This is a genomic window from Polynucleobacter meluiroseus, from assembly GCF_900205755.1.
Taxonomy (GTDB): Bacteria; Pseudomonadota; Gammaproteobacteria; order Burkholderiales; family Burkholderiaceae; genus Polynucleobacter; species Polynucleobacter meluiroseus.
This window is the reverse complement of record NZ_OANS01000002.1, coordinates 343950-401620: the sequence shown is the minus strand read 5'-3', so window position 1 is coordinate 401620 and position 57671 is coordinate 343950. Positions and strand designations below refer to the sequence as shown.

General features: G+C 47.5%; 58 protein-coding genes and 2 tRNA genes. 43 read left to right on the top strand and 17 right to left on the bottom strand.

All coding sequences use genetic code 11. The features are described from left to right. Window positions 1-807, top strand: a complete 807-nt coding sequence (locus tag CP950_RS05220; RefSeq protein ID WP_096673022.1) for a hypothetical protein — start codon at window positions 1-3, stop codon at window positions 805-807. A gap of 43 nt (window positions 808-850) precedes the next feature. Here CP950_RS05220 and arsH read toward each other — a convergent pair whose 3' ends face one another. Continuing rightward, window positions 851-1561 (bottom strand): arsenical resistance protein ArsH, encoded by a 711-nt coding sequence (arsH, locus tag CP950_RS05215; protein ID WP_096673021.1) that lies wholly within the window; start codon window positions 1559-1561, stop codon window positions 851-853. Between the two features lie 96 nt (window positions 1562-1657). On the opposite strand from arsH, the gene CP950_RS05210 reads away from it, so the two are divergent. The 6 genes from CP950_RS05210 to CP950_RS05185 all read left to right on the top strand — a co-directional run bounded on the left by CP950_RS05210 (window position 1658) and on the right by CP950_RS05185 (window position 6332). After that, window positions 1658-1987: an ArsR/SmtB family transcription factor gene (locus CP950_RS05210; RefSeq protein ID WP_096673019.1), complete on the top strand. Its 330-nt coding sequence runs from the start codon at window positions 1658-1660 to the stop codon at window positions 1985-1987. Then, complete coding sequence (locus CP950_RS05205) at window positions 1984-2469, top strand: arsenate reductase ArsC (RefSeq protein ID WP_096673017.1); 486 nt, start codon at window positions 1984-1986, stop codon at window positions 2467-2469. Before CP950_RS05210 ends, CP950_RS05205 begins: the two co-directional genes overlap by 4 nt. Before the next feature lie 3 nt (window positions 2470-2472). Then, the gene (gene arsB, locus CP950_RS05200; RefSeq protein WP_096673015.1) at window positions 2473-3507 is read left to right on the top strand and encodes an ACR3 family arsenite efflux transporter; all 1035 of its coding nucleotides are present in this window, start codon (window positions 2473-2475) and stop codon (window positions 3505-3507) included. Between the two features lie 26 nt (window positions 3508-3533). Next, window positions 3534-4142, top strand: coding sequence for a glutathione S-transferase N-terminal domain-containing protein (locus tag CP950_RS05195; RefSeq protein ID WP_096673013.1), 609 nt, complete (start codon window positions 3534-3536; stop codon window positions 4140-4142). A gap of 71 nt (window positions 4143-4213) precedes the next feature. After that, window positions 4214-4948 carry an acid phosphatase gene (locus CP950_RS05190; protein WP_096673011.1) on the top strand — a complete coding sequence of 245 codons (735 nt, stop codon included), beginning with the start codon at window positions 4214-4216 and terminating at the stop codon, window positions 4946-4948. Window positions 4949-5018: 70 nt separating this feature from the next. Then, window positions 5019-6332, top strand: coding sequence for a lipase family protein (locus CP950_RS05185; protein WP_096673105.1), 1314 nt, complete (start codon window positions 5019-5021; stop codon window positions 6330-6332). 37 nt (window positions 6333-6369) lie between these two features. Here the strand turns inward: CP950_RS05185 and CP950_RS05180 are convergent, their stop codons facing one another. After that, the gene (locus CP950_RS05180; RefSeq protein WP_096673009.1) at window positions 6370-7773 is read right to left on the bottom strand and encodes a DUF2252 domain-containing protein; all 1404 of its coding nucleotides are present in this window, start codon (window positions 7771-7773) and stop codon (window positions 6370-6372) included. Window positions 7774-7983: 210 nt separating this feature from the next. Between CP950_RS05180 and CP950_RS05175 the strand changes: the two genes are divergently transcribed. From CP950_RS05175 to CP950_RS05155, 5 genes are all read left to right on the top strand, one after another. Next, complete coding sequence (locus tag CP950_RS05175; RefSeq protein ID WP_207760213.1) at window positions 7984-8682, top strand: MarC family protein; 699 nt, start codon at window positions 7984-7986, stop codon at window positions 8680-8682. A 56-nt stretch (window positions 8683-8738) separates the two neighbouring features. Beyond that, the gene (locus CP950_RS05170; RefSeq protein ID WP_096673005.1) at window positions 8739-9116 is read left to right on the top strand and encodes a hypothetical protein; all 378 of its coding nucleotides are present in this window, start codon (window positions 8739-8741) and stop codon (window positions 9114-9116) included. Window positions 9117-9249: 133 nt separating this feature from the next. Then, a complete protein-coding gene (locus tag CP950_RS05165; protein WP_096673003.1) occupies window positions 9250-12438 on the top strand; it encodes an efflux RND transporter permease subunit in 3189 nt (1062 codons plus the stop codon). Next, the gene (locus CP950_RS05160) at window positions 12435-13640 is read left to right on the top strand and encodes an efflux RND transporter periplasmic adaptor subunit (RefSeq protein WP_096673001.1); all 1206 of its coding nucleotides are present in this window, start codon (window positions 12435-12437) and stop codon (window positions 13638-13640) included. Before CP950_RS05165 ends, CP950_RS05160 begins: the two co-directional genes overlap by 4 nt. Then, a complete protein-coding gene (locus CP950_RS05155) occupies window positions 13637-15112 on the top strand; it encodes an efflux transporter outer membrane subunit (RefSeq protein ID WP_096672999.1) in 1476 nt (491 codons plus the stop codon). The genes CP950_RS05160 and CP950_RS05155 overlap by 4 nt, the downstream gene beginning before the upstream one ends. 35 nt (window positions 15113-15147) lie before the next feature. Here the strand turns inward: CP950_RS05155 and CP950_RS09940 are convergent, their stop codons facing one another. The 6 genes from CP950_RS09940 to wrbA form a co-directional block, all read right to left on the bottom strand. Further along, entirely contained in the window at window positions 15148-15315 is a 168-nt protein-coding gene (locus CP950_RS09940; RefSeq protein ID WP_165766411.1) for a hypothetical protein, read from the bottom strand. A gap of 233 nt (window positions 15316-15548) precedes the next feature. Next, window positions 15549-16304, bottom strand: a complete 756-nt coding sequence (ppk2, locus tag CP950_RS05150; RefSeq protein WP_096672997.1) for a polyphosphate kinase 2 — start codon at window positions 16302-16304, stop codon at window positions 15549-15551. 31 nt (window positions 16305-16335) lie between these two features. Beyond that, on the bottom strand, window positions 16336-16641 hold the full coding sequence (locus CP950_RS05145) for a serine/threonine protein kinase (protein ID WP_096672995.1): 306 nt from the start codon (window positions 16639-16641) through the stop codon (window positions 16336-16338). A 359-nt stretch (window positions 16642-17000) separates the two neighbouring features. After that, window positions 17001-17189: a hypothetical protein gene (locus CP950_RS05140; RefSeq protein ID WP_133092084.1), complete on the bottom strand. Its 189-nt coding sequence runs from the start codon at window positions 17187-17189 to the stop codon at window positions 17001-17003. 116 nt (window positions 17190-17305) lie between these two features. After that, entirely contained in the window at window positions 17306-17689 is a 384-nt protein-coding gene (locus CP950_RS05135; protein WP_096672991.1) for a DUF2069 domain-containing protein, read from the bottom strand. A 30-nt stretch (window positions 17690-17719) separates the two neighbouring features. Then, the gene (gene wrbA, locus CP950_RS05130) at window positions 17720-18322 is read right to left on the bottom strand and encodes an NAD(P)H:quinone oxidoreductase (protein WP_096672988.1); all 603 of its coding nucleotides are present in this window, start codon (window positions 18320-18322) and stop codon (window positions 17720-17722) included. On the opposite strand from wrbA, the gene CP950_RS05125 reads away from it, so the two are divergent. The 4 genes from CP950_RS05125 (at window position 18321) to CP950_RS05110 (ending at window position 22114) form a co-directional block, all read left to right on the top strand. After that, complete coding sequence (locus CP950_RS05125; RefSeq protein WP_243391921.1) at window positions 18321-19193, top strand: YihY family inner membrane protein; 873 nt, start codon at window positions 18321-18323, stop codon at window positions 19191-19193. The two genes, wrbA and CP950_RS05125, sit on opposite strands and share 2 nt — an antisense overlap. Before the next feature lie 79 nt (window positions 19194-19272). Then, the gene (locus tag CP950_RS05120) at window positions 19273-19722 is read left to right on the top strand and encodes a CBS domain-containing protein (RefSeq protein ID WP_096672986.1); all 450 of its coding nucleotides are present in this window, start codon (window positions 19273-19275) and stop codon (window positions 19720-19722) included. 69 nt (window positions 19723-19791) lie between these two features. Then, window positions 19792-20907: a chorismate synthase gene (aroC, locus tag CP950_RS05115; protein WP_096672984.1), complete on the top strand. Its 1116-nt coding sequence runs from the start codon at window positions 19792-19794 to the stop codon at window positions 20905-20907. Between the two features lie 43 nt (window positions 20908-20950). Further along, window positions 20951-22114 (top strand): MFS transporter, encoded by a 1164-nt coding sequence (locus CP950_RS05110; protein ID WP_096672982.1) that lies wholly within the window; start codon window positions 20951-20953, stop codon window positions 22112-22114. Here the strand turns inward: CP950_RS05110 and CP950_RS05105 are convergent. Beyond that, on the bottom strand, window positions 22095-23765 hold the full coding sequence (locus CP950_RS05105; protein ID WP_096672980.1) for an electron transfer flavoprotein-ubiquinone oxidoreductase: 1671 nt from the start codon (window positions 23763-23765) through the stop codon (window positions 22095-22097). The two genes, CP950_RS05110 and CP950_RS05105, sit on opposite strands and share 20 nt — an antisense overlap. A 189-nt stretch (window positions 23766-23954) precedes the next feature. On the opposite strand from CP950_RS05105, the gene CP950_RS05100 reads away from it, so the two are divergent. The 16 genes from CP950_RS05100 to CP950_RS05025 all read left to right on the top strand — a co-directional run bounded on the left by CP950_RS05100 (window position 23955) and on the right by CP950_RS05025 (window position 38110). Further along, a complete protein-coding gene (locus tag CP950_RS05100) occupies window positions 23955-24653 on the top strand; it encodes a CoA transferase subunit A (RefSeq protein ID WP_096672978.1) in 699 nt (232 codons plus the stop codon). 48 nt (window positions 24654-24701) lie between these two features. Continuing rightward, window positions 24702-25352 (top strand): CoA transferase subunit B, encoded by a 651-nt coding sequence (locus CP950_RS05095; RefSeq protein ID WP_096672976.1) that lies wholly within the window; start codon window positions 24702-24704, stop codon window positions 25350-25352. A 35-nt stretch (window positions 25353-25387) separates the two neighbouring features. Then, complete coding sequence (locus tag CP950_RS10130) at window positions 25388-27253, top strand: alpha/beta fold hydrolase (RefSeq protein ID WP_096672974.1); 1866 nt, start codon at window positions 25388-25390, stop codon at window positions 27251-27253. Between the two features lie 35 nt (window positions 27254-27288). Next, entirely contained in the window at window positions 27289-29319 is a 2031-nt protein-coding gene (locus tag CP950_RS05085) for a RelA/SpoT family protein (RefSeq protein ID WP_096672972.1), read from the top strand. 18 nt (window positions 29320-29337) lie between these two features. Further along, window positions 29338-29414 (top strand) — tRNA-Val (locus tag CP950_RS05080). 156 nt (window positions 29415-29570) lie between these two features. After that, window positions 29571-31493 (top strand): threonine--tRNA ligase, encoded by a 1923-nt coding sequence (thrS, locus tag CP950_RS05075; protein ID WP_096672970.1) that lies wholly within the window; start codon window positions 29571-29573, stop codon window positions 31491-31493. Between the two features lie 27 nt (window positions 31494-31520). Next, window positions 31521-32060 (top strand): translation initiation factor IF-3, encoded by a 540-nt coding sequence (gene infC, locus CP950_RS05070; protein WP_096672968.1) that lies wholly within the window; start codon window positions 31521-31523, stop codon window positions 32058-32060. Window positions 32061-32198: 138 nt separating this feature from the next. Then, window positions 32199-32396 carry a 50S ribosomal protein L35 gene (gene rpmI, locus CP950_RS05065; RefSeq protein WP_046330084.1) on the top strand — a complete coding sequence of 66 codons (198 nt, stop codon included), beginning with the start codon at window positions 32199-32201 and terminating at the stop codon, window positions 32394-32396. Window positions 32397-32421: 25 nt separating this feature from the next. Beyond that, complete coding sequence (rplT, locus tag CP950_RS05060; protein WP_096672966.1) at window positions 32422-32787, top strand: 50S ribosomal protein L20; 366 nt, start codon at window positions 32422-32424, stop codon at window positions 32785-32787. Between the two features lie 27 nt (window positions 32788-32814). After that, window positions 32815-33861: a phenylalanine--tRNA ligase subunit alpha gene (pheS, locus tag CP950_RS05055; protein WP_096672964.1), complete on the top strand. Its 1047-nt coding sequence runs from the start codon at window positions 32815-32817 to the stop codon at window positions 33859-33861. Between the two features lie 28 nt (window positions 33862-33889). Next, a complete protein-coding gene (pheT, locus tag CP950_RS05050; protein WP_096672962.1) occupies window positions 33890-36349 on the top strand; it encodes a phenylalanine--tRNA ligase subunit beta in 2460 nt (819 codons plus the stop codon). A gap of 64 nt (window positions 36350-36413) precedes the next feature. Then, window positions 36414-36737, top strand: a complete 324-nt coding sequence (locus CP950_RS05045) for an integration host factor subunit alpha (RefSeq protein ID WP_096672960.1) — start codon at window positions 36414-36416, stop codon at window positions 36735-36737. After that, window positions 36715-37065 carry a MerR family transcriptional regulator gene (locus CP950_RS05040; protein WP_096672958.1) on the top strand — a complete coding sequence of 117 codons (351 nt, stop codon included), beginning with the start codon at window positions 36715-36717 and terminating at the stop codon, window positions 37063-37065. Before CP950_RS05045 ends, CP950_RS05040 begins: the two co-directional genes overlap by 23 nt. A gap of 25 nt (window positions 37066-37090) precedes the next feature. Continuing rightward, a tRNA-Pro gene (locus tag CP950_RS05035) sits at window positions 37091-37167 on the top strand. Between the two features lie 110 nt (window positions 37168-37277). Then, a complete protein-coding gene (locus CP950_RS05030; RefSeq protein WP_243391920.1) occupies window positions 37278-37619 on the top strand; it encodes a PaaI family thioesterase in 342 nt (113 codons plus the stop codon). Window positions 37620-37825: 206 nt separating this feature from the next. Then, window positions 37826-38110: an H-NS histone family protein gene (locus CP950_RS05025; RefSeq protein WP_207760212.1), complete on the top strand. Its 285-nt coding sequence runs from the start codon at window positions 37826-37828 to the stop codon at window positions 38108-38110. Window positions 38111-38203: 93 nt separating this feature from the next. Here CP950_RS05025 and CP950_RS05020 read toward each other — a convergent pair whose 3' ends face one another. Then, on the bottom strand, window positions 38204-38908 hold the full coding sequence (locus tag CP950_RS05020) for a helix-turn-helix domain-containing protein (RefSeq protein ID WP_096672952.1): 705 nt from the start codon (window positions 38906-38908) through the stop codon (window positions 38204-38206). Window positions 38909-39207: 299 nt separating this feature from the next. Between CP950_RS05020 and CP950_RS05015 the strand changes: the two genes are divergently transcribed. The 9 genes from CP950_RS05015 (at window position 39208) to bamC (ending at window position 50654) form a co-directional block, all read left to right on the top strand. Further along, window positions 39208-42063 (top strand): 2-oxoglutarate dehydrogenase E1 component, encoded by a 2856-nt coding sequence (locus CP950_RS05015; protein ID WP_096672950.1) that lies wholly within the window; start codon window positions 39208-39210, stop codon window positions 42061-42063. 43 nt (window positions 42064-42106) lie between these two features. Further along, window positions 42107-43318, top strand: a complete 1212-nt coding sequence (gene odhB / locus CP950_RS05010; RefSeq protein WP_096672948.1) for a 2-oxoglutarate dehydrogenase complex dihydrolipoyllysine-residue succinyltransferase — start codon at window positions 42107-42109, stop codon at window positions 43316-43318. A gap of 9 nt (window positions 43319-43327) precedes the next feature. Beyond that, window positions 43328-44764, top strand: coding sequence for a dihydrolipoyl dehydrogenase (gene lpdA, locus CP950_RS05005; protein WP_096672946.1), 1437 nt, complete (start codon window positions 43328-43330; stop codon window positions 44762-44764). Further along, on the top strand, window positions 44765-45868 hold the full coding sequence (gene zapE / locus CP950_RS05000; RefSeq protein ID WP_096672944.1) for a cell division protein ZapE: 1104 nt from the start codon (window positions 44765-44767) through the stop codon (window positions 45866-45868). A 9-nt stretch (window positions 45869-45877) separates the two neighbouring features. Then, window positions 45878-46726: a 3',5'-nucleoside bisphosphate phosphatase gene (locus CP950_RS04995; protein WP_096672942.1), complete on the top strand. Its 849-nt coding sequence runs from the start codon at window positions 45878-45880 to the stop codon at window positions 46724-46726. Window positions 46727-46771: 45 nt separating this feature from the next. Then, the gene (locus tag CP950_RS04990; protein ID WP_096672940.1) at window positions 46772-47974 is read left to right on the top strand and encodes a tryptophan--tRNA ligase; all 1203 of its coding nucleotides are present in this window, start codon (window positions 46772-46774) and stop codon (window positions 47972-47974) included. After that, window positions 47946-48521 (top strand): class I SAM-dependent methyltransferase, encoded by a 576-nt coding sequence (locus tag CP950_RS04985; protein WP_336437096.1) that lies wholly within the window; start codon window positions 47946-47948, stop codon window positions 48519-48521. The genes CP950_RS04990 and CP950_RS04985 overlap by 29 nt, the downstream gene beginning before the upstream one ends. A gap of 115 nt (window positions 48522-48636) precedes the next feature. Next, on the top strand, window positions 48637-49509 hold the full coding sequence (gene dapA, locus CP950_RS04980; RefSeq protein ID WP_096672938.1) for a 4-hydroxy-tetrahydrodipicolinate synthase: 873 nt from the start codon (window positions 48637-48639) through the stop codon (window positions 49507-49509). A 5-nt stretch (window positions 49510-49514) separates the two neighbouring features. After that, on the top strand, window positions 49515-50654 hold the full coding sequence (bamC, locus tag CP950_RS04975; RefSeq protein ID WP_243391919.1) for an outer membrane protein assembly factor BamC: 1140 nt from the start codon (window positions 49515-49517) through the stop codon (window positions 50652-50654). A 62-nt stretch (window positions 50655-50716) separates the two neighbouring features. Here the strand turns inward: bamC and CP950_RS04970 are convergent, their stop codons facing one another. Continuing rightward, window positions 50717-50899 (bottom strand): hypothetical protein, encoded by a 183-nt coding sequence (locus tag CP950_RS04970; RefSeq protein WP_096672936.1) that lies wholly within the window; start codon window positions 50897-50899, stop codon window positions 50717-50719. A gap of 108 nt (window positions 50900-51007) precedes the next feature. After that, complete coding sequence (locus tag CP950_RS04965) at window positions 51008-52243, bottom strand: cupin domain-containing protein (protein WP_096672934.1); 1236 nt, start codon at window positions 52241-52243, stop codon at window positions 51008-51010. Window positions 52244-52325: 82 nt separating this feature from the next. Here CP950_RS04965 and CP950_RS04960 point away from each other — a divergent pair, with 82 nt between their 5' ends. Beyond that, window positions 52326-52940, top strand: coding sequence for an FKBP-type peptidyl-prolyl cis-trans isomerase (locus CP950_RS04960; RefSeq protein WP_243391927.1), 615 nt, complete (start codon window positions 52326-52328; stop codon window positions 52938-52940). Between the two features lie 52 nt (window positions 52941-52992). Here CP950_RS04960 and cysE read toward each other — a convergent pair whose 3' ends face one another. Together cysE and CP950_RS04950 are read right to left on the bottom strand one after the other, a co-directional pair. Beyond that, window positions 52993-53760, bottom strand: coding sequence for a serine O-acetyltransferase (gene cysE / locus CP950_RS04955; RefSeq protein ID WP_096672930.1), 768 nt, complete (start codon window positions 53758-53760; stop codon window positions 52993-52995). A gap of 23 nt (window positions 53761-53783) precedes the next feature. Continuing rightward, window positions 53784-54539: an RNA methyltransferase gene (locus CP950_RS04950; protein ID WP_096672928.1), complete on the bottom strand. Its 756-nt coding sequence runs from the start codon at window positions 54537-54539 to the stop codon at window positions 53784-53786. A gap of 143 nt (window positions 54540-54682) precedes the next feature. Between CP950_RS04950 and CP950_RS04945 the strand changes: the two genes are divergently transcribed. Next, a complete protein-coding gene (locus tag CP950_RS04945; RefSeq protein ID WP_096673097.1) occupies window positions 54683-55471 on the top strand; it encodes an inositol monophosphatase family protein in 789 nt (262 codons plus the stop codon). Here the strand turns inward: CP950_RS04945 and CP950_RS04940 are convergent. Genes CP950_RS04940 through CP950_RS04930 form a run of 3 tightly spaced genes read right to left on the bottom strand, consistent with a single transcriptional unit; the run spans window position 55468 to window position 57615 of the window. Then, window positions 55468-56256: a UDP-2,3-diacylglucosamine diphosphatase gene (locus CP950_RS04940; RefSeq protein ID WP_096672926.1), complete on the bottom strand. Its 789-nt coding sequence runs from the start codon at window positions 56254-56256 to the stop codon at window positions 55468-55470. The genes CP950_RS04945 and CP950_RS04940 overlap by 4 nt on opposite strands. Beyond that, on the bottom strand, window positions 56253-56756 hold the full coding sequence (locus CP950_RS04935) for a peptidylprolyl isomerase (protein ID WP_096672924.1): 504 nt from the start codon (window positions 56754-56756) through the stop codon (window positions 56253-56255). Before CP950_RS04935 ends, CP950_RS04940 begins: the two co-directional genes overlap by 4 nt. After that, complete coding sequence (locus tag CP950_RS04930) at window positions 56728-57615, bottom strand: tetratricopeptide repeat protein (protein ID WP_243391918.1); 888 nt, start codon at window positions 57613-57615, stop codon at window positions 56728-56730. Before CP950_RS04930 ends, CP950_RS04935 begins: the two co-directional genes overlap by 29 nt. Window positions 57616-57671 lie beyond the last annotated feature (56 nt).

Genomic DNA, 57671 nt, shown 5'->3' with positions numbered 1-57671 from the left:
ATGAAATTCTTTGCCCATACCTTAGCCCTTGTCCTTTTTGCCTGCGGCGTTCAAGCCCAAACGGTAAACCCGATGCCAACGGTCGATGACAATTGGCGCTTTTCTGGGACTATTTCTGGATGGGCGCCCGCTTCTTGGTTAACGACTAGCGTGGGTAAATACGCCGTCTCCTCTGACGCCTCAATTAATCAAAATATGAGTAGTACCAACTCCGCAGCCATGTTCACCTTAGAGGCTCATAAGGGCAACTGGGGCGTAATGGGCGATTTAGTCTATTGGCAACTGGCCGGTAGCGGGGGTGCTACCTATTACTCACCTGCGCCTGGCAACAGCAGCTTATATGGCGGTTATAACGGTCAACTGACGCAAACCATGCTTACCTTGGCAGGAACCTATACGGCACTAAGCACCCCCACTATTTACTTGGATGGATTACTCGGAGCAAGATACATCTCCAGCACCACCACCGTAACTTCTAACTTTATCTTAGATAGCTTTGGAAACAAAACCCCTTCAGTTACTAAAAACGCGTCCCATTCTAATCAAACGACTGATCCCGTGATTGGCTTGAAAGGGCGCGCCAGAATCATGGATAGCTCTTGGTTTGTTCCTTTCTACTTTGATGCGGGTAAGGGGCCGGGCTCCAATAATGGAACTTGGCAGTCCTCAGTTGGCATCGGTGATGCCTTTAGTTGGGGGGATATTAGTTTGACCTACCGTGCTATGGGCTTTCACTTAAAATCAAATAGCGCCAATACCAATTACACCAATGCTGGCCCTCAATTGTCAGCCACAATCAATTTCTGATGCCTAGGGGTTAAGGTCGAGCATTGCTTAAAGTGGTTTGGTCTTAACTTGCTGCTTGATTCACTCTTTTGGATAATTCTTCTGCGCTTTCTTTCCTTTCGCTGTAGCGATTGGTCAGATAGCCAGATATTGGCCGTGTTAGTAAAGTGAATTTGACCAATTCCTCCATCACATCTACCACCCGATCATAATTCGCCGAAGGTTTCATGCGGTTATTGTCATCAAACTCCAAAAATGCTTTTGGTACAGAGGATTGATTTGGAATCGTGATCATTCTCATCCATCTACCCAAAATACGCATTTGGTTGAGCGCATTAAATGATTGTGAACCACCGCAAACCTGCATTAAGGCTAACGTTTTGCCTTGACTAGGTCTGACTGCCCCAATGCTTAAAGGTATCCAATCAATTTGGGTTTTCAATAGACCACTCATCGCACCATGTCGCTCGGGACTACTCCAAACCATTCCTTCCGACCACGCTACGAGCGCTCTTAGTTCTGCAACTTTCGGATGGGTATCGGGAACCTCATCGACTTGGGGCAATCCTGATGGGTTAAAAAACTTTGTTTCACATCCCATGGCTTTGAGTACTCTTTCAGCTTCTTCAGCTAAAAGACGGCTAAATGATCTTTCCCTTAAGGAACCGTATAAAAGCAAGATTCTGGGTGCGTGGTGATATGCGCTTCCAGCTTCTAGCTGCTTGAGGTCGGGCTGGTGAAAGAGTTCAGCAACAATATTGTGAAGGTCGGTCATGAATAAGTATGAAATAGAAATGAATGAAGTGGCTTAGATCATCCATTAGAAACTAAAGTTCATCAAAATGTAATATATTTCCATATAATTGGAAATATGAATAACGCACACGCTATTTCAGCTTTCCTTGCATTGGGACAAGAAACCCGACTCAATGTATTTCGCCTCATTGTGCAACGTGGTGAGGAGGGCTTAACTCCCAGCCAGATTATTGAAAAATTAGGCATCCCAAATGCCACCTTAAGTTTTCACTTAAAGGATTTGCTTAATGCCGATCTTTTATTGGTGGAACGCCAAAGCCGCAACCTTCTTTATCGACCTAATGCCGCTCAAGTTCAAAAGTTGAGTGAGTTTTTATTGGACAACTGCTGTGGAGGTAAACCCTGTATTCCCTCGCAAACTCTTAAGAAAGCCAAAACTAAATGAAGCCATACAACATTCTTTTTCTGTGCACCCATAACTCTGCGCGCTCTATTCTTGGTGAGGCGTTGGCGTCGACGCATCCTAGCGGTTTATTTATTGGTTACTCGGCTGGTTCAAGCCCAGGCACATCAGTCAATCCTATCGCCGCAGAATTAACTCAGCAAATGGGCTACGACCAAAGCAAGTTGAGAAGCAAGAGTTGGGATGAGTTTGGCTTACCCGATGCCCCTAAGATGGATTTCATTGTGACCGTATGTGATCAAGCTGCTGGCGAGCAATGCCCATTTTGGCCTGGAAACCCTGCCACTGCGCATTGGGGCTTTCCCGATCCATCGCAAGCCGAGGGCACAGAAGAGCATAAGAAAAAAGTATTTTTAGAAATTATGCTGGGACTTAAAAAGCGCATCGATATGCTTGCTCAGATGCCATTGGACAAATTAGACTCTATGAGCCTCAAAGAAATTCACGCTAAGGCGAATGCCTAATCAATGAATCTATTTGAACGCTACCTCTCAGTTTGGGTTTTCCTTTGCATCATTATTGGTATCAGCTTAGGCCAGCTATTCCCCGCTGCTTTTTATTGGATTGGCTCTCTTGAAATAGCCCATGTCAACTTACCAGTGGGTATATTAATTTGGGTCATGATCATCCCCATGCTAGTGAAGGTTGACTTTGGTGCTTTGAGTGATGTCAAGCAACATGTGAAGGGCATTGGTGTTACTTTATTTGTGAACTGGTTTGTCAAGCCGTTCTCAATGGCCTTATTGGGTTGGATCTTTATTCGCCATCTCTTTGCCCCTTATCTGCCAGCCGATCAAATCGATAGTTATATCGCAGGCTTGATTCTATTGGCGGCCGCACCTTGCACCGCCATGGTATTCGTGTGGAGCAGATTAACTCACGGCGACCCACTGTTTACGTTGTCTCAAGTAGCGCTGAATGACACTATTATGATTTTTGCGTTCGCCCCGATGGTGGCGTTTCTACTGGGCATTAGCGCCATTACCGTGCCCTGGGATACTTTGGTCACCTCGGTTGTTCTATACATCTTGATTCCAGTTGTACTCGCGCAACTATGGAGGAGGGCATTGTTAGCTAGGGGGCAGAATGTATTTGATGCAATGATGGGCAAAGTTGGTCACTATTCCATCATTGCCTTGTTGGCCACATTGGTTTTGCTATTTGCGTTTCAAGGTGAGGCGATTATTAAACAGCCTTTAATTATTGCCTTATTGGCGGTTCCTATTCTCATACAGGTATTCTTTAATTCTGCCTTAGCGTATTTGCTCAATCGTGCCATTGGTGAAAAGCACAACATTGCTTGCCCATCGGCTTTGATTGGCGCCTCCAACTTTTTTGAGTTGGCTGTTGCTGCAGCCATCAGCTTATTTGGATTTCAGTCGGGCGCTGCCTTGGCCACAGTTGTGGGCGTACTTATTGAGGTTCCTGTGATGCTGTTAGTAGTGAAAATTGTGAATCAGTCTAAGGGCTGGTACCAAGAGGGATTAAAAGAGAATAGCTAACCCTTAACTAAAATTAGATTGTCCTTTTGAAGCCTATTTTGTATTCCTTTCGGAGATGCCCCTATGCAATGCGGGCTAGGTTGGCCTTGGCTTATGCTGGTATTGAAGTGGAGCATCGAGAAATTGTCTTAAGAAATAAACCGCAATCCCTCCTACTCGCATCGCCCAAAGGCACTGTGCCCGTACTCAGTATGGCAGGACTAGTCTTAGAGCAAAGCAAGGACATTATGTTTTGGGCCTTGGAAAAATCAGACCCAGAGGGTTGGATGGAAGTGGATCAAGCCCGTGCCCAAAGTTGGCTTGAGAGAAATGACGGACCCTTTAAAGCCCTCTTAGACCAATACAAATACCCGGGCCGTAATCCTGAACTGGATCAAGACGAGGTGCTTCACGCTGCAATCGAGTTGATGCTCAAGCCTATAGACGATGCCTTGCAGCATTCCCGGTATTTGCTGGGCAACAACATATCCTGGATTGATGCGGCTGTATTTCCATTCATTCGGCAGTTTTCGATGGTCAACCTGGATCGATTTAAGATGCTTCCTTTTGCGCACCTTCAGCAATGGTTGAGAGAATGGATCGATACAGATCTATTTGCGGTCGTCATGAAAAAATACCCAGCCTGGATTGATTAAGTAAATTTCCGGGGGTCCGGATTCATAAATATGTCATTCGGGCTCATTAGGCTTATAAAAAAATACCTTGCATGGATAATCGCATGAAACCCTTAAGTCAACTATTGTTTGTTAGTCTTTTCTTGACCCTTACTTCGGCTTATGCCTTTGATACTGATACCCCTACAACTAAATCTCTTTTAATTGACTCTGTTCATTTAATTCCGCCGCAAATTCTGCCGCCTGCACCAGGCAGTGATAGTGCCAAAGGAAAAGTGGAGCTCTTACATATCAAGACCTTAGTTGGACGTGCAAGCACCAATGAGCGTGAACTGGCAACCAAAGACGCCTCAACAAAAAATGTCTCATTCTTTGCGGATGTGATTCCAGGATTTGAGATTGAGAAGTTACCTAAAACTAAGGCGCTCTTTGATCAAGTACGATTCACTGAGGATTTCGAGGCTAAGTTGTTTAAAGACTATTTCATGCGCAAACGCCCCTTTGAACTGGACCCATCGATCCTGCCATGTGAACCGCCTAGGAAGGGGGATGAATACAAAAGTTACCCCAGTGGACACGCAACGATGGGGTATTCAATGGGCATCATCTTGGCCCATTTAATCCCAGAAAAGTCGGCAGTGATTATGGATAGAGCCACTCTGTATGCGGAAAACCGCCTGATCTGTGGTGTTCATCACCTTTCTGACATCAATGCGGGTCAGGTGCTTGGCTCAATTGTGGCAACATTGTTGTTGCAAAACGCAGATTTCCAAAAGATGCTCCAAGCCTCCAAGCAGGAATTAAGCGGTGCAGGGCTTACGCAGTAATTGCTTGCTGTTTAGAATAGTCAGGCATGTGCCTATCTATTTTTACTAAACCTTAATGTTTTATTCCATTATGAAAAATTCCTTCGCCCATCTATTGTTCGGGCTAACGCTTGGCTTGGCCACCTCAGTAGTCTATGCTGATCCTCCGGTTGCCGCCTTTTATGAGTCTGTTGGCAAAATGACGCCGAGCGGCAAATTAGGGCAAGTTCTTAAACAAGAAAAAATCACGACTTCTGTCAAAGGTGCGCAAGCTTGGAGAATCGCCTACATCTCTTCAGATATGGCTGAACGTAAAACACTCTCTACAGCACTTGTAGTTGCCCCTCTTGGAACCAAGCCCGCTGCGGGCAGACCTATTCTGGTTTGGGCTCACGGGACTACTGGTACGGCGCAGAACTGCGGTCCTTCACAAATTCTAAATCCCGTAGTGCCGCTCAATGAATACTTCTTGCTTGGCGGAAATTCTTGGACAGATTATGGTTTACCCAGTGTTGAAGAATTTATCAATGAAGGCTATGTTCTGATTGCTACCGATTACCAAGGTTTGGGTGGTGGTGGCGTGCATCAATACGGAGTGGCTGGAACGCAATCCAAGGACCTGATTAATGCGGTGCGAGCGGCTAGCTCTTTAAAAGATACTGGTGCCGGTAAGAAGGCGATTGCTTATGGATGGTCACAAGGCGGTGGCGCCGTTTTGGCAGCTGCAAGCCAGCCTGATTACCTTGCGCAAAAAGGAACTGCTGCCGATGGTATTGAGTTCGCTGGTTTTATCGCTTTGGCACCCTATGATGAAGGCATCTTGTTACCACGGGGTGAAATGGATCAAGTGAGGTCTCAAAAGGTGATGGCTGGTATGACGCAATCCTTTACGTCCGACATCTTGGGCTTTGCCCATTTTTCTATGGCTTTATACGGAACTCAAGCGGCATTCCCCCAATTACGCCTCTCTGATTTATTTTCAGATGAAGGGGCAAAGGCTGTAAAAGAAATCTATACGAATAAATGCGTCCACGCCGCTGCAGATACCCTTGTCTTTAATTACGGCAAAGAGTTCACCAAGTTATTAAAGGCGCAACCGGACAATACCTTGCCATGGATACAGGCCATCATCAAAGGCTCGATACCGCCCGTGAAGCCAGTTGCTCCAGTGGTGATTTACTGGGGCACGAAAGACACTACAGAGCCACCTATTCAGGGCAAGCTCTACCAAGAGCAAATGTGTCAATTGGGAGGTAATGTTGATCGCCAGCAACTCCCCGGTGAGCAAACGCACTTTACGACGCCAGGTAGCGCCGCCCCTTTTTATCAAGCTTGGATCAAAGATCGCTTGGCTGGAAAACCCGCTAGCAATAATTGTGAGCAGGCAGCACAACTACCGAGCTAAGCAAGAGGGGGCTTTAATCCCCCCTCAATGATTTGAATTAAAAATCCCGCGTAGCGCAACTAACCTTGCCAGATTTAATGGCAAGTAGAAAAGTTTCGTAATCGGATGCATTCTGCTGAGCATAGGCTATGGAGAATTGAACCATTGCATCGTCAAGCGCTTCACTTTGGCCGCAGTATCCTGCGAGCACGGCGGGATCGCCGGAGCGCGCATGGGCATTTGCTAAGGCCCAGCCAAAGAGCTTGGCAAAATCAGGAAATTCATGAACATCAATCCCGCCCTCGCCAATAGAGATGCCGCCTTTCATATCCCGTAACTGTCTTATATAGAGATCATTCTCCAAGGTGCTACCAAATCCTAAGAAAGGATCAGGAGCCCCCTGAATTAAATGTTGACCGGTCACCACCCGTTCTCCGTGTGTAGCAAATGGCGTGTGCGGAAAATAGGGCGCCAATACGGATGCTTGCGCTTCTTTCACTTGCAAGAATAGCGGGTCTGAAGCGTCCAACCCTTCAAAATAGATTACCCAGCACGAGGTCCCTACGCTTCCAACTCCAACTACCTTGCGTACCCAATCAATGATTTTGTAACGCATGAGTAAGTTTCTGCGATCCACTAGAAGCGACTGGGTGTAGGTATTGAGGGCTGCATCGAGCAGTGCAGTAATCTTTCGCCCGTGAATAGAAATCTCTATATGCTCAACCAAAGGAGGGTGATCAATTAAGCGCTGGCCTTCTGGCGTGCTTTTAGTTAACTTGCCGATCACCCCAGTATTGGTATTTTTCTTTGCTTTCAAAAGAATCTTTGCCAGTGTTTTTTGACTAAAGACATTGGCATTGATGGCATGTTTTAGCAGATGCTTTTCATCAATGTAGGTGCGCATCAATTCGATATATGGCGTATGTGCATATTCAAGCAAATATTGCCGATAGGTTTTAACTATCGCACGAACAATAGATTCTCCATAAGCTTGATCTTGCCCTAGGCCGTGGGCAGCGATCATGGCGCTCGCAGTAAGCCTCTTCAAATCCCAATCAAAATGACCCGGCAGGGTTTCATCAAAATCATTGATCCCAAAAACCAATCGATGCTCAGTAGTTGAAAAAAAACCAAAATTACTGACATGCATATCACCACCTAATTGGACGCTGATAGGGGGGCTGGGTAAGGTGGATAAATCGTAAGCAAAAATGGCAGCGCCGCCGCGAAAGAAGGCGAAGGGGTTGGCAGCCATACGCGCATGGCGAATAGGGACATATTCTGGGATTCGCGTCTTGGCTTGATCAAGTAGAAGATCGATTGGTGTCTGACGCTTTTTAACGACCGTCATTTCCGCAAGAGAGGAGCGGTTAACCTGTTTGCGTATGGCTTTACCTTGGTCGAAGCGATCTTGGATGCTGGGATTTTTACTAAGGAATGAGTTGTAGAGATCACTTGACATGTATTTATGATGCCATAAAGGCCTTTAGCAAGCCTTGAATCAGGGTGCACTTTTTATCAATCAAATAACAGGCTAATGAGCGTGCATCGAATGCGTAATCAATCGAACCTATGAAACCTATGGGGGTGTAATATATTTAAATAATACGTATTAAGTTTGCTATAGTCAGTAATTGATCTCTAAGCTCACCTCAAAAATAAACTGTTAATTTTGCATTTCTTTAACGAATCCCTCACTACTTTTGTCATCGTCTTTGCCACGCTATTTCCTGTAGTCAATCCCCCAGGAATTGCGCCAATTTTTCTGAATCTAACGGAAGCTTGTTCTCCAGCCATCAGGAATGCCTTAGCTAGAAAAGCCAGTATCAATAGTTTTTTAATGCTATTTGGGGCAATGGTGATCGGTCCGCGCGTACTCATCTTTTTTGGAATATCCGTACCCGTATTAAAAATAGCAGGGGGCTTGGTTGTGGCTGCCATGGGATGGAAGTTACTTAATCAAAAAAGTAATTCAGTTGAAGATTACGGGGGAATTACCAGAATGACCGATGAAACATCGGCAGGGAGCAGTTTTTACCCTCTAACACTTCCACTCACGGTCGGACCAGGTGCCATTGCAACCATGATTGCTTTGGTAGCGGGCATGAATTTCACTACGGATACTGTCACCGAAACTCAGGTAGCTACCGTCGTTGGCGCTCTAATGGGAATTTTCGCCATTAGCCTCTCTGTTTTCATCGCATTTCGGGGTGCGCCGAATGCGCGGCGCATATTGGGTGTGAATGGCACCAATGTCATGATGCGCCTGTTCGCATTCATTCTTTTTACGATTGGCGTTCAAATCGTAGCCGATGGCATTTACGGACTTATTGCCTACGTGTATCAGACCCTACCCGCAGTTAAGCTCTAAAGGGAATTTCACGCTGACTCGTTTTTGGCTGCAATTCTTAAACTAGAATAGCCTTTATGAAAATATGTCCACTTTTGCCACTTTTGTTTTCTCTGTTGGTTTTATTAGGGGGCTGCACTAATGAGAAATTATTAGCCCGACTTGAGGCGGACCCTCAATGTAGCCCGATCGTCAACGCCAAAACAGGCGCCTTAATGCCTTGCTCCGTGACTAGCAAAGAGATCTACCGTGCGGCCGGGTTAATGCCGGCTGCAATAGTGGCGCCGCTTACCAGTCAAAAAGACGGGCCGTCTCAAAACGTGATTAGTAGCAACAGCGCATCTCAGGCAAATGGGAGTTCTGCGCCAATTTCAACAGTCAATACAGCGCCTGTGGAGTGCAAGCCCCAGATGCATCAAAAAACAGGGGTTTTGATGCCCTGTCCCGCTCCGTAAGAAAATCTAAAATAGTGGTCTAATTCGCAAAGTCTAAGCATTTTTGGCAGATTTTGAGTGTTTAACGAAATAATTAGATGCAAAAGTGTAGATACGAAATATGACGCAGATACATCAGGGAATCGTGCTTTAAATGTGGATTGTTCGCCTAGCGCTGTCACGCCCTTACACCTTCATTGTGATGGCCATCGTGATTTTATTTGCGACCCCTTTAGCGATTCTGCGCACCCCTGTTGACGTATTGCCGGATATCAATATTCCGGTTATTAGTGTTATCTGGAACTACAACGGCTTATCAGCACAAGAGATTAGTACGCGGATCACACAGATTGATGAGCGGGTTCTCACAACTACCGTCAATGATATTGAGCATATTGAATCCCAGACTCTAGCTGGAATTGCTATTGTCAAAATTTACTTTCAGCCGAACGTCAATATTGAGCTGGCCATTTCTCAGGTGGTGTCGGTTTCGCAATTCTTATTAAAGAGTTTGCCTCCTGGAGCATTGCCTCCATTAGTCCTCAAATATACGGCCTCTAGCGTGCCCGTGATTCAGATTGGGCTATCAAGCAAGACTTTGTCCGATCAAGAATTATTTGATGCCGCGGTGAATATCATGCGGCCTCCCTTGGTGACGATTCCAGGGGTTGCGATTCCTTTCCCTTACGGCGGAAAGATTCGTGTGGTATCGGTTGATCTGGACCCAAACGCTTTATTAGCCAAGGGATTGTCTTCTTCTGACGTCATTAATGCGGTGAATACTCAAAATCTCATCTTGCCTTCTGGTACGGCAAAAATAGGGGATATTGAATACACTGTAGCGCTCAATGGCTCACCGAACTCGATTGAGGGTTTAAACGCCATTCCAGTAAAGACTAGCAATGGCGCAACAACCTTTTTAAGAGACGTCGCCCATGTGCGCGATGGTTTTAACCCGCAAACGAATATCGTGCATCAGGATGGCTTAAGTGGGGTGTTAATTTCAGTTCTCAAAAATGGAGGCGCATCTACTCTTGACGTCGTTGCTGGCATTAAGGAAAGATTCCCTGCGGTGCTCGCTTTGGCGCCAAAAGGAATTGACGCAAACTACCTATCTGATCAATCGATCTTTGTGAAAGCGGCGGTGAATGGCGTAATTCATGAGGCCTTGATCGCCGCTGTATTAACCGCGCTGATGCTCCTCTTATTCTTGGGTAACTGGCGCATCACGACCATCATCGCCGTCTCGATTCCCTTATCTATTTTTTGCTCAATTTTGGCCTTGCACGCGATTGGCGAAACAATCAACATCATGACACTCGGTGGATTGGCCTTGGCAGTCGGCATTTTGGTGGATGACGCCACGGTGACAATTGAAAACATTGAGCGCCATTTACATATGGGGACTGATCTTTATAACGCCATTTTGGAGGGTGCAGGTGAGATTGCTGTGCCAGCATTTGTGTCTACCTTATGTATTTGTATTGTGTTCGTACCAATGTTTTTTCTTGGTGGCGTGGCTCGGTATTTATTTGTTCCGCTGGCAGAGGCGGTGGTCTTCGCCATGCTGGCTTCATATATTCTTTCGCGAACCTTAGTGCCCACTTTGGCACTGATGATGATGGGGCATCGAGAGAAAACCAATCGAGTCAGTTTGTGGATTCATGAAGTGCACGAGCGCTTTAATGAGCGCTTTGAACAATTCAGGACGAGCTATGTTTTGCTCTTGAGTTTTTTATTGAGTCATCGCAAGCGATTTATGCAATTCTTTTTAGGATTCTGCATTTTGTCATGCGGCATCTTCTTCTTTCTTGGTCGGGATTTGTTCCCTCAAATCGATACTGGCCAAATCAAATTACATGTCCGTGCGCCGAGCGGTACTCGAATAGAAAACACGGCGCTAATAGTGGATCGGGTGGAGAAAGTGATCCGTGAAATCATTCCGAAAGATCAAATGGGTTCGATCTTAGACAATATTGGCTTGCCCTATAGCGGCATCAATTTGTCGTACAGCAATTCAGGAACCATTGGCACAATTGATGCGGATATTTTGATTAGCTTGAGCGAAGATCATCGTCCGAGCGATCAATACATTGAGGCGCTGCTACCTAGATTACGTAAAGATTTCCCTGGTGTGGAGTTTTACGTGCAACCAGCAGATGTGATTACGCAAATTCTGAATTTCGGGATTCCAGCGTCAATTGATGTGCAAATAGCAGGCAAGAGTTACGAGGCGAATAGTAAATTTGCTGGCAAATTGATTGGGCAAATTGCCAGCATTCCAGGGGCTGCAGATGTACGCATTCAGGAGCGCTTGGATAATCCCACATTAAAACTCAAGATGAATCGCACAAAGATTCAGGGTATGGGCTTAAGTCCAAGTGATGTTGCGCAAAACTTACTTATCCCGCTTTCAGGCAATTCACAAACATCCCCTTCTTTTTGGTTGAACCCAGGTAATGACATCGTCTATAACCTCAACGTTCAAGCACCTCAATATAAGATCAGTTCACTGGATGATTTATTGCAATTGCCTATCGGAGGATATAACAACAGTCCGCCGAGCATGAATGGCAGCAGCGCCAAAGCGCCCAATCAAATTCTGGGTAACGTAGCAGATCTGAGCTTGGGGACGGAATATACCGTAGTGGATCGATTCAATATCCAACCCGTAATTAATATTTACGCGAATGTCCGTGGAAAAGATTTAGGATCGGTTGCCAATGCCGTCCAAGATGTCATCGATAACGCTAAAGCGGATTTACCGCCTGGCACCAAAGTAGTTTTGCGCGGTCAAATCGAAACCATGCGTTCTTCTTATATGGGTCTAGGTTTCGGGATTTTGGCAGCGATGGTATTGGTCTATTTATTAATTGTTGTGAACTTTCAGTCTTGGCTTGACCCTTTCATTATTATTACCGCGTTACCAGCGGCCTTGGCTGGCATTGCTTGGATGCTATTGCTGACCGGCACCAATCTCAGTGTGCCTGCGCTAACCGGCGCCATGATGACGATGGGGGTGGCTACGGCGAATAGTATTTTGGTGGTTTCTTTTGCGCGCCAAAGAATGCAAGAAGGTTTGCCAGCCTTATCGGCAGCGTTAGAGGCAGGGTCGACGCGTTTACGCCCAGTGTTAATGACAGCCTTGGCAATGATTATCGGTATGATTCCCATGGCTATCGGCTTTGGAGAGGGCTCTGAGCAAAACGCACCCTTGGGTCGCGCTGTCATTGGCGGCCTATTATTAGCCACGGTTTCTACTGTGTTATTTGTACCTGTGCTTTTTGGTTCTCTGCACCGTTGGATGGCACTGCGCAAGGAAGAAAGGAATACCTCAGTATGACCGATGAACGCCACGCTAATCGCGGCTTACCTACCAAGGATCTGCATGGTCCCGAACATGATTTAGAAAGGCGTAAGCGCATCTTACGTACTGCACGCATCACCTTAATTGCGATCGGAGTCATCCTATGCCTAGGCTTACTCCGCATCTTAGTACTGTATTTACTCAACATCAGTTCCTTAGCTGATCGTGCCGAACAGAACAACGTCATGTATGTGCAAGTAGTGTCCGCATCTAGCGGTAAACCAGATGCCAATATGACTCTTCCTAGTACGGTCGAGAGTTACAACGTGACCTTGGTCTACGCGCGTACCCCAGGCTATGTAAAGGAGTGGTTTAAGGATATTGGCACACCAGTGAAACAAGGGGATGTTTTAGCAATTCTGGAAACCCCTGAGCTGAACAAACAAGTCGAGGAGGCACAAGCCACCTTTAATCTATCTAAGGTAGTTTACGAGCGCTGGAAATTGTTGCGCCAAGAAGATGCAGTTTCGCAACAAGAGCTCGATGAAAAGACCAGTGCTTATAAGCAGGCTACGGCTAATTTCCAACGTATTAAAGAGTTGTTGAAGTTTGGCAAAATCGTAGCGCCTTTTGATGGCATCGTTTCACGTCGCAATGTCAATGTGGGCGATTTGGTGAACTCAGGAAATGGCGGAAGTGCTCAAGCTTTGTTTGGGGTGTCACAACTAAAAAACTTGCATACCTATGTCTACGTACCGCAAACCCGCTCTGGGTCGGTAACGATTGGACAAGAGGTAAAGATATTTAAACCTGAGGCTCCCGACAAGATTGTCAAAGGCAAGATTGCGCACACCGCAGGGGTAATTGATGTCGGCACTCGAACTTTGCAGGTTGATATTCGGATTCCGGATGAGCAGTCCTTTTTCTTACCCGGCTCTTTCGTTGAGGTGTCTTTGCCACTCGATAATCAAGATCGTTTAGTCCTACCGACAAATACCCTAATGTTTGGCTCAGCGGGACCCCAAGTTGCGGTAGTGCAGGAGGGCAAGGCACTGCGCAAGTCTGTTTCCTTAGGAGTCAATTACGGACGTTCTATTGAAATCACTGGTGGCTTAGAAGCGGGAGAGCAAGTCATTGTGAATCCAGTAGATTCAATTGCGAATGGGCAACTAGTTTCTGTTGTCGTCCCTGCGCCTCCCGTCGAAACTGCTAAGCCCGCTACTCAGAGTCCAAAATGAAATCGCATTTGAGCCCAATTCGCTTGCCAGTGTTAGCGCTAGTTGCGCTAGGGCTGGTAGCGTGCTCGCCTGTAGGTCCCGATTACGTTAGACCATCGATTGATTTGCCTGAGACGTGGAAGTCCAACAGCGGTGCCGAGCCCATTCTTTGGAGCCAAAGCAATCCCAGAGATGTGTTGCCCAAGCAAGATTGGTGGACTATTTTTGGTGATCAAGAGCTTGATGCTTTAGAGGCAAAGTGCCTTGCTAATAACCCAAGCTTGCAAGCGGCTGTTGCCAAATTAGATCAGGCCAAGGCGCAATATGGAGTTCAATTTGCATCGTTCTTTCCTACTGTTCAGGCTGGCGCCTTGGCAAATGAACAGCGTATTTCTGCAAATCGTCCGCTGAGTCAGTACGGTAAGCCAAATTATTCGACCATTCAAAACAACTTTAGTCCCTATGTGTCCGCAAGCTATGAGTTTGACTGGATTGGTAAAATTCAGCGCAGCGTGGAAGCAGCTAGTGATACCGTGCAACAAGCCCAAGCAGCTAAAGAAAACACTCAACTGATATTAACGGGTCAGCTAGCGCAAGCGTACTTCCGTTTACGGCAGTTCGATGAAGAAATTGCTACCTTAAAAGGATCTTTGGCGGTGCAAGAAAAAGTATTAACGTTGATCACTAAGCGTCATGATCTTGGTGCGTCTAGCGAAGTCGAGTTAGTTCAACAGGCCGCTTTAACGCAATCGACCATGGCGCAAATCGAGTTGTTGCAAGCGCAACGCAATGAGTTAGAAAATTTAGTGGCAACCTTGGCTGGGATTCCCGCGGCTGGCTTTCAGTTGGCTAGTGGCAAGTTACCAGAAAATTTACCCAAGATTCCGTTAACGGTACCAAGTACTTTGCTAGAGCGGCGCCCCGATATTGCCTCTGCAGAGCGCGCGATGGCTGCTGCAAATGCCCAAATAGGGGTTGCAAAAGCGGCCTACTATCCCATGTTGACTTTGTCTCCCACTTACTTGGGCTTTCAGTCAAATAGCATTCCAAGCCTACTCACCGTGCCTTCCTTAATTTGGTCCTTTGGGGTCAATGCGGTGCAAAGTATTTTTGATGGAGGTCGCATCAGTTCGGGTGTTGACTATGCGAGTGCTGGTTATACACTGGCAGTAGCCAACTATAGGCAGACTGTCCTCTCAGGAATTCAGGATGCGCAAGATGCGCTAAGCAATGTACAACAGCTAAATTTGGCTAGAGCAAGTGAAGATAAGTCTGTCGCCAATTTAAACCGTGCTTACCAACTCTCTTTTATTCGCTACAGAGCTGGTTTAGATACAGCATTAACCTTGGCACTGATTCAACAAAATCAGTTAACGGGGATTCGGCTGCAATCCCAAATTAAGGGCAGTCAATTTACCGCCACGGTGGGACTGATTAAAGCCCTCGGGGGCTCTTGGGAAACCCCTATTACTGCGCCTGAGGCGCAAAATTAATACAAAAATTACCGTACTACCGAAGTTGGAAACAATTAATCAAAATCGCAATCTTCATCATTTACTTTGTACTCTTGGTGAATTTCTTTGCAAGCATGGTGTTGCCAAAGTAAGCGCTCTTTAAGTAAGTCGTACTTTACGGAGTCCGCATATTCATCAAAATAGGCATCGTCGTCGTCAATGTAATGTTGGATTTTCATCATCACCCCTTAGAAGCAGTTTGGTTAACAACCTATGACTGGCGGGGCGATGGGATTACAAAAAACATGTTTCGAATGACTCGCCCCACGTATCTATAAGCTGAGCGAATTGTGTCTATTTCCCTGTGACTTGTCTATCAATCACACAGATCACTTACCAAGTGATGAAAAAAAACGACACATCTATTTGTTTGAGAGGATGAAGCAGTTTTTTTGACCGGCTAGTCAAGTCAAGATTATTTTTTCGCGCTTATAGGGCAGGGAAGCACAATCTTCGAATCTACCTTGAGCAATTTTTTATTCTTGCCCGGATAGTCAACCCGCGAGAGGAGATCTCGCATCAGGTTGAGATGGGTTAATTTCTTATCATTCGCATTGATCACTGTCCAAGGGGCAGCTTTACTGCTTGTATTGGCAAGCATCAAATCACGTGCCTCGCTATATTGATGCCACTTCTTCTGCGCCTGTTGGTCGATCGGGCTAATCTTCCATTGTTTAAGCGGGTCTTTTTCCCTGTCTTTCAGCCTTTTGGCCTGCTCTTGCTTGTTAATGTCTAAGTAGTACTTAAAGATCTGAGCGCCAGACTTAACAATCAGGGATTCGAATTCGTTCACTGAACCCATAAACTGTTGGTACTGACTTTTGGTGCAAAACCCCATCACCTTCTCAACACCGGCGCGGTTGTACCAACTGCGGTTGAAGAATACCAACTCCCCCTTAGTGGGGAGTTCAGCCACATACCTCTGAAAATACCACTCGCCTTCTTCGCGTGAGGAAGGTTTATTCAAGGCGATGATGCGGGTGTCTCTTGGGCTAAGGTGTTCTGAGAGGCACTTGATCGTGCCATCCTTGCCAGCAGTGTCGCGACCTTCCAAGATGACTAGAAGGCGCAGACCCTTTTCAATAATGTGATGCTGAAGTTTTACTAACTCAATCTGTAATAGCCTTAGATCTGCCTCGTAATTACTTCCAGATTCAATCGATTTGATCACGAGGCAAAGGTTAGGCTATCAAGCTAAAAGATTAAGAGTTTGTTGAGGACACTGTTGTTTGCGCTGGAGCTGGCTTTTTTGCAGCAACCTTTTTAGCAGGGGCCTTCTTAGCAACCGCTTTCTTTGCAACTGCCTTTTTAGCTGCTACCTTTTTAGCAGGCGCTTTCTTAGCAGCAGCTTTTTTAGCAGGCACTTTCTTGGCTACGGCCTTTTTGGGAGGCGCAGTCTGCTCCATCTTGTCTAAGGTCTTAGCTAACTTGTCAATCAGCTTTTCTCTATCGGCCTCTAACTTATCGAGCTTTTTTAACATTTGTTTTACTAATTTTTTCTGGCTCATGCTGTTTTCCTTTGAAGAAGTGTCTATGAATAAGGTCTGTTTACACCACTTGTTTCTGACCACGCTTGATCCTACGATTTATTCACTTCAGTTTCAAGCTTTTATCCCACTTATTTCTTATTTTGAACTTTTTTAATAAAGTATTGGCGTGATTATGGGTTGCGCAAAATGAATTACCTTACTTCGGACAGTAATGTCTTGCATAAACTGAATTGACCTTTTGCTGTGATGCCGAGCAAATATTTAAAAGGTTGATTTTTTTTGTGTTGTTTGAATGGTAGACAAACTAGTTAGCAGGCCAAATAAAAAAGCCCCAGAAAATGACTTACCTGGGGCTATTTTTTAAAACGTAGAACAGTTTATTCTGGGTGAAAATTGTTGCTGGCCATGAAGTTGATTGTGCGCTCAAAGCCGAGAATGCGAATGTAACGCCAAGCGATATCACGGTATTTACTATCTAGATACCCAATAGCCACCTCAGGATCAGTTCCTTTACTAAGGTCGATCTCTTGAATTGCACGGGCCCAACGTTTGAGTCTTGTTGACATTTTTGCCACCTCCATGGCCTAACAACGCCTCAGAAAGACGGTGAGATGACAAGAATTCTCTAAAAATACAAAAAATTTCAGTTAAAACGCCAGAATTAGTTAAATATGGGCTTGGTTCAGCTGTTTTCTGCCTTCTTGGAGGCCTTAGCACGGGCTTTAATAGGCTTGAGATAGATCAATAAGCAGACAAATCCCACCGTGGCCAGGGCTGTTTCAAGGCAAGCTAGCCAGAAATTGGCGCCGGTTTCTAGAATTCGGACCAAGCCTTCGGTGACATACAGCAGTATCAAAAGGGAGGCCCACTGCATGGTGTAAACCCGCCCACGCCAAATACCTGGAATGGCGAACAGCAAGGGAATTCCTTTGAGGATCAGCCAAGAGCCCCCGGGGCGCAATGGTGAGATAAACCATTCCCAGCAAACGCATAAGATAAAGAGATCTATAAAGGCGGCGCAGGCTACCAGTTGGTAGGGGTTCTTTTTCAACAGCTGAGTAAACATGGTTTGGGTCACCTTTGCATTCGCTTTGGTTTAAGGTTGGATTAACTTTAGGGCAGTTTGCGCTAGGCGCTTGCCTTGAGCTTTCGCTAATCGTTGTTCCTCTGCGCTGATCGGCGCACGTCCATCGGCATGTGCTAAATGGCTTAAGCCGTAAGGGCCGCCACCGGTTTTAGTGCTCATTAAATCCGGTTCGCTATACGGCAAGCCCATAATCATCATGCCGTGATGCAAGAGCGGAATCATCATGGTAAGGAGGGTGCTTTCTTGCCCGCCATGCAAGCTACCTGTACTTGTAAAGACGCAGGCAGGTTTGCCAATCAGGGCGCCACTCAACCATTGCGCGGAACTGCCATCCCAAAAGTATTTCATGGGGGCGGCCATATTGCCAAAGCGGGTGGGGGAACCTAGTGCCAGCCCGACACATTCTTGCAGGTCTGAATATTCAACATAGGGAGGCCCATCATTCGGAATGGGCGCTTCAACCGCTTCGCATACAGTGGAGACGGCCGGTACGGTGCGCAGCCGGGCAGTCACGCCCGGAACGCTTTCAATACCTTCTGCAATGAGACGCGCTAAGTCCCTGGTTGCGCCGTAGCGGGAGTAATACAACACTAAAATTTCGGCTGGGTTCATGGTCTTCTCTTATGATACGGCGATGCGCTTCTTTCGTAACCGTCAATTATGGCTCGCTCTTGTGAAAGAGATCTGGGCACGCAATCGCGGGCAAAACTTGCAACAGGTTGCCGCTAGTTTAGCTTTTACAACGACTTTGTCATTGGTGCCGATGTTAACTGTGGCTTCAATCTTAATTGGTTATTTGCCCAGTGTCATCCGCATTAAGTACGCTGTGCAAGGCTGGTTACTAGATACCTATATGCCTGGTGGCTTAAATACTCAGGTCTTTAACTACCTTGATCAGTTTTCTGCCAAGGCACAAAGCTTAACTTTGCTGGGTATCTCGGGCTTAGTCATTACTACGCTGATGACGATGTCCGTCATTGAGAGTGCCTTTAACCAGATTTTCAGGGTCACGCAAAGGCGGCCTATTGCAAAGAAGATCGTGATTTACTCAGCGGCCACCTTACTCGGTCCGATATTGCTCGGAGTGGGCACCTATTTAAGTGGACTGCTATTAAGCGCTTCTGAGGGTTGGACTGAGTCCTTGACCTTTGGCTTTGGCGTCTTCGTCACGGTCGTGCCTATTTTGTTGACGATGGGCGTATTTACTGTGGTCTATAAAATCTTGCCTTACGCTCAGATCAGCTGGGCTAATGCGTTTAGCGGCGCCTTGCTGGCAGCATTCTCTTTTGAAATGATGAAGCTTGGCTTTGGAATTTTCTTAACGCATACCGCCTTCTATAAAACAGTCTACGGCGCTTTTGCGATTTTCCCTTTAGCCCTACTGTGGATTTATCTCACTTGGTGGATCACGCTTGCCGGCGCTTTTTTTGTCGCTAATTTGCCCAGCATTCGTGAGGGGGTTATCAGGGTTATTCGCTACTAAAACCGGCAATAGAAGCCTTGATTCTGAATCAGCATCGGGCTATATTGAACTGACAAGATCACACTTCGTTTGAGGGTATATGAAAGTTCGCGATATCTTACGCGTCAAGGGCAGCACTCTATTTACCGTAGCACCAGAAACGGCCTTGCAAACCGCAGTGCTAGTCATGAGCGAACACGACATAGGCTCTTTGGTGGTGATGGAGTACGACAAGCTAGTCGGCATGCTGACTTTTCGTGAGGTGATTGCCGCTTTAGCCCGACACCATGGCAAGTTAGATGGCTTGCAAGTGAAAGCAGTCATGAAAGCTGACCCATTGACTTGCAATATGGAAACGGAAATCGATGAAGTACGCCGCATGATGCTCGTCGAGCACGCACGTTACTTGCCAGTCGTGGACCATAAGGTGTTGATGGGAGTGATCTCCTTCTATGATGTGGCGAAATCGGTTGTTGAAGCCCAGGATTTTGAAAATACGATGTTAAAAGCCTATATTCGAGATTGGCCCGAGGGCGCAGAGCAAACCTAGAGTTGATCTCGATTTACCAAAACACACCTTCTTAACCGCGTTTGTTCTGACAAATGACATAATGTTGCTATGTCAGGAAACACTTTAGGCCTTCTTTTTACAGTTACCACTTTCGGTGAATCCCATGGTCCCGCCATTGGCGCCGTTGTCGACGGTTGCCCACCGGGGATGTTGCTCTCCGAGTTGGACTTACAGGCCGACTTAGATCGGCGCAAGCCCGGCACCTCGCGGCACGTCACTCAGCGCAAAGAAGAAGACAAGGTAGAAATCTTATCGGGCGTCTACGAAGGCAAAACCACCGGCACTCCGATTGCGCTTTTGATTCGGAATACGGATCAACGTAGTCAAGACTATGGCAATATTTTGCAAACGTTTAGGCCTGGACATGCAGACTACACCTACCACTATAAATATGGATTACGCGATCCTCGTGGTGGCGGCCGTTCCTCAGCTAGACTTACGGCGCCTGTAGTAGCAGCCGCAGCGATTGCCAAGAAATGGTTGCGTGAGGCTTATGGTACTGAGATTTATGGCTTTATGAGTCAGCTTGGTGAAATCGAAATTCCTTTTGATGATGCTGCAGTGATTGAGAATAATCCCTTCTTTGCGGCCAATACGTCTATGGTTCCGCAACTAGAAGCCTATATGGATTCTTTGCGCAAAGCAGGAGATTCTTGTGGGGCACGTATCGAAGTGCGAGCACGCAATGTACCCATTGGTTTAGGTGAACCCTTATTTGATAAATTGGATGCGGATATTGCCCATGCCATGATGGGCATCAATGCCGTCAAGGGGGTAGAGATTGGTTCTGGTTTTCAATCAATCACGCAACGCGGTAGTGAGCACGGTGATGAAATGCATCCAGACGGTTTTGCTAGCAATCATTCTGGTGGCACCTTGGGCGGTATTAGTAGCGGTCAAGACTTGCAGGTCGCCATTGCCATTAAACCAACCTCGAGTATTTTGAGCCCAAAAGAATCGATTGATTTAGAGGGCAAACCGATGACTGTCCAAACCAAAGGACGTCACGATCCTTGCGTGGGCATCAGGGCTACACCGATTGCAGAAGCGATGTTAGCCCTGGTCCTCATGGATCATGCCTTGCGCCACCGTGCACAATGCGGTGACGTTACACATGCTGTTGCTCCGATTCAGGCGGCACAGTCTGGCTCGAGCCTTGACTAAAACTCTCCTTGCAGTAAGTTTTGACAATGAGCACTAAAAACCCATGACCCCTTCAGTTCGTTGGGCGTTCGGGGCTTTCTTCTTTTTATATTTTGCTTATGTTGGCCTAGTTTCACCATACGCCAGTCTATTCTTTGTCGACCGTGGCTTTAGCGTCTTTCAAGTTGCAGTCCTCATGTCTATGCTGCAAATCACTCGCATCATTGGCCCGTTCTCTTGGGGTTGGTTAGCAGATTATCTTTCAGACCGCATGCGTATTATTCGCTTTTGCGCCTGCTTGGCTGCGGTAGTGTTCCTGTCGATCTATTTCCTACATAGTTATTTAGCATTCTTTATTTGGATGTTTGTATTGCACACGATTCTTAGTAGCTTGATGCCTTTGGGGGAGTCGGCTACTGTGCACGCTCTATTTAAAGACAACTCATTTGATAAACGTTATGGACGTCTACGCATGTGGGGCTCCATTGGCTTTATTGTGATGGTGCTGTGCGCCGGAGAATTATTTCAGCGAGCTGGCATTGAGCTTTATCCAGTGATTGGGACGGTAGTGTTGATAGCGCTAGCAATAGTGTCGTTTCAATTATATGAACCCAAAATTGAGCGGCGCAAGATGATGAAGGGAGAGTTCTTCAGCGTGCTGTTAAATCCTGACGTACGCTGGTTTTTGCTCTCTGGATTTTTTATGGTGTTTGCCCATGCAGTTCTGTATGTTTTTTACTCAATTTACTTGGCTGGCCTAGGCTACAACAAATTTCAAATCGGTTTATTTTGGGCTTTAGGAGTTTCAGCCGAAGTGATCTTCTTTTATTTTCAGAACAAGGTACTCAGTCGCTTAGATCCCGAAGTAGTCTTACAAGCTTCCTTTGGGATAGGTGTAATTCGATTTATCTTAATTGCATTATTTCCAGTTACGTGGGTTCTCATACTTGCACAAGTGATGCATGCAGGGACCTTTGCGGCCCACCATAGCGCGGCAACAAAGCTACTACAACGGTGGTTTACTGGGCCGATGCAGGCACGTGGTCAAGCCTTAATGGCGACAGTGTCTTACGGAATGGGCGGTACGCTCGGTGGACTGTGTGCGGGTTGGTTGTGGGATGCCTCGGTGCCACGCAACGTCTTTGTGATGTCTGCCTTAGCCTGCGGGTTAGCAGGCATGTGCATTCAAAAACTCAGGTCAACTGGGCTTACATCTCAGCATAGTTAGGGCCACCACCACCTTCAGGCGTGACCCACATAATATTTTGGCTGGGATCTTTAATGTCACAGGTTTTGCAATGGACACAGTTTTGCGCATTGATCTGTAAGCGGGCCTTACCATTCTCTTGCACGTATTCATAAACCCCAGCAGGGCAATATCGTTGCTCCGGCCCATCGTAAATTTTGAGATTGAAATTCACTGGTATCGCGGCATCTTTGATTACAAGATGAGATGGTTGATTTTCGGCATGATTGGCATTGGAAATAAATACCGAGGAGAGGCGGTCAAAACTTAACTTGCCGTCAGGTTTTGGGTAATCAATGGGTTGATGCTGCGCGGCCGGCTCTAAGCATTCATGATCGGCATGTTTGAGATGAAGTGTCCAAGGCATCTTACCGCCCAGTACTTTTTGCTCTAAGCCAACCATCAGCGTGCCTAGATAGAGGCCTTTGGACATCCAAGGCTTGAAGTTGCGTGCCTGATTGAGCTCGGTATATAACCAGCTTTTCTTAAAAGCCTGAGGATAAGCTGCAAGTTCATCGCCTGAGCGGTTCTCCTGCAACGCTGCAACTGCTGCTTGCGCTGCTAGCATGCCTGTTTTGATTGCTGCATGACTGCCCTTAATGCGAGAGGCATTCAGAAATCCGGCATCACAGCCGATCAAAGCACCACCAGGAAAAACCATCTTAGGTAAGCTATTTAGGCCGCCAGCTGTAAGGGATCTTGCCCCATAAGCTAAGCGCTTACCGCCCTCAAATGTTCGACGAATTTTAGGATGGAGCTTATAGCGCTGAAATTCTTCAAAAGGGGAGAGGTAGGGATTTTTATAAGAGAGCCCGACAACCAAGCCGACTGCCACTTTATTTTCACCAAGGTGATACAGAAATGAACCACCATAGGTGTCGTTCTCGAGCGGCCAGCCAGCGGTGTGCACTACTAATCCGGGTTTACTTTGCGAAGGCTTCACTTCCCACAACTCTTTAATGCCAATAGCGTAACTTTGGGGGTCGGCATCCGCATTGAGGGAGTAACGCGCGATTAATTGTTTCCCCAAGTGCCCGCGGGAACCCTCGGCAAATAGAGTGTACTTAGCGCGTAACTCCATCCCTAGTTGAAACTGATCGGTGGGCTGCCCCTCTTTATCAAGGCCCATTGAACCGGTGATGACGCCACAAACAGCGCCCGCCTCGTTGTAAAGAATTTCTGCAGCTGGAAAGCCAGGAAAGATGTCAACACCCAGATTTTCAGCTTGTTGGCCTAGCCAGCGCGTGACGTTAGCCAAGCTAACGATATAGTTACCTTCATTTTTAAAGCAGGTTGGCAGCAACCAATCAGGCACCTCTAGGGAGTTGTCTTTGGTTAAAAAGAGGAACTGATCTTGGGTGACCAGCGTATTTAGGGGCGCACCGAGCTCTTGCCAATTGGGAAGTAGTTCAGTTAAGGCCTTGGGATCCATGACTGCACCAGAAAGAATGTGCGCACCGATTTCAGAGCCTTTTTCTAGGACGCAGACTGAGATTTCCAAGCCAGCTCCAGAGGCAAGCTGCTTCGCTTTGATGGCAGCTGATAAACCAGCGGGTCCACCACCAACGATAACAAAATCGTAATCCATGGACTCTCGCGGACCATATTGGGCAACTAATTCTTGGTTGGTCATGCAAAAGTCTCCATTGATTGCTTAAAAGCGTGCTTTTTTATCTGATGTATACCCCTAGTTTAGTTCTAAGCGATAAAATTCACTTAGCTGCCAGCACGAACTCATCCTCCTCTAAGGGCTCGAGAGCTTAGGGCCAAAGCGTTATGATTACTTTTTCTTACTCTTTATAGCAATCTTAGGATAAAAGCCATGAATAAAACCTATCCAACGGCCGTGGATGCCTTGCGCGATATTTTAAAAGACGGTCAAAAACTGGCTGTAGGTGGTTTTGGGCTGTGCGGCATCCCTGAGTCATTAATCATGGCGGTAAAGGATTTGGGTGCCCAAAATTTGACAGCGGTTTCCAATAACGCGGGCGTAGACGGCTTTGGATTGGGCATTCTTCTCAATTCCCGCCAAGTCAAAAAGATGATTGCCTCCTATGTGGGTGAAAACAAAGAATTTGAGCGTCAGTATTTGGCTGGAGAGTTGGAATTAGAGTTCACTCCTCAGGGGACGCTTGCGGAAAAGCTGCGCGCTGGAGGTTGTGGCATTCCGGCGTTTTATACCAAAACGGGCTTTGGCACGCTAGTTGCCGAGGGTAAAGAGGTAAAAGAGTTTGATGGTGAGAAATACATTCTCGAGCGCTCCATTGTTTCGGACATCTCTTTGGTGAAGGCTTGGAAGGCTGATCGCTCTGGCAACTTAGTCTATCGCTTAACAGCGCGTAACTTTAATCCGGTCGTAGCGATGGCTGGCAAGATCACTGTTGCCGAGGTAGAAGAAATTGTTGAGAATGGGGAATTGGATCCTGCAGAAATTCATACGCCAGGGATCTATGTTCATCGCTTGGTACTCAATACCGCTCCAGAGAAGAGGATTGAACAACGTACCTTAGCCGCAGCTTAATTACTTTTAGACGCCCCTTAATTAGTACAGAATATTTAGGAAGATCAAATGCCTTGGAATAGAGATGAGATGGCCGCACGTGCTGCCAAGCAATTAAAAGATGGTTACTACGTTAATTTGGGAATTGGTATTCCTACATTGGTTGCGAACCATGTGCCTAAGGGCATGGAAGTATGGCTTCAGTCTGAAAATGGGCTGCTAGGAATTGGACCATTTCCAACTGAAGATCAGATTGATGCGGATTTGATTAACGCGGGCAAGCAAACAATTACGACTTTGCCTGGCTCCTCCATCTTTTCTTCCGCCGATGCCTTTGGCATGATTCGCGGCGGAAAGATCAATATTGCTTTCTTAGGCGCAATGCAAGTGAGTGAGCATGGCGACATTGCGAACTGGATGATTCCTGGCAAGATGGTCAAGGGTATGGGCGGTGCTATGGATCTAGTGGCTGGAGTCAAGCATGTGGTCGTTTTGATGGAGCATGTTGCTAAAAAGAAAGATGGCACGGAAGAGCTCAAAATTCTGCCTGAGTGCACCTTGCCATTAACCGGCGTTGGCGTCATCAGCCAGATCATTACCGACTTGTGCGTGCTTGACATCACTCCAAAGGGCCTGAAGTTGCTTGAGTTGGCGCCCGGCGTAAGTAAAGAGGAAGTTCTGGCAAAAACAGGTGCCCCTGTAGACGTGAGCGGCTTTTAACTTGAGACCCGGTTTAGTGAAATAATAGGTTCACTATGTCGGGTCATCATCATTCGCCTGCTGCAAAGCATGCTCACTCTCACGAGTCACCGTCGCACAAGCATCACCATGGCGATGCTCACCATTCCCATGCGCGGGAAATATCTAATCAAAATTTACTCCTCATAGCCTTAGTGCTCACGCTTGGCTTCTCTATTGTTGAGATTGTCGCTGCGTACTTTGCCGGATCTTTAGCTTTGATTTCAGATGCGGGCCACATGGTGACTGATTCTGCCGCACTGGGATTGGCGCTACTCGCACAAACCATTTCTGCTAGACCACCGTCTGCAAAGCATTCATTTGGTTTTGGTCGGGCAGAGGCCTTAGCGGCTTTTGTAAATGGCATAGCCATGTTGGCTTTAGTGGTGTGGATTGTTAGTGAGGCGATTTCCCGTCTTTTCACTCCCCACGAGGTAAACGGCTTTACGGTATCGATTGTCGCCGGCGTCGGCATGCTCATGAACATGACAGTTGCATGGGTCTTGTCAAAAGATAAAAGTAGCGTTAACACCCGCGCTGCTTTAGTCCATGTAATGGGCGACTTATTGGGATCAGTCGGGGCGTTGATCGCCGGTTTAATTATTCAATTTACTGGATGGATGCCAGCCGATTCCTTGCTATCCATTTTTGTCTCGATCTTAATTCTGAAATCTACTTTCTCTATCTTGCGCGAGTCGTATCACTTTTTGATGGAGGGCGTTCCGCACCATATTGACTATCTTGAGGTGGGTGGGAATTTAAAAGAGGTTGCAGGTGTATTGGGTGTGCATGATTTGCATGTATGGGAGATGACGCCAAACTTTCCTGCGCTGATTGGCCATATCGAAATTGCCACCATGCAAGAATGGCCAGAGGTCATGACGGGAATTCAAGCCATGTTGTTGGCTAAGCATGGAATTGATCACGTTACTTTGCAAGCTGAAGTGAGCGGGTCCGCTAGTCAATGCGCGAGCCAGCAGTGTGGGGTGGATTTAGAGCAGCATGCACCTGCCACTCAAGTTAGACATCAAGGCGAGCTCTTTTTCGTCAACTGCCACAGCCCCGATGGACCTCATCGGATGGCATACCGTTGTTGGGGTAATCCTGCAAACACGAAGGTCTTGTTATGCGTGCACGGTTTAACTAGGCGGGGGAGCGATTTTCAAACCCTGGCAGAAGCACTTTGTCAGGATTTTTACGTAGTCTGCCCCGATATTGTTGGGCGCGGGGATTCAGATCGATTAACAAATCCGATGCACTATGGCATCCCGCAATATGTAGCCGATATTAGTAGCCTAGTGACGCAACTTGGGGTCCGTCAAATAGACTGGTTTGGTACTTCAATGGGAGGCTTGATTGGCATGGTGTATGCGTCACTCCCACACAGCCCTATTCAAAAAATGCTGATTAATGATGTGGGCCCTCGTATTGAGGCTGACGCAATCAAGCGATTGGGGTCCTATGTGGGTCAGCCGTTTTCTTTCGCTCATCGTGCGGACGCTTTATTGCAGTTAAATATGCTGTGCGCTTCATTTGGCAAACATACCGATGATGAGTGGGAAACCTATAACGGTCCGATGCTAGTTGAAAAAGCAGGCTCATGGGGCATGCACTACGACCCCAATATTGCGATTCCTTTTGCTGCGATTGATCCCGCTTTAGCTCAGGCTGGTGAATTGGCTATGTGGGCTGCTTTTAAGCAAATACACATTCCGATGTTAATCGTCCGTGGCGGTGATTCCGACTTACTATCTGCGGCTACAGTTGCGCAAATGTGTGCAGTTAATTCACATGCTCGCAGCGTGGAAATTCCAGAGGTGGGGCATGCGCCTGCTTTTATTAAGGCGGAACAAGTTGCCATCGCAAAAGCCTTCTTTTGCTAAATTGCTTAACTCCTGTACTTCACTATTAGTTGCCGATGGCAAGCACCCCTGAAACCATAAAAATTATTGACGGCTGGTATGGCGAGCCTGCTCAAGAGCATGCTGATGGGGTATTACAAATTCTGGAAACGCTCCACCTTGACGACGCCAGCTTAATTGCAGCTAAAAATATTGCTCGTACCCATGGACGAGAAGCGCTGATTAAATTAATCGGTGAAGAGCCTGCCAAGTTGTTGATTGGTTACCGTGGGTTACGCCAAGCTCAAGCGAAGTTACTGCGCGCAGATGGGGGTCTCAACATTGCCGGTCAAGAAGAAATGCTGCGCAAAATGTTATTGGCTTTTGGCGATGATTTGCGTGTAGTGCTAATTTACTTGGCCTCCCGCTTGCAAACCTTGCGCTGGATTACTCAAGAAAAAATTGAGATGCCTAAACCCTGGGCCCAAGAGATTTTAGATATTGACGCCTCACTCGCAAACCGTTTGGGTATCTGGCAAATGAAATGGGAGATGGAGGACCTCGCTTTTCGGGTGCTTTCACCGCAGACCTATCGTGACATTGCCAAGATGTTGGATGCAAAGCGCATTGAACGCGACTCTTTTATTGAGCAGATCGTTTTGTGCCTCAAAGAAGAACTGCAAAATGCTGGAATCGTTGCCCAAGTGCAGGGCCGCCCCAAACACATTTACAGCATCTGGAAGAAAATGCAAGGCAAGTCTTTGGACTTTGCGAACTTATACGATGTGCGCGCCTTTCGGGTGCTTGTCCCCGATGTCAAATCCTGTTATGCAAGCTTAGGTTTAGTGCACAACATTTGGCAGCCAGTTCCACGGGAGTTTGACGACTATATTGCGCGGCCAAAGCCCAATGGCTATCAATCCCTTCATACCGTAGTCATGGATGCTGGAGGTACTGCTTTTGAGGTTCAGGTGCGCACACAGGAAATGCATCAACAGGCAGAATACGGACTGGCTGCTCATTGGCGTTATAAGGAGGCTGCCGCTACCGGTGGCACCGTGACACAGCGCCAAGTACGACCCAATATTCAGCACGATCAGAATGCCTCACATCAGGCGGGGACGCATAGTGCTGCTCAGGCTTATGAGAGGCAAATTGCCTGGGCACGGCAGCTGATCTCCTGGAAGGAGGATGCTTGGGAGCAACTCAAACATCATGAAATCGATGACCATATTTATGTCCTGACACCTTTAGGTAAAGTCATTTCCTTAGAGAAGGAATCGACCCCGATCGATTTTGCTTATGCAGTACATACCGATTTGGGGCACCGCTGCAGGGGCGCCAAGCTAGATGGCGCCATGGTGCCGCTAGAAACTGCGTTGAAGAATGGCCAAACCGTGGACATCATTGCTGTGAAGCAGGGCGGTCCTTCGCGTGACTGGATTAGTTCTGATCGACATTACCTGCGCTCACAAAGGGCTCGATCGCGGGTACGGGCTTGGTTTAATGCGCTGGATGACGAAGAGACTGGGCAACATGCGAAGCCAGTGGATCATAAGCTCGACCAGAAGCCAGAGGCGAAGTCAGTAGCTGCGCCTCCTGAATTAGTACTTAAGCAAAGCACGCGCAAATCCACTCAAGGGGGTGACGTCCTGGTAGTAGGGGTAGATTCCCTGCTGACCCAATTAGCCCGTTGTTGCCGCCCCGTGCCACCCGATCCAATATCTGGGTTTATTACTCAAGGACGTGGCGTATCCATTCATCGGCGTGCTTGCAAGACCTTTCGCGGACTGTTAGAGCGGGCGCCTGAGCGGGTCATTCAAACCGCTTGGAATCAAGTTGCCACACAAGAATCTTCTGGGAGTGAAGCAAAACATCTCTTTCCGGCAGATTTAGCCGTGAGTGGTGTAGACCGCCCAGAATTGATGCGGGAACTATTTGAGATTATGACTAGGCAAGGCGTTCACGTGATTGACCTGCGTAAAACAGTGAAGAAGGGGGTTGCTCAAATCCTCTTAACTCTCGAAATTAAAGACTCTGAAGCCTTAAGGCTGGTTCAAAACAGCCTAGAGGAAGTCAAAGGAGTTACCCAAGTGCGCCGCCGGTGATAAACTAGCGCACTTAATAGGCTCGTAGCTCAGCTGGTTAGAGCACCACCTTGACATGGTGGGGGTCGTTGGTTCGAGTCCAATCGAGCCTACCAACGAATAAAGACCCAAAAAGTGCGCGGTTGCCGAAATGCTGCCGCGCATTCTTTTTAATGGGAATGGGGTATCAATACTGTATTTGCTTTTGTTTTACATTTAGCGGCGTGCTTAAAGCGGCTAACTTTAAGAAACATAAATAAGATGGAGTGGTCATGCTGGTAGTAACTCTTCCTGATGGATCAAAACGCGAGTTCGCTGGCCCGGTGCGCGTGCTCGATGTGGCGCAAAGTATTGGTAGTGGTTTGGTGAAAGCGGCTCTTGGGGGTTTGGTTGACGGGCAGATGGTGGACTTAAGTCATCTGATTGAGAAAGACAGTCAAGTTGCCATCATTACCGACAAAAGCCCGGAAGCCTTAGAGATCGTACGCCACTCCACAGCCCATTTATTAGCTTACGCAGTTAAAGAATTATTTCCTGAAGCTCAAGTCACGATCGGTCCTGTGATCGAAAATGGCTTTTACTACGACTTTTCTTTCCATCGCCCATTTACGCCGGATGACTTAGTTGCCCTTGAAAAGAAAATGACTGAGTTGGCAAAAAAGGACGAACCGGTAGTGCGTTCAGTCTTGCCTCGCGATGAAGCTGTCAAGTTCTTTCAAGACCAAGGCGGGTATTACAAAGCAGAAATTATTGCGAGCATTCCTCAAGGTGAGGATGTTTCCTTGTATACGGAAGGCAAGTTCACCGACTTATGTCGCGGTCCACATGTGCCCTCCACTGGTAAGTTAAAAGTATTTAAGCTCATGAAGCTAGCTGGCGCCTATTGGCGCGGCGATAGTAAGAATGAGATGCTCCAGCGCATTTACGGTACTGCTTGGCTAAAAAAAGAAGATCAAGAAGCCCACTTGCATATGCTTGAAGAAGCGGAGAAACGAGATCATCGCCGCCTTGGTAAATTGCTGGACTTATTCCATTTTCAAGAAGAGGCACCTGGCTTGATCTTTTGGCATCCTAAAGGTTGGGCGATTTGGCAAGAAGTTGAGCAATACATGCGCCGCAGTTATCAAAATGAGGGCTACCAGGAAGTGAAGGCCCCGCAGATTTTGGATCGTGGCCTGTGGGAAAAGTCGGGCCATTGGGATAACTACAAAGAGAATATGTTTACGACTGAATCTGAGAGTCGTGCCTATGCCTTAAAGCCCATGAATTGCCCCGGACATGTACAGATTTTTAATTCTGGCTTGCACAGCTATCGTGAGCTGCCATTGCGCTACGGTGAGTTTGGTCAGTGTCATCGCAATGAGCCCTCTGGTGCCCTGCATGGTTTGATGCGAGTTCGGGGCTTTACGCAGGATGATGGTCACATCTTTTGCACGGAAGACCAGATTCAGACAGAAGTTGCGGCGTTTGATCGCGCTGTACGTGAGGTTTATCAGGATTTTGGGTTTACAGAGGTAGCGGTGAAGCTGGCATTGCGACCAGTTAAACGGGTAGGGGACGACGCTATTTGGGATAAGGCAGAGGCGGCACTCCGTGGCGCCTTAACCGCTTCAGGTCAAGAATGGGAAGAGTTGCCAGGTGAAGGCGCTTTTTATGGCCCTAAAATTGAATATCACCTGAAAGACTCTATCGGGCGGACTTGGCAATGCGGCACGATCCAAGTGGATTTCTCGATGCCAGCCCGCTTAGGCGCTGAATATGTCGCCGAAGACAACACCCGCAAGACTCCAGTGATGTTGCACCGGGCAATTGTGGGCTCTTTAGAGCGCTTTATTGGGATTTTGATCGAAAATCACGCCGGTAATATGCCAGTTTGGTTGGCGCCAACCCAGGCAGTTGTCCTCAATATCTCGGAAAATTCAGCTGCTTACGCCTTGCAAGTACAGCAAACTCTGAAAAAACAAGGGTTTAGAGTGGAAGTGGATTTGCGAAATGAGAAAATTACGTATAAAATACGCGAGCACGCATTACAGAAGCTTCCATTTTTGTTAGTTGTTGGTGACAAGGAGCTTGAAAGTAATACGGTGGCCGTTCGTGCCCGTGGCGGAATTGATCTTGGTGTAATGCCTCTTGATAGTTTCGTTGCCCGACTCCAGCAGGATATATCCCAGAAAGTCGGACCCGAGCTTAGCTAGGGGTGGAACAGCTTTTATTGTTTTTTTATAAGGAATTGCAAGATCGCTACTGATAAATCGCAGCGCATTAACCGGGAAATTACTGCTCCTGAAGTGCGTCTGATTGGAATTGATGGGGAGCCCATCGGTGTTGTTAAGTTGAGTGAAGCTCTGGCTTTAGCCGAAGAAAAAGAAACCGATTTGGTGGAAATTGCTCCGACTGCTGTACCGCCTGTTGTACGCATCATGGACTTCGGTAAGTTTAAGTATCAAGAAGCCAAACGTTTGCATGAAGCGAAGCTCAAGCAAAAAGTGATTCAGGTGAAGGAAGTGAAATTCCGCCCTGGAACAGATGACGGTGATTATGGTGTGAAGTTACGCAATCTCATTCGCTTTTTGGAAGATGGCGATAAGACAAAGATTACGCTACGGTTTCGGGGTCGTGAAATGGCCCATCAAGAAATCGGAGTCAGAATGTTGGAGCGTTTGAAGTTGGACCTGCAAGAGCATGGCCAAGTTGAACAGTTTCCGAAGATGGAGGGCCGCCAAATGGTGATGGTGTTGGCCCCCATTCGTAAGGCTAAGTAAGTAGCGATTCATTAGAATCTGCTACTTGTTTAAGTAGGGCGGAGTCGCAAGGCGCTGCATGTAATAAGTGCTTCTAGGTACAGGAAGAGTGACCGTCGGTTACCACCTATGTTGCACGCGAAGAAGGAGGGGTGCTTTATGCCCAAGATGAAGAGCAAGAGTAGCGCGAAGAAGCGCTTCACGGTTCGCGCAGGCGGAACGATTAAACGAGGTCAGGCCTTTAAACGCCACATCCTCACCAAGAAGACCACAAAGAACAAGCGTCATTTGCGTGGTACCACTGAAGTTGCGAAGGCAGATGTTAAGTCTATTCGCTCCATGCTTCCATACGCTTAACCTCAGACTAAATTAGGAGAATTCAATGCCAAGAGTCAAACGTGGGGTTACAGCAAGAGCCCGTCATAAAAAAATCACCGATGCCGCAACAGGTTATCGTGGACGTCGTAAAAACGTATTCCGTATTGCCAAGCAAGCAGTTATGCGCGCTGGTCAATATGCTTATCGTGACCGTCGTAATAAGAAACGTGTATTCCGCGCTTTGTGGATTGCGCGTATCAATGCGGCAGTGCGCGAGCATCAAATGACTTATAGCGTATTCATGAATGGTATGAAGAAAGCCTCAATCGATCTCGATCGTAAAGTACTTTCTGATATGGCCATTGCTGACAAACCGGCTTTTGCCGCTTTGGTTACTCGGATCAAATCCGTAGTAAACGCTGCAGCTTAATTCTTAGTTATTTAAAACTAAGCTGCAATGGTTTCTCTCGACCACATTGTCGAGGATGCTAAACGTGATTTCCTCGGAGCTGCCGATGCGGCAGCTCTGGAGGACGCGAAAGCCAAGTATCTCGGTAAATCAGGTGTTCTGACTGAGCGTCTCAAGGCGCTTGGAGGAATGTCGCCTGAAGAGCGCAAGAGTGCTGGCGCCCAAGTTAATCAAGTTAAAACTCAAGTTGAAGCTGCTCTGCAAGAGCGTCGCCAAGCTATGGCCGATGCCTTATTGCAACAACGTTTAGCAGCGGAATCAATCGATGTTTCATTACCAGGGCGAGGCCAGGCTGTGGGTAGCTTGCATCCTGTGATGCGCACCTGGGAGCGGGTTGAGGAAATTTTCCACTCGATCGGGTTTGCAGTGGCCGATGGCCCAGAGATCGAAACTGATTGGTTTAATTTCACTGCATTAAACAGCCCTGAAAATCATCCTGCGCGTTCAATGCAGGATACGTTTTATATCGATGGCCAAGACTCGCTTGGCAAGCCTTTGCTACTAAGAACCCACACTAGTCCGATTCAAGTACGTTACGCAAGTGAGCATGTTCAGAAATACGCGCATGCAGATGTCATGCCACCTATTAAAGTGATTGCTCCTGGACGCACTTATCGAGTGGACAGTGACGCTACGCACTCGCCCATGTTTCATCAAGTAGAGTGTCTTTGGATTGCAGAAAATGTTTCCTTTGCCGATCTCAAAGGCGTGTATACCGATTTTTTGCGCACCTTCTTTGAAACTAATGATCTGCAGGTCCGCTTCCGACCATCCTATTTCCCATTTACAGAGCCCTCAGCTGAGATTGATATGGCGTTTACCAACGGTAAATTGGCCGGTCGCTGGTTGGAAATTTCTGGTGCAGGTCAGGTTCATCCTAGCGTACTGCGCAATATGGGCATCAATCCCGAGCGTTACACCGGCTTTGCCTTTGGCTCCGGTCTCGAGCGTTTAACGATGTTGCGCTATGGCATTGATGATTTACGTCTTTTCTTTGAGAACGATCACCGTTTCTTAGCGCAATTTCCGGCTTAATTGGCCAAGCTTTTTAGGTAGATAGCGTATGCAATTTTCAGAATCTTGGCTTAGGCAGTATGTTGATCCCGCGATGGATAGTGCGGCACTGAGTCATGCAATGACCATGGCTGGTCTTGAAGTTGAGGAGCAGCATGCGGTTGCTCCTGCATTTACCAATATCGTCGTGGCGGAGATTTTGTCTGCCGAGCAGCATCCTGATGCTGATCGTTTGCGGGTTTGTAAAGTCAATGCCGGCACTGGCGCAGAGTTACAAATCGTTTGTGGCGCCCCGAATGCGCGCGTAGGCATCAAGATTCCCTGTGCTTTAGTCGGCGCACAACTACCTGCCGCTGAAGCAGGGGGAAAGCCCTTCCTCATTAAGGTTGGTAAATTGCGCGGAGTTGAGAGTCAAGGTATGTTGTGCTCTGGCCGTGAACTGGGGCTTGGCGAAGATCATGAAGGAATTCTTGAGCTACCTGCCGATGCTCCCGTTGGCAAAGATATTCGTGAGTACCTCGATTTGGATGACCAAATCTACGTAATCAAGCTCACTCCAAATAAAGCCGATTGCTTGTCATTAATGGGTATTGCGCGCGAGGTTGCAGCAATCACCAATACCCCCTTAGTAAAACCATCTTGGGTTGCGCCTAGCTTCTCTATTGCAGATACCCTCAAGGTCACTGTCGAGAATGCAGATCTTTGTGGCCGCTTTGCGGGCCGAGTGATTCGCGGTGTAAATGCCCAAGCGAAAACTCCTGAGCATATTGTGCAGAGATTGGCGCGAGCCGGACAAAGAAGTATTTCTGCATTAGTGGACTTGTCCAATTACGTAATGTTGGAAATGGGTCAACCAACCCATGTATTCGATATTGATCGATTGTCTGGTGATGTCGCGGTACGCTGGGCTAAGCCCGGAGAGACAGTTGAATTGCTCAATGGGCAGACAGTAACTCCAGTTGCTCCAGACCAGTCCGGCAGAATTCTAGAAGTAGGCGTGATTGCTGATCAGACCGGGCCCGTAGCTTTGGCCGGCATTATGGGAGGCAATCATTGTGCAGTGGGTGATGCCACACAAAATATTTATGTTGAAGCTGCATACTGGTTGCCATCAGCCATTCAAGGTCGCGCCAGACGTCTTAACTTTAGTACAGATGCGGCCCATCGCTTTGAGCGGGGGGTTGATCCACAGAATACGGTTCATTGTTTGGATTATTTGACCGCGCTGATTTTGAATGTATGCGGAGGTCAAGCTGGGCCTGTAGACGATCAAATCATTGCCTTGCCAGAGCGACAGCCTGTGCGGATGCGTTTAACTCGTGCCACCAAGGTAATTGGTATCCCGCTTAACGCTGAAACTGTCGCTGATATCTTTACGCGTCTTGGTTTTGTATTTCAGCAAGAGGAGGGTGACATTTTTATTATTACTCCTCCAAGCCATCGCTTCGATATTGAGATTGAGGAAGACTTAATTGAAGAAGTAGCGCGAATGTATGGTTTTGAAAATATTCCAGATACCCCTCCAAGCGCTATTCTGAAGATGGGTGCTCAAGCAGAAGCAAAGCGAAGTGTGCATGCTTTGCGTCACCGTTTAGCCTTACAGGGCTATCAAGAGGTCGTGAACTTTGGCTTTACGGATAGTGAAAGCGAACAAAGATTAACTGGCACTGCGCCAGAAAAGATGATCAACGTAATTAATCCTATCGCCAATCAATATGGCGTCATGCGCAGCAATCTTTGGGGTGGCTTATTAGCGAACCTGAAAACGAATCTAAACCGAGGCGCAAGTCGCTTGCGTTTATTTGAAGCGGGTAGAGTGTTCTCACGAGATGAAAGTATCCAAGAGGCAGATGGTCAGGTAGCGGGCTTTTTTCAGCCGCAACATATTGGCGGCTTGGCTTACGGTTCTTGCCTGCCTGAGCAATGGGCGAGCCCACAGCGTGCGGTTGATTTCTTTGACGTCAAGGGAGACTTAGCGCGCGCCTTAGATCCACTTCAGTTCACCACCGTGTCAGCAGTGCATGTTGCCTTACACCCTGGGCGTTCTGCTCAGGTTCACTTAATGAGCACAACAGGATTAATCAACATTGGTTGGGTTGGCGAGCTCCATCCGCGTTTACAGCAATTGTATGAACTACCTCAGGCGCCAATGTTATTTGAATTGGACTTAAAAGCGATTCAGGAATTGGGTTTGCCACATCCACAAGAGCTTAGTAAATTTCCTGCAGTGCAGCGTGACTTAGCGATCGTAGTAAAGCAAACTGTGCCAGCCCAAGATGTGTTGGATAGCCTGCTCTCTTGTAAGCAAGACTTCGTAGTTGACATCAATGTATTCGATGAATTTAAAGCGAAGTCGGGAAGTAGTAGTCTTGCTGAAGATGAAAAAAGTTTGGCGTTTAGAGTAACCCTGCTCAATCCGCAGGAAACGCTGCAAGATGCACAGATTGATCAAGTGATGGCTGCGTTGCTGGCCAGCGTAGAAAAAAAATGTGCGGCGCGTTTGCGCTAGGTTTATCATTATAAAAACTAGAATTTCAAAATATTAAAATAAAAAATTGCGAAAGAGACTTGCAATGACCCAATCAATGACTAGCGACACCGTTACCAAGAATGAGCTATCCGAAGCCTTGTTCGATCAAGTTGGCTTAAATAAGCGCGAAGCAAAAGATATGATTGATGCTCTTTTCAATCGCATTGGGAATTCTTTAGAGGCGGGGGTTGAGGTGAAGATCTCCGGGTTTGGAAATTTTCAACTGCGTAATAAGTCAGCACGTCCTGGACGCAATCCGAAGACTGGTGAAATGATTCCGATTGCAGCTCGCAGAGTAGTTACTTTTCATGCAAGCCAAAAACTCAAAGACGTAGTTGAGTCACATGCTCGAGAAAACACCATTTGATTCTGGGCTGGCTATCCCCAGTTCAGAATTACCTCCTATACCTGCAAAGCGCTATTTCACGATTGGTGAAGTAGCTGACTTGTGCGGTGTACGTTCCCATGTATTGCGCTATTGGGAACAAGAGTTTTCCCAGTTGAGCCCCCAAAAGCGTCGCGGTAACCGTCGCTATTATCAAAACCATGAAGTGGTACTCATTCGTAAAATAAGAGCCCTTTTGTACGAAGAGGGCTTTACCATCAGTGGCGCACGCAACCGCTTAGAGGAAGCACGGGGCGAGCTCCGCTTGCGTGATGAACTGCAGGCAGTCTTGCAAATCCTGTCCAAATAGTTACTGATACAATTTCGTCTTTCGTCGGGGCGTAGCGCAGCCTGGTAGCGTACATGCATGGGGTGCATGTGGTCGGAGGTTCAAATCCTCTCGCCCCGACCATTCATTTTGAGTCTGACACACCAGATCCATTCATGTTCCCTCCTCATATTTGCCCATGACAAACCCTTCAACTGTTTTTTTTTGGCCTAAATATTCCTTTTCTAGCCCATTTGGGGGTAGTTCCAGAATATGCCCGTGACGGCAAATCCCGCATCAGCTTGATGATTAAGCCCGAGTTTGAAAATAGCTTTCAGATAGCGCATGGTAGCGTGATCATGGCTTTATTGGACTTTGCCATGGGCGCTGCCGCTCGAAGCCAGCAGGATCTCACCTTGGGTGCCATTACGGTAGATATGTCCGTAAGCTTCTTGCGGCCCAGCACTGGCAATATCTGCGTGGAGGGCTGTGTGCTCCGCTCAGGTAAGCAGGTTTCCTTTTGCGAGGCGATTGTTCTCAACGAAGTAGGGGAAATCACTGCTAAAGCTAGTGGCACCTTTATGCTGCGAAGATAAACAAATACTTAACCGATTATATTATTTATAATAGTAATATTAGTTTGTACGGCAGCACGCTTAATAAGATATTAATTTAATTATTATATTTAAAGCTTTCTATATATTGCTTTTTTAAATTAATTTATTTAGAATGGCGCCAAGGGGAGTTAATGAATAGCCATTAACCCCGCAACAAAACTTATTATTCGGAGAAAATAACAGATATGTCATCTTACAAAGAACTATTAGCTCAGCGCGAGCAGTTAGATAAACAAATCAAAGAGGCGGTTCAGCGTGAAAAGGCTGATGGTATAGCCCAAGCCAAAATTATTATCGAGCAATATAACTTAAGCGCATCCGACTTATTCAGCCGTAAAGCCTCCACACGGAGCTCTACAGGCAAGGTCGCTCCAAAATACCGCAACCCTGCAAATGGTGATACTTGGACTGGGCGTGGCAAGGCTCCAAAATGGATTGAAGGTAGAGATCGCTCTAGCTTCTTGATATAAGTTCTTGATTTAATTGAATTAGATTTAAAAGATAGGCCGATTAACCTGAGTTGATCGGCCTTATTTATTAGATTACGCGCCTCTTAATACAATTCAGAGCATGCATTTTCTGCTTAATGCTTGTGTAAATATGGGCTCAAGCAGATGAAGCCTATTTTCTCCGCCTAAGTTTGAATCTGCTTCAGCATTTGTTGCGCAATAAGGGATGATTAAAGGGTTGTGCTCAATTAGGCCATTTTCTAGTTCTTCTTGCAGTTTTTCAGGATATTGAGGCCTGACACCAAGGGTATTTTCATCCACCAGACTAATTACGCCTGGGTGAAGTTTAATAAATCCCTCATCTACCAAAATGGGTATCCGCTGCGTATCCTTATTTTTGCTTAAGTAATGAATCAAATGCACTTGCTCTACCGGAGGAATCAAGGCATCTAAAAAGATGAGGTCAGGCGCAATGGAAACCGCCTTCATTAAGCCCTCCATGCTATCCACCGCTACATCCAGCTCGACCTTGATTTGCCAGTACTGAATGGCATTCATTAATTCTTGGCTATTTTCAAAGCGCCTAAAAATACCAAGGGCAATGCAGTTTTGAGTGGTTTTTTGGCGCATAGCCCGTTTGCGCCTTTGCAGTTGCTGTTCCAAAGAACTGGCCAAAATGCGGCGATGTCCCCCACGGGTCTTCCAGGCAATCAATTCGCCTAATTCAACCATCTTTTGAACGGTACCAAGCGAAACCTGCAAAACCTTGGCGCTTTGCCTAGTACTGAGGTATTCCATTTCAGGGGTAATTGCTTTCATATTTCCTTAATCTCATTTATTCATTTGAAGATTTAGAGAATAAGAATCAAATCCATTTGAATCTGTCGGGCAGGGTTTAAAGCAAGGTAGGAAATTTCTTATTCAGGGCTTTCTACTGATTCAATTGCACAAATAACTTAAAAATCATTGAAATCCCTTTTTGAGACAGTGGTCAATCGTGTTAAATTACTGAGGTAGTAGCAGTATTTGCACAGATCAGTTCGCGAAGCGGTAAAGCCGGGTAGCGAACGGTTTCAACCACAGTTTTTATTCGGGAAACCCGATGAAAGGTGAGAATCATGATGCAGGATCAAAGGGATAGCTCGTATCTCTTCGGCGGAAACGCCCCGTATGTAGAAGAACTCTACGAATCGTATTTGCACGACCCCGCTTCGGTAGCGGACCACTGGCGCGACTATTTTGATAGCGTAAAGCAGTCTCCGGCCTTGGATGGCTCTAATAGAACCGATATCGCCCATGCTCCTATTGTTGCCTCTTTTGCAGAGCGCGCTAAGCAGGGCCCGATTAGAACAATTTCAGATTCAGCAGATTCGGAAATGGGACGCAAGCGCGTCGACGCTCAACAGCTGATTGCTGCTTACCGCAACGTGGGTAACCGCTGGGCAGATTTAGACCCCTTAAAGCGTACCGAACGACCCGTGATCCCAGAATTGGAGCCTGCGTTTTATGGCTTTACTGACGGCGATATGGATATCGTCTTTAACACCAGCAACACCTTCTTTGGCAAGACAGAGATGTCTTTGCGAGATTTATTACAAGCCTTGCGCGAGACGTATTGCAATAAGCTTGGGGTTGAGTATATGTATATTGCCGACCAAAAAATCAAAAAATGGTGGCAAGAAAAACTCGAATCCATTCGCTCAGTTCCCCGTTTCACAGTAGAAGATAAGCGCCAGATCTTGGATCGCGTGACTGCTGCCGAAGGCCTCGAGCGCTACCTACAAGCAAAGTTCGTTGGTCAAAAACGCTTCTCCTTAGAGGGTGGCGATAGCTTTATTCCTTGCATGGACGAATTAATTCGTGAGGCAGGATCCAAGGGTGTGCAAGAGATTGTGATCGGCATGGCGCACCGCGGACGCTTAAACGTATTGGTAAACGTACTTGGCAAAATGCCAACCGACCTGTTTGCTGAATTCGAGCACAAAGGACCAGAAACCCTCCCCGCCGGCGATGTCAAATATCACCAAGGCTTTTCCAGTGACATTTCTACGCCTTCAGGCCCAGTTCACTTATCACTTGCCTTTAATCCATCCCACCTCGAGATTGTTAATCCAGTAGTAGAGGGTTCAGCGCGCGCTCGCATGGAGCGCAGAGGAGATATGGTTGGTAAAGAAGTGCTCGCTGTTTTAGTGCATGGCGATGCTGCGATAGCGGGTCAAGGCGTGGTGCAGGAGACCTTGGCAATGTCAGAGGTGCGCGGATACTCTACCGGCGGCACGGTGCACATTGTGATTAATAACCAAATTGGTTTCACCACTTCAGACCCACGTGATTTGCGCTCCAGCTTATATTGCACAGACATCATGAAGGTAGTGGATGCTCCAGTGCTACACGTGAATGGCGATGATCCTGAAGCTGTTGTGCTCGCTACTAAATTGGCTGTGGAGTTTCGGACACAATTTCACAAAGACGTCGCGATTGATATTGTTTGCTTCCGCAAACTCGGTCATAACGAGCAAGATACGCCAGCGATGACCCAACCCCTGATGTACAAAACGATTGCCGCGCATCCTGGCACACGTAAGCTCTACGCGGACAAGCTAGAAGCCCAAGGCGTTTTGCCCGTGGGCACTGGTGACCTAATGGTGCGTGAATATCGTTCTGCAATGGAGGAGGGTAAGTCCACTTCTGATCCAGTGCTTAGTAACTTCAAAGGGAAGTATTCGGTCGATTGGGCGCCATTCTTAGATAAGAAGTGGACGGATGAAGCTGATACGGCTATTCCATTAACGGAATGGAAACGTTTAGCTGAAAAGATTTCCATCATTCCAGATGACTTTAAAGTGCACCCCTTGGTAGAAAAGGTTTTAAAGGACCGTGCAGCTATGGGTCGAGGCGAGATCAATGTCGATTGGGGTATGGGCGAGCACATGGCCTTCGCTTCACTGGTAGCAAGTGGTTATCCCGTCCGCTTGTCTGGTGAGGATAGTGGCCGCGGTACCTTTACCCATCGTAATGCTGTGTTACACAATCAAAACCGTGAAAAATGGGATACCGGTACCTACATGCCTTTGCGGCATGTGGCCAAAGATCAAGCCCCTTTCTTGGTGATTGATTCGATCTTGTCCGAAGAAGCGGTACTCGGTTTTGAGTATGGCTATGCTGCCTCCGAACCCAATACCTTGACGATTTGGGAAGCCCAGTTTGGAGACTTTGCCAATGGTGCGCAAGTTGTCATCGACCAATTTATCGCCTCAGGCGAAGTGAAATGGGGTCGCGCCAATGGACTAGTGATGATGTTGCCTCATGGCTACGAGGGCCAAGGTCCAGAACACTCATCAGCCAGGTTAGAGCGCTTTATGCAACTTTGTGCCGATACGAATATGCAGGTGATTCAGCCGACGACCGCTGCGCAGATTTTCCATGTGCTACGCCGTCAGATGATTCGTCAGTTCCGTAAGCCACTGATCCTCATGACACCCAAATCATTACTTCGCAATAAGGAAGCATCATCGCCTTTAGCCGAATTTACTAAGGGTGGCTTTCATACGATTTTGTCAGAGCGTGATGCGACTATCGACGCCAAGCAAGTCACGCGCTTGGTAATGTGTTCAGGCAAGGTCTATTACGACTTAGTAAAAGAGCGTGCGGATAAAAAGCTTAGCAATGTCGCAATTATTCGTTTAGAGCAGCTCTATCCTTTCCCACATAAAGCCTTGGCCGCAGAGCTCAAGAAATATCCTCTGCTAGAAGCGATTGTGTGGTGTCAGGATGAGCCACAAAATCAAGGGGCTTGGTTCTTCGTGCAGCACAATATTCTGGAGAATATGGCTGAGGGCATGAAGTTAGCCTATGCGGGTCGTCCCGCCTCTGCCTCGCCTGCTTGTGGTTATGCGCACTTGCATCAAGAGCAGCAGAAGTCCCTTCTTATCGCGGCGTTTGCCAAGCTTAAAGGTTATGTCATCACGAAATAATCGTTGACCGTACTCAATATAGACACATTACACAGGATTAATCATGGCCATTTTTGAAGTTCAAGTTCCCCAACTCTCCGAGTCCGTAGCAGAAGCCACTTTGTTGCAATGGAAAAAGAAAGTCGGCGATGCCGTTGCTCAAGATGAAATCTTGATTGAAATCGAAACGGATAAGGTCGTACTCGAAGTGCCAGCTCCATCCGCTGGTGTTTTAACTGAAATTCTTGTGGCAGATGGCGGAACTGTACTCGCCGAACAAGTGATTGGCAAAATTGATAGCACTGCTACCGCTACAACCAAGGCCGCCGCCTCAGCTGCTACTCCAGCTCCTGCACCAGCTGAAAAGGCAGTGCCAGCACAAAAGTCAGCTACTGTGGCTGCCGCTCCTTCCGCCGCCAAACTCATGGCTGAAAATAATGTCAACGCTGGGCAAGTTGCCGGCTCCGGCCGAGATGGTCGCATCACAAAAGGAGATGTGATCAGCGCAGTATCTTCTGCTGCGACTTCCACCGCAACACCTGCATCCTCCCCAAGCGTGTCCATCCCTATGGGCAATCGTCCAGAAGAGCGGGTGCCAATGAGCCGTCTGCGTGCTCGTATTGCAGAGCGTTTACTTGAGTCGCAAGCGAACAATGCCATCCTCACGACTTTCAATGAAGTCAATATGGCCCCTGTGATTGCGATGCGCAACAAATATAAAGATCAGTTTGAGAAAGTGCATGGCGCTAAATTGGGCTTTATGTCTTTCTTCGTAAAAGCAGCCACCCACGCATTGAAAAAATACCCCTTATTGAATGCGTCAGTAGATGGCAACGATATTATTTATCACGGTTACTTTGATATTGGTATTGCAGTAAGTTCGCCACGTGGCTTAGTTGTACCTATCTTGCGTGATGTGGATCAAATGAGTCTCGCCGATATTGAGAAAAAGATAGCGGAGTTTGGTCAGAAGGCGCGAGAAGGTAAGTTGTCGATGGAGGACTTAACCGGCGGAACATTCTCGATCTCTAACGGCGGTGTTTTCGGTTCAATGCTCTCCACGCCAATCATTAACCCACCTCAATCAGCTATCTTAGGTATTCATGCGACTAAAGAGCGTGCGGTAGTAGAAGATGGGCAGATTGTCATTCGTCCAATCAACTACTTGGCCTTGTCTTATGACCATCGCATTATTGATGGCCGTGAAGCGGTGCTCGGTTTAGTTGCCATGAAGGATGCGCTAGAAGATCCTTCACGTCTCCTGCTTGATTTGTAAGGGGCGACGATGACAACATTATTTGACGTACTGGTCATTGGTGGTGGTCCTGGCGGCTACATTGCGGCTATTCGGGCAGCTCAACTTGGGTTTAAGGTGGCTTGCGCTGAGTCAAAGAGCTACGATGATCCCAAGGGGGAGATTCGCTTGGGAGGCACCTGCTTAAACGTGGGTTGTATTCCTTCTAAAGCGTTACTCGCCTCTTCCGAGGAGTTCGAAAAAATCAGTCATCATGCTGCTGATCATGGCATCAAGGTCGGCTCGGTTAGCCTTGACTCCAAAAAGATGATCGGTCGCAAAGACGACATCGTTACGAAAATGACTGGCGGTATTCAGTATTTATTCCGCAAAAACAAAATTACTTTATTAAAAGGCCATGCCTCTTTCGTAGGCAAAACAGCTGAAGGCTATCAAGTCAAGATCGACGGCAAAGATCAAGAAATCGTGACAGCAACTAACGTCATTATTGCGACTGGCTCGAAGGCACGCCATTTGCCAGGCGTAGTAGTAGATAACGTCTTGGTTTGCGATAACGAAGGCGCGCTGAAGTTTGATTCCGTGCCTAAAAAACTGGGCGTCATTGGTGCAGGCGTCATTGGCTTAGAGCTTGGTTCAGTTTGGCGCCGCGTTGGTTCCGAAGTGACAATCTTAGAGGCGATGCCATCCTTCTTGGGCGCTTGTGATCAAGGGATTGCTAAGGAAGCGCAAAAACTTTTCGCAAAGCAGGGCTTGGCGATTCACACTGGCGTCAAGATTGGTGAGATTAAGACAGACAAAAAAGGGGTAGTGGTTCATTACACCGACAGTGCTGGCGCAGCGCAAAAACTAGAATGCGAGCGTCTAATTGTGTCGATTGGCCGCGTACCAAATACCGATCAATTAGCGTTAGATGCGATTGGTCTTAAAGTAGATGAGCGCGGCTTTATTCCAATTGACGACCACACTTGTGCTACCGCAGCACCAGGCGTATATGCAGTCGGTGATGTAGTGCGCGGGCCGATGCTAGCTCATAAGGCAGAAGATGAAGGCGTTTTAGTTGCTGAAATCATCGCCGGACAAAAACCCCATATCGATTACAACTGCATCCCTTGGGTGATTTATACCGATCCTGAAATTGCTTGGGTGGGCAGATCTGAAGAGCAGCTGAAGGCCGCAGGGATTGAATATAAAGCTGGACAATTTCCTTTCGCGGCAAACGGTCGTGCCTTGGGAATTGGTAAGTCTGACGGGTTTGTAAAAGTATTGGCCGACGCAAAAACCGATGAAATTTTAGGCGTGCATATCATCGGGCCAAATGCCTCCGACCTCATCGCAGAAGCTGCCGTAGCAATGGAATTCAAGGCGGCCGCAGAGGATATCGCTCGAATCTGTCATCCTCATCCGAGTTTGTCAGAAGTGGTCCGTGAAGCAGCATTAGCAACGGACTCACGCGCACTCAATATGTAATTGAAAGCATCAGAGTATTACTATCAAGAATTAGCTGCGCACGGGTACCATACCGACCCTGCGCAGCTCAAAGCTATCGAGCGCCTGCAACGCTGCGAAGATGAGTGGTACGTCTATAAAGAAATACGAAGTAACGGCTTAAAAAGAAAGCTCTTTAAACCTAAACTTCCTCGCGGTATTTATCTATGGGGCGGAGTAGGTCGCGGCAAATCTTTTCTGATGGACTGTTTTTTCATGGCATCGCCCTTAGAAAAAAAGATCCGGATTCATTTTCATGAATTTATGCGCGAAGTCCATCGTGAACTACATGAACTTTCTGGTATGGCCGATCCATTGGATGAGCTGGCAAGAAGGATCTCTGAGCGCTATCGTTTAATTTGTTTTGATGAGTTTCATATCAATGACATCGCTGATGCCATGATTCTGTATCGCCTATTAAGTGCGCTCTTTGTGGATCGCGTGCAATTTGTGATGACCTCTAACTATGCACCAAATCAGCTTTATCCCGATGGCTTGCATCGCGATCGTTTAATGCCGGCCATTCGCCTCCTAGAAGAACAGCTGGATGTTTTGAATGTGGACGATGGTCATGATTACCGGCGGATACAAATGGCGCAAGTAGAGGCTTACCTCACGCCGATCAATCTTGAGGCAGAGAAAAAACTCAGCGGTATTTTTAAAAACTTGATTGGTAAGCGTGCTGCTGAGAAAAATCCAGTGCTCAATATTGAGTCGCGCGAGCTCAAGCCACTGCAAATGGGTAATGGTGTCGTGTGGTTTGACTTTGACACACTCTGTTGCGGGCCTCGCTCGCAAAACGACTATTTGGAGATCGCAAAGCAATTTCATACGGTGATTGTTTCAGGGGTGCCTTATTTACCACCGCGTATGACAAATGAGGCGCGTCGTTTTATTTGGTTGGTAGATGTGTTGTATGACCACAAAGTAAAGCTGATTGTCTCTGCCGAGGTGCCAGCCGAATCTTTGTACACAGAAGGACAAATTACCGGGGAATTTTCTAGGGCGGTGTCTCGTTTGATTGAAATGCAGTCCCGCGACTATCTAGATGCACCACGCCGTGTAATTGATACCAGCTTGACCTAAAATAGGACCATGAGCAGCCTTTCACTTATTAATGCCGATTTGCATTCACACTCAGTGATTTCAGACGGAACCCTAACTCCTGAAGCATTGGCCGAACGCGCCTATGCCAATGGGGTGCGCCTGTGGGCATTAACCGACCATGATGAAATTGGCGGTCAATTAAGGGCAGCGCAGGCGTCAAAAGCCTTAGGCATGGATTATTTGGCTGGCGTCGAAATCTCCGTTTCTTGGTTGGGGGACACCATTCATATTGTTGGATTGGGCATTGATCCCAATCATCCCCAAATGCTGGAAGGCCTGCGTTTGATTCGTCATGGCCGAGAGAATCGTGCCAAGCTCATTGCCGAGCAATTACTTCAGGCGGGTATTAGCGGAGCTTATGAGGGCGCACTGCATTTTGCTGGTAATCATGAGTTGATTTCAAGAACCCACTTTGCGCGCTTTTTGGTAGAGCAGGGCATTTGCAAAAATACCAGTCAAGTATTTAAGAATTACCTAGTGGAAGACAAACCAGGTTATGTGCCCCACACCTGGGCAAGCCTAGACAATGCCGTTGCTTGGATTAAAGCGGCAGGCGGTGTGGCTGTGATCGCTCATCCCGGCAGATATCCTTTTTCGGACATGCAGATGGACGCGCTTTATAAGCAATTTAAAGAGCTTGGCGGCCTTGGAATTGAAGTCATCACTGGCAGCCATCGCCCTAACCAATATGAGACTTACGGTAATATTGCCAAGCAATATGGCTTCTTGGCCTCACGCGGTTCAGATTTTCATGATCAAAAAGAGAGCTTCATCGACCTCGGTAAGCTACCTTTGTTGCCTGATCACCTGACCCCAGTTTGGTCCGTGTTTCAATAATGAATCAACCCCGCTTTAATTACCTGAAAAAGAATACAGATCAAGATGTTTGCTGAACGCGTTCTCTCTGGCATGCGCCCAACGGGTAGTTTGCACCTTGGTCACTATCACGGCGTCCTGAAAAATTGGGTACGCTTACAAGCGGAGTACCCCTGTTTTTTCTTTGTCGCAGATTGGCATGCCTTAACCACCCACTATGAAACCCCTGATGTCATTGAGCAATCCGTGTGGGATATGGTGGTGGATTGGTTGGCTGCGGGAGTCGATCCAAATCAGTCAACCCTATTTATTCAAAGTAAGGTACCCGAGCATGCTGAACTCTTTCTTTTGCTGTCAATGGGCACGCCCCTAGGATGGCTTGAGCGGGTGCCGACTTACAAAGATCAAATAGAAAAGTTAAAAGAAAAAGATTTACAAACCTATGGCTTTTTAGGCTACCCCCTTTTGCAGGCAGCCGACATTCTGATTTACAGAGCCCAGTTTGTGCCGGTTGGTGAAGACCAGGTACCCCACGTGGAGATGACCCGCGAAGTGGCGCGTCGCTTTAACTATTTATATGGACGAGAGCCCGGCTTTGAAGAGAAGGCCCTAGAGGCAGTGAAAAAACTAGGTAGTAAGCGCGCCAAAATGTACGCAGAGCTTCGGGTTGCCTATCAGGAGCGGGGCGACGACGAGGCGCTTGAGCAAGCGAAAGCCTTGTTGCAAGAAGCGCAAAGCCTATCTATGGGTGACCGAGAAAGACTCTTTGGCTTTTTAGAGGGGGCACGTAAGATTATTCTTCCTGAGCCTCAAGCACTCTTAACTAGCGCATCACGCATGCCCGGCATCGACGGTCAAAAAATGTCCAAGTCTTACGGTAATACGATCAGCATCCGTGAAACACCTGAGGAGGTTACTCGGTCGATTCGGACGATGCCCACAGACCCTGCTCGAGTGCGCAGAACCGATCCAGGAGATCCTGCACGATGTCCAGTATGGCAATTGCATGCGGTCTACTCAAGCGAAGAGACCAAGCAGTGGGTTGAGAAAGAATGTAAATCGGCAGGCATTGGTTGTCTCGAATGCAAGCAACCGGTGATTGATGCCATTTTGCTTGAGCAGCAGCCAATGTTTGAGCGCGCGCAAATGTATTTAGATGACCCCAGTTTATTGCGCTCCATCATTGCGGATGGCAGCGACAAGGCTCGTAAAGTAGCTCAAGAAACCATGCGCGAAGTGCGTGAAGCCATGGGCTTGGCATACGATTAATAGCCCAGCTCCTGTGCCAGGTCACGACCCGATACTAGAGGCATCTTCTTGGGTTAGGCGTTTCACGAATCTCATTCCAAAGGGTGGAGCAATTCTGGATTTGGCCTGTGGATCAGGGCGCCATGCACACTTTTTTGCTCAATCGGCCTACAAAGTACTAGCAGTCGATCGGGACATTGCTGCTATTGAGGATGCACCCCATCCCTTGATTGAAGTGCGCTCACTCGACCTAGAAACTACAGAGTGGCCCTTGCTCAATCAGCAATTTAGCGCCATTGTCGTCACTAATTACTTATATCGCCCGCATTTAGATCAATTGCCAGCAATGCTGATGGATGGTGGTATTTTGATCTACGAAACCTTCGCAGAGGGGAATGGAGCATTTGGTAAACCCTCTAACCCCAATTTCTTGCTAAATACAGGGGAATTACTTGCTTTAGCAGCCCGCCATCATCTGAAAGTCATTGCTTACGAGGATATTTACCAAGAACAGCCTAAACCCGCCATGATTCAACGGCTTTGCGCGGTAAAAGGGCGTTTAAAGTAACGCATTCCGTTACAATTTCAGACTTAATGCATAAAAAATTCGATCCTCAGTCGACATACATTCGGTGACCAAGATAGATACATCCTACGGAAGTAAAAAACCCATCTTTGGTAGCATGCCTGCCATTGTTACCCCCATGTTTGAGGACGGCAGCTTGGACTTTCCTGGCCTGCGCAAACTGCTAGATTGGCACGTGACCGAAGGATCCGATGGGATTGTGGTCGTGGGCACTAGTGGAGAGTCCCCAACTGTCTCAGTTGAGGAACATTGTGAATTGATTCGGGTCACGGTGGAGCAGATTGCCGGACGCATTCCGGTGATTGCTGGAACTGGCGGGAATTCCACCATTGAGGCTATTGAGTTAACAAAATACGCCAAGCAGGTTGGTGCTGATGCAAGCCTACAGGTCGTGCCTTATTACAATAAGCCGACGCAAGAGGGCATGTACGCTCACTTTAAGAAAATTGCTGAGTCCGTTGATCTCCCAGTAATTTTGTACAACGTTCCCGGTAGAACGGTTGCCGATTTAAATACTGAAACCGTGGTTAGTTTGGCTTCCGTGCCTGGCATTATCGGCATCAAGGATGCAACCGGTAGCTTAGAGCGCGGAACCCTATTAATCGCTGAGCTAAAGCGTGCTGGGCACAGTGACTTCTCGGTATTTTCAGGTGATGACTTGAGTGCCGCTTTATTGATGTTGATGGGCGGTAAGGGGAATATTTCAGTGACGGCAAACATTGCACCACGCTTAATGCACGACCTTTGCCTAGCAGCGATGTCCGACGATGTTGTGAAAACAAGAGCGATTCAATATCAGTTGCTCTCAGTACATAAAGCCCTTTTTAGTGAGGCAAATCCAATTCCAGTGAAGTGGGCCTTGCATGAGATGGGCAAAATTACGGCAGGTATTCGTTTACCCTTAACCCCTTTAAGCGTTGCTCTGCGTGAGCCCTTAAAGATTGCAATGAAACAGGCTGGCTTACTATGATGCAAATGATTCAATTCCTCCGTCGCTATTTCGCGCCTATTTGCTTAATGACTTTGACAGCGATGAGCTTAGTTGCCTGCAAGTCGCTTACCTCGAGCGATGTTGTGGATTACAAGACCACGGGTGCGGTCAAAGGCCCCAATCTATCTTATCCACCTGACCTGATTACAGCTCAAGCAGATCGTCGTTACATCGTGCAAGATGGCACTGCAACTATGTCGGAGTACAACGCAGCGCTGAAGAAGTCTGTACAAACCAGGTCGGATGTCTTAACTGGTATCCCCGGTATGCGCATTGCCCGTGATGGCGAGCGCCGTTGGTTAGTTGTTGAAAAGCCAGCCCCCGAGCTCTATCCCCAAATTAAAGATTTTTGGCAAGAAAATGGTTTCTTGCTGACTGTGGATTCTCCATCCACCGGCATTATGGAAACAGACTGGGCAGAAAACCGCGCCAAAATTGCCCAAGACTGGATTCGTTCAACCCTAGGTTCTGCGCTGGACTCCATTTATGACACAGGCGAGAGAGATAAATATAAAACCCGCCTTGAAGTTGTAAAGCCTAATGAAACCGAGGTCTACATTACTCAAAAGGGTGCTATTGAGAAGTGCGTAACCGACACTACCGGCTCCTGTCTTTATACCGTTTGGACACCACGACCTAACGACCCAGAATTAGAGGCTGCCTTTCTAGCCCGCTTAATGGAGCGCCTTGGTATGACCCAGGCGCAAGCAAAAGCGCAAGTAGCGACACCACTCGAATCCAAAAAACCAAAAGCACAATTAGTGCAAGAGGGTGCTAACGTGGCCCGTATTGAAATCGCTGCCGGTTTTGACCGCGCGTGGCGTGATACTGGCTTAGCACTTGATCGCTCCAACTTCAGTGTTGAAGATCGAGATCGCTCTAATGGAATTTACTTTGTGCGCTACGTGAACGCAAAAGATGTTGGTGAAACAAAGGGATTTTTCTCGAACCTTTTCAGTAGCAAGGATGACTCCAACCTGAAGGCCAAGAAATATCGCGTAGTGGTTAAGGCGACTGGTGAGAATGCATCAACCATCATTGTTCAAAACGCTGAGGGTGGCCCAGAAAATACGCCGGCTGGTGTACAGCTCTTAACTTTGCTGACGCAGCAGTTGGCGCGTTAAGCGAGTTTCTCTAGCAAATAAAAAAGCCGCTTTTCAGCGGCTTTTTCTCTTCAAGGGGAAGATTACTTCTTAGCGTCAGCAGCAGGAGCAGCAGCTGGAGCAGCAGGAGCGGCAGGAGCAGCTTCAGCAGCAGGAGCAGCAGGAGCTGGAGCTGCGGCAGGAGCAGCAGGAGCAGCTTCTTCTTTTTTACCGCAAGCGGCCAAAGCGATTGCAAACAATGCTACGAGAACGAGTGACTTCTTCATTTGTAAATTCCTTTAAAAATTAACATCAATAACCGGTAATTGTTGTTTGAAAAGCGCTAAGGGAAACCCCTTAGATGCTTTCCAGCGTTATTATAGCCACAGCTAAAGTCATTCCTGAAAAATGACCCAACCTGCACAGTAAGCCTCATACAGATTACTTTCTTGGGTAATTCTGATGGTTTGTGTTGGCTTAAGTATTCTCTTGGCTGCTAGGGCTTTCCAGGCATTTTTTGTCGCTTTAGCTTGTTCCAAAGTCATATTTTCACCATTGCAAAATATGCCTGAATCTAAAGCCAGCAACCTGCTTTGAGGGTGGGGAATTAAAGACCTGATGCTCAGCTCTTTACCAAACTCCGCTTCCGTCATAGGATTTTCAGGGCCAGTAAAAATAGCCTGTGCTTTGGGCTCGCTTAAGTAAGCGGCAACCCCGGGTAAGAAAGTTTCAACCCGATCCAAACGCAATGCCTTCAACTTTTGCTCAATTTGCCAAATGAGTTCGGCTGGTAATTGCTCAGGATGTGCGCTGGCCTCTTGCCCGGGATCAGCAAAACGCCTTGCTAGAGCCGGGATCTCTTCCAGGGACTCAGCTAAGCGCCATAAACCCTCTTGCAGAAGCTCTTTGTAGCTTGGTGAGCGAAAACCTACAGACCAAGTTTGGCAACCTGCATCTAAGGCAACCCCATCATGCGCAATTTGTGGTGGGAGGTACAGCATGTCGCCTGGTTCTAAGATCCATTCTTGCTCTTGTTTAAAGTTTTGCAAAATTTTGAGTGGCAAATTCGGGGTCAAGCTCAGGTCTGTTTGGGCTGAGATGCGCCAGCGCCTTCTGCCAGCCATCTGGATTAGGAATACATCATAGGAGTCAAAATGAGGTCCAACGCCACCACCTAGACCTGCGATGCTAATCATTAAATCGTCTAGACGGGCATCCGGTATGAAGCGAAACCACGACAACACCGTAGCTGCAGCTGGATGTTTAGCCTCCATACCCTGTAAAAGCAGCGTCCAGTCGGGCGATTCTAGTAATGGCAGGTCTTTTTTCTTAAACGGACCCTCGGTAAACGACCACTTTTTTGCCCGAATCAGTCGCGCCTCCATGTCCTCATCAGCAGCGAATTGGAAGAGTTCGTGCGCGGAAATAGGGCTAGATAGGGGCTCATCTATCTGATTTGCAAGAGAAAACGCTGGGATAGCGCCTCTCACTAACAGCGGCTTTTTATGCCAATACCGCTTCATAAACTGTTGTGGACTATTGCCGCCCAAGAGGGGCCACGGCTCATTAAGGACTAAGGTCTTTGGAGCGTGAGGGGGATCGTACGGTTTGCTCAAGTAAAATGAGGTCATAAAGTAATGGCTTAGGTGTTACTGGGAAATATTGCAGTCAATAAAAGAAATTATTTAAAAACCCATGTTTAATGAATTCCGCATGAAGATCGAAAAAAATACCGTTGTATCTTTACGTTACAAGCTTACAGATGCTCAAAACAATGTCATTGAAGCGCCTGACGCTCCGATGGTATACCTCCATGGTGGTTACGAGGGCACTTTTCCTAAAATTGAAAACATTTTAGATGGTCAGGATATTGGCTATGAAGCAAGTATTCAATTAGAGCCAGGTGAAGCGTTTGGTGAGTACGATCCAGAGTTACTCAAAATAGAGCCCCGCGCGCGCTTTCCGGAGCCTTTAGAGGTCGGTATGCAGTTTGAAGGCGTACCCGATGCTAGCGAAGAAGATGCTACAGAGCCGAATGAGTCAGACGACGAGGCATTAATTTATACCGTCACAGACGTTGCCGACAGTCAGGTAGTTTTAGATGGCAACCATCCCCTTGCGGGCATGGCATTACGTTTCTGGGTGCAAGTTGAAGATATTCGCGCAGCCACGGATGAGGAAATTGCGAATCGCTATCCACGTGGTGGCGAGGGTTTCACTTTTGGCATGCCAAATGATGAGGATACCGATGTGGATGACGACATGGAAGATGAATTCATCGGTGGCAAACCTGCAACTGGCGGATCAAATTCTCCAACTCTGCATTAGCCTTTAACAGGGGCGGCAACTGCTTGGCAATAATCAGACTAGAGCTTGCGCTTTATTCCTTTAGCCAAGCTTTAAGTGTATCCAAATCTAGTTTGGCCTCGCTGGGCGCATCCCAGTTACTTGATGGACTATCGGTCAGCTTAGCGAGAGCTAGCTCCAAGGCGGCGATTTTTGCCTCCTGCTCCAGTGTGACATCGATCAGACCTTTGAGAACCATCGACACCGGATCATCTACATTGGGTGTTACTCCATAAGCAGAAAAGTATTCCTTTGCTTTGCCATCCGCAATCTCGCCTCTTGGCAAATCGGGATGCAGAATGCGCGCAGGAATGCCCACCGCCGTTGCACCTGCGGGAATCTCTTTTAGGACCACCGCATTCGAGCCTACCCGAGCACCATCACCCACATGAAAGCCGCCTAATACTTTTGCACCAGCACTGATCACCACCCCTTTACCCAAGGTTGGATGGCGTTTGACGCCTTTATACAAGGAGGTTCCGCCTAAGGTGACGCCTTGGTAAATAGTGCAATCATCACCAATTTCTGTTGTTTCGCCGATCACGATTCCAAGGCCATGATCCAGAAAAACGCGTCGTCCAATTTTGGCAGCCGGATGAATTTCAATTCCCGTAATCCAGCGAGCCAGCATCGAGAGTAAGCGAGCGAACCACTTAAGACCAAGACTCCACAGCCCGTGAGAAAGGCGATGCAACCAAACTGCGTGCAGGCCCGGGTAGCAGGTAATGACTTCAAGACGATTTCTGGCGGCGGGGTCGCGCTGGATGATGGAGTCGACGTGGTGGAATAAAGAATTAAACATACGGCAATTTTAACGGGATACGCTTATTTTCTCAGGATCATCTGTTTTGCGATGCCGCGCAGAAGATCAATCTCTTCTTTATGAAGTCGACTTCGGGCAAAAAGTGCCTGTAAGCGGGTCATCAGCTTTTTTGGATTAGCAGGATCTAAATAGTCAATCGCCTCTAGACCCTCTCTAAGGTGCTCTAGCATGGCAGTCACTGCGGCGGGGTCAGCATAGTCAGCGTGGTCTACAAAAACCTTAGCAGGCTTCTCAAAGGCGGTGTTGGCCTGTATGAGCGTCTCTCGCAGGGTAAAGGCACAGACCATCACCGCTTGGGCAAGATTGAGCGAGGCATAGTCTGGGTTCGCATCTAGCCAAACGCGATGGGTGCACATGGTTAAGTGCTCGTTCTCAAGACCAGTTCTCTCTGGCCCAAAAAGGAGTGCCACTTGTTGGTTTTGCTTTACCGCATCCAATATCAGCTGACGCGCCGAGGACCAATCTAGTGCTGGGGGGCCAAACTCACGCTCACGACTGGTGAGACCCAGCACCACAGTGCAGTTTTTCACAACAGAAGAGAGGGTGGGGTGCTCTTGGGCTCCTGCCAGCAAATCTTGAGCGCCGCTTGCTAGGGCAATTGCTTCGGGGTCTTGGGCAACGCCCGCGATTTTTGGATTGACGAGCTGTAATTCACTAAAACCCATGGTCTTGAGGGCGCGGGCAGTAGACCCAACATTGCCAGGATGGCTGGTTTCCACAAGGACCCACTGGATCAATTTGGCCTGTGCAAGATTCATAAAATGGGTATGGGTGGTGTGAGTTAAGAGATAAGTTATAAAGTGATAGAAAGGAATCGTTTAGAATCAGTCTATTAGCTCGCTTATTGTCCCGCATTTGGCATTTGACCAGCTCGTTCTTATTTAATTTGTCCATCTACTCTATGCATCCCATGTTAAATGTGGCCATTAAGGCTGCCCGTCGTGCCGGTACCGTGATTAATCGCGCATCGCTTAATTTAGAGCGTTTGCAGATCGATCGAAAACAACATAATGATTTCGTAACAGAGGTGGACAGACAAGCTGAAGCCGCCATTATTGAAACGCTCAGCGAAGCCTATCCTAGCCACGGATTTTTGGCGGAAGAAACTGGTGCACGCAATGCGGATGCCGAGTTTGTCTGGATCATTGATCCGCTCGATGGCACTACCAATTTTATTCACGGCTTCCCACAATATGCAGTGTCTATTGCTTTGTCAGTGGGCGGCGTCATTCAACAGGCTGTGGTTTACGACCCTACGCGCGATGAGCTGTTTACTGCCACGCGGGGTGCTGGTGCTTATTTAGATCGCCGGCGTTTACGCGTCGCAACCCAAGATCGCTTAACCAATTGTTTGCTGGGAACAGGTTTTCCTTATCGAGAAGATCAAGATTTAGAGAAGTACCTCAAGCTCTTTGCAGATATGTCACGTCAATGTGCGGGTCTACGTCGACCTGGTGCGGCTTCATTGGATTTGGCTTATGTGGCAGCCGGTCGCTACGATGGCTTTTTTGAGAGCGATCTCAAGCCATGGGACATGGCAGCTGGGGCTTTACTCATTACTGAGGCTGGCGGTTTGATAGGAAATTACCGCGGGGAAGAGGGCTTCTTAGAAAGCGGCGAAGTCATGTGTGCTAACCCGCGCATCTTTGCGCAGATGGTACAAAGTCTATCTAAATACTCCGTAAGTTAATGACGAATTAAATCTAGATAGCGCACGCCTTGTGCATCAATGAGTAGGGCGCTTGCCCGAGGCTTCGCTGTTTCTGGATGATCCAAATCCCAATCCGACAACACCCAACGTTGCCATGATTGTTCTGCATATTGCTCCTGATGATGCGCAGGCAGATGGGTGTGACCATGGATTAACCTATCCCCTGACTGCGTTACTAAGGCAGCAGCAATTGCGGGGAGCGTGACATTGGTTTTCATGCGATTCGTCACTGGCGTCAGGCGTTCGGCTTTTTGATATTGAGCGGTGCTCTTACTGCGCAGATGGTTTGCAATTGAGCGCCGCCAGTGTGCTGGCAAACTCAAAAATAGTTTTTGAATCCAAGGTTTCCGCGTCCATTTGCGAAAGACCTGATAAGCAACGTCAGCAGTGCAGAGAGAATCCCCATGACTGACAACATACTCCGTTCCGTCTACCGCGATTTTCGCGGGATCGTTCATTAAGGTCATGCCGGTTTTTTTCAGAAAATCAGACCCAAGCAAAAAGTCACGATTACCGTGCAGGTAATATATTTTGACCTTGGTCGAAAGCGAGGCGAGCGCTCTTTTGACTTCTTGGTGAAACGGGGAATGCAATACCGTATCGTCCCCTACCCAATATTCAAATAGGTCACCCAAAATAAAAACAGCCTCTACCTTTGGCGCATCCTTCTCACAAAAATCAAAGAAGCGCTGCGCCGTTAAAGGCATCGACGGCGTGAGGTGGATATCCGAAATGAGCAAGGCGCTCGCAGCTGAGACAATCATTCTTCTAAAACTGTAGCCTTTTCAATCACAACATCTTCTGTTGGTACATCCTGATGAAAGCCAGTGCTACCCGTTTTTACTTTACGAATCGCATCGACCACATCGAATCCGTCAGTCACTTTACCGAATACTGCATAGCCCCAGCCTTGAGCGCTTTTTGCAGAATGGTTTAAGAAATCGTTATCACCAACGTTGATAAAGAATTGCGCTGATGCGGAGTGGGGATCGCTGGTGCGGGCCATTGCTACGGTGCCCCGTTCATTCTTGAGGCCATTGTCTGCCTCATTCTCAATCTCAGCGCCAGTGGGTTTCTGCTTCATTCCCGCAGTCATGCCGCCCCCTTGAATCATGAAATTATCAATCACTCGATGAAAGATGGTGCCGTCATAGTGACCGCTTTTTACGTACTGTAAAAAGTTAGCGACTGTTTTTGGCGCTTTAACGGCGTCGAGTGAGAGGGTGATATCCCCTTTATTGGTTTGTAGGAGTATTGTCGCCATGATTTTTTTCACTTTCAGATGGAGTTGTTGGATTAGTGGTTTGCGCTGGGCTAACGCTAGGCTTTTGGTCTTTAGGGGCGGCTAAATTTTTAGGCGGCTGCAAGATAGCCATCAAAGCCTTGGCGCGGTTAGCGTACTGACGTTGATTTAACTTGGCCCATTCTGCGGCACTGTCATACGCGCTGGCACCGAGACGGATATACACTTCGCCTAAATTTGCTGAAGCAATGGCATACGTTGGCCTGAGTTTGAGAGCAAGCTCTAAATAATCCCGTGCTTCTATCCAGTTACCTTGATTTGCAGCTAAGGCTGCAAGATTGTTGTAGGGCTCTGGTAGCTCTGGAAACTGTTGCGTAATTTCGATTAAAGCCTTTTTGGCTGGCGCCCATTCACGCATTTCAATATACAAGCGTGCCTTGATGTAGCGCAATTGCACATTGCCAGGCGTCTTCTTTAAGTTCACATCAATCAGGGCAATAGCGTCAGAATACTTTTTCGCCTTAATCAGCTTTTCGATATCGGAAGGCACGCCATTCTTAGTGACGGGATCGGGTTCAATGATGAGAAAGGAGAGGAAAGGCACGGCGACGGATTCGGATAGCTCGGTGTTGAATTGATCGTAACCCCCTTGGTTGAGCGTTAGTCGAGGGGGTTCATTTGTCGCACTGGAGCCTAAATAGGGAGCAGGTACCGCTTGTGTAGAGGCGCCATTCGTATTTAGGGCCTTAATTTCTGCGTTAGCAAGCTGCTGTCCGGGAGTGCTGCATGCAGACAGGCCCAGAATAAGGCTACAGGCGCCCACGGCATAAATGGTGATGCCAAAGGCGCGGAGTCTAGTTGAAAAAGGGAGATCTGACATAGAGGAAAGGGTGTGAAACTGGCTCATTCGATATACTCATCGCACAGTCTAACAAA

Coding starts and splice junctions, on each gene's coding strand:
- CP950_RS05125 (WP_243391921.1), top strand. CDS start 18,321: ATGGTCTTCTCTTATGATACGGCGATGCGCTTCTTTCGTAACCGTCAA.
- CP950_RS05045 (WP_096672960.1), top strand. CDS start 36,414: ATGACCCAATCAATGACTAGCGACACCGTTACCAAGAATGAGCTATCC.
- CP950_RS04990 (WP_096672940.1), top strand. CDS start 46,772: ATGTTTGCTGAACGCGTTCTCTCTGGCATGCGCCCAACGGGTAGTTTG.
- CP950_RS04950 (WP_096672928.1), bottom strand. CDS start 54,539: ATGAATCTTGCACAGGCCAAATTGATCCAGTGGGTCCTTGTGGAAACC.
- CP950_RS05085 (WP_096672972.1), top strand. CDS start 27,289: ATGGCAAGCACCCCTGAAACCATAAAAATTATTGACGGCTGGTATGGC.
- CP950_RS05205 (WP_096673017.1), top strand. CDS start 1,984: ATGAAGCCATACAACATTCTTTTTCTGTGCACCCATAACTCTGCGCGC.
- CP950_RS05040 (WP_096672958.1), top strand. CDS start 36,715: ATGCTCGAGAAAACACCATTTGATTCTGGGCTGGCTATCCCCAGTTCA.
- CP950_RS05135 (WP_096672991.1), bottom strand. CDS start 17,689: ATGTTTACTCAGCTGTTGAAAAAGAACCCCTACCAACTGGTAGCCTGC.
- CP950_RS05185 (WP_096673105.1), top strand. CDS start 5,019: ATGAAAAATTCCTTCGCCCATCTATTGTTCGGGCTAACGCTTGGCTTG.
- pheS (WP_096672964.1), top strand. CDS start 32,815: ATGGTTTCTCTCGACCACATTGTCGAGGATGCTAAACGTGATTTCCTC.
- pheT (WP_096672962.1), top strand. CDS start 33,890: ATGCAATTTTCAGAATCTTGGCTTAGGCAGTATGTTGATCCCGCGATG.
- CP950_RS09940 (WP_165766411.1), bottom strand. CDS start 15,315: ATGATGAAAATCCAACATTACATTGACGACGACGATGCCTATTTTGAT.
- CP950_RS04945 (WP_096673097.1), top strand. CDS start 54,683: ATGCATCCCATGTTAAATGTGGCCATTAAGGCTGCCCGTCGTGCCGGT.
- rplT (WP_096672966.1), top strand. CDS start 32,422: ATGCCAAGAGTCAAACGTGGGGTTACAGCAAGAGCCCGTCATAAAAAA.
- CP950_RS05020 (WP_096672952.1), bottom strand. CDS start 38,908: ATGAAAGCAATTACCCCTGAAATGGAATACCTCAGTACTAGGCAAAGC.
- arsB (WP_096673015.1), top strand. CDS start 2,473: ATGAATCTATTTGAACGCTACCTCTCAGTTTGGGTTTTCCTTTGCATC.
- CP950_RS05110 (WP_096672982.1), top strand. CDS start 20,951: ATGACCCCTTCAGTTCGTTGGGCGTTCGGGGCTTTCTTCTTTTTATAT.
- CP950_RS10130 (WP_096672974.1), top strand. CDS start 25,388: ATGTCGGGTCATCATCATTCGCCTGCTGCAAAGCATGCTCACTCTCAC.
- CP950_RS05120 (WP_096672986.1), top strand. CDS start 19,273: ATGAAAGTTCGCGATATCTTACGCGTCAAGGGCAGCACTCTATTTACC.
- dapA (WP_096672938.1), top strand. CDS start 48,637: ATGCCTGCCATTGTTACCCCCATGTTTGAGGACGGCAGCTTGGACTTT.
- CP950_RS05015 (WP_096672950.1), top strand. CDS start 39,208: ATGATGCAGGATCAAAGGGATAGCTCGTATCTCTTCGGCGGAAACGCC.
- CP950_RS05100 (WP_096672978.1), top strand. CDS start 23,955: ATGAATAAAACCTATCCAACGGCCGTGGATGCCTTGCGCGATATTTTA.
- cysE (WP_096672930.1), bottom strand. CDS start 53,760: ATGTTTAATTCTTTATTCCACCACGTCGACTCCATCATCCAGCGCGAC.
- CP950_RS04960 (WP_243391927.1), top strand. CDS start 52,326: ATGAAGATCGAAAAAAATACCGTTGTATCTTTACGTTACAAGCTTACA.
- CP950_RS05165 (WP_096673003.1), top strand. CDS start 9,250: ATGTGGATTGTTCGCCTAGCGCTGTCACGCCCTTACACCTTCATTGTG.
- CP950_RS05105 (WP_096672980.1), bottom strand. CDS start 23,765: ATGACCAACCAAGAATTAGTTGCCCAATATGGTCCGCGAGAGTCCATG.
- lpdA (WP_096672946.1), top strand. CDS start 43,328: ATGACAACATTATTTGACGTACTGGTCATTGGTGGTGGTCCTGGCGGC.
- CP950_RS04965 (WP_096672934.1), bottom strand. CDS start 52,243: ATGACCTCATTTTACTTGAGCAAACCGTACGATCCCCCTCACGCTCCA.
- bamC (WP_243391919.1), top strand. CDS start 49,515: ATGATTCAATTCCTCCGTCGCTATTTCGCGCCTATTTGCTTAATGACT.
- CP950_RS04940 (WP_096672926.1), bottom strand. CDS start 56,256: ATGATTGTCTCAGCTGCGAGCGCCTTGCTCATTTCGGATATCCACCTC.
- CP950_RS05180 (WP_096673009.1), bottom strand. CDS start 7,773: ATGTCAAGTGATCTCTACAACTCATTCCTTAGTAAAAATCCCAGCATC.
- CP950_RS05140 (WP_133092084.1), bottom strand. CDS start 17,189: ATGTCAACAAGACTCAAACGTTGGGCCCGTGCAATTCAAGAGATCGAC.
- CP950_RS05220 (WP_096673022.1), top strand. CDS start 1: ATGAAATTCTTTGCCCATACCTTAGCCCTTGTCCTTTTTGCCTGCGGC.
- wrbA (WP_096672988.1), bottom strand. CDS start 18,322: ATGAACCCAGCCGAAATTTTAGTGTTGTATTACTCCCGCTACGGCGCA.
- CP950_RS05210 (WP_096673019.1), top strand. CDS start 1,658: ATGAATAACGCACACGCTATTTCAGCTTTCCTTGCATTGGGACAAGAA.
- rpmI (WP_046330084.1), top strand. CDS start 32,199: ATGCCCAAGATGAAGAGCAAGAGTAGCGCGAAGAAGCGCTTCACGGTT.
- CP950_RS04995 (WP_096672942.1), top strand. CDS start 45,878: ATGAGCAGCCTTTCACTTATTAATGCCGATTTGCATTCACACTCAGTG.
- CP950_RS05145 (WP_096672995.1), bottom strand. CDS start 16,641: ATGAGCCAGAAAAAATTAGTAAAACAAATGTTAAAAAAGCTCGATAAG.
- odhB (WP_096672948.1), top strand. CDS start 42,107: ATGGCCATTTTTGAAGTTCAAGTTCCCCAACTCTCCGAGTCCGTAGCA.
- aroC (WP_096672984.1), top strand. CDS start 19,792: ATGTCAGGAAACACTTTAGGCCTTCTTTTTACAGTTACCACTTTCGGT.
- CP950_RS04970 (WP_096672936.1), bottom strand. CDS start 50,899: ATGAAGAAGTCACTCGTTCTCGTAGCATTGTTTGCAATCGCTTTGGCC.
- CP950_RS05095 (WP_096672976.1), top strand. CDS start 24,702: ATGCCTTGGAATAGAGATGAGATGGCCGCACGTGCTGCCAAGCAATTA.
- arsH (WP_096673021.1), bottom strand. CDS start 1,561: ATGACCGACCTTCACAATATTGTTGCTGAACTCTTTCACCAGCCCGAC.
- CP950_RS04930 (WP_243391918.1), bottom strand. CDS start 57,615: ATGTCAGATCTCCCTTTTTCAACTAGACTCCGCGCCTTTGGCATCACC.
- CP950_RS05190 (WP_096673011.1), top strand. CDS start 4,214: ATGGATAATCGCATGAAACCCTTAAGTCAACTATTGTTTGTTAGTCTT.
- thrS (WP_096672970.1), top strand. CDS start 29,571: ATGCTGGTAGTAACTCTTCCTGATGGATCAAAACGCGAGTTCGCTGGC.
- CP950_RS04935 (WP_096672924.1), bottom strand. CDS start 56,756: ATGGCGACAATACTCCTACAAACCAATAAAGGGGATATCACCCTCTCA.
- CP950_RS05160 (WP_096673001.1), top strand. CDS start 12,435: ATGACCGATGAACGCCACGCTAATCGCGGCTTACCTACCAAGGATCTG.
- CP950_RS05025 (WP_207760212.1), top strand. CDS start 37,826: ATGTCATCTTACAAAGAACTATTAGCTCAGCGCGAGCAGTTAGATAAA.
- CP950_RS05170 (WP_096673005.1), top strand. CDS start 8,739: ATGAAAATATGTCCACTTTTGCCACTTTTGTTTTCTCTGTTGGTTTTA.
- CP950_RS05155 (WP_096672999.1), top strand. CDS start 13,637: ATGAAATCGCATTTGAGCCCAATTCGCTTGCCAGTGTTAGCGCTAGTT.